We start from the raw sequence: 55859 nt of genomic DNA on the forward strand, positions 1-55859 counted from the left end.
CGGGGCGACGACATCCCGGCCACGTTGGCGCGCATCACCGGCCCCGCCGAGATCATCCGCCTGCGCAGTGACAAGCGGTTTGATCGCTATGTCGACCGCGACGATGCCCGCTTCGACCCAGTGCAGGCTGCACAGAAGCACCTCGACGAACTGCGAGTTTCCGGCCTGCTCGACCGGGCGCTGGACGCACGCATGGCCGAGTTCAGCAGCACGCTGCTGATGCTGGACCGCAACGAGGAAGTGCTTGCGCTGACCGATGGCATGGCCGGTGCGGCGGCCGAAGGTGAGTCGCCCTCGGCGACGGAAGCCGAATGGGTGGCGTGGCTGCTCAACAGCCGGCTTATGGCGCTGCGCCGGTTGGGCCGTAACGATGATGCGCTGTCCACAGCCAGGCTGGCCGCACGCATCGGTGCGCTGGGCCCGGATGGTGCCGAGCACCAGTTCAACGTCGGGTTCTTGCTCAGTTCGCTGGGCCGCATTCAGGACGCTGCTGTCGCGGTGAATGACATGCCGGGCCTGGCCGGTTACGGCAAGGCGGCCCAGGCACTGCTGCAGTTCGTTGCCGCCCGTGAACGTGGCGATGCCAAGACCGAACAGGCCGCGCGCGCAGCCATCCTGGCCCAGGGCGATGACGCGCGCCTGTTCCAGCGCGAGATGCTGCTGGAGGAAGGCAATCTGGACGCGGCCGCTGCGGTGCTGATCGAACAGCTGCGCTCACCGGTTGAGCGCGGCGAGGCACTGGCCTCCCTGCAGGACATGCGCACCTATCCGTCGCTGCCCGGCGACGTGAAGATCGATGCCGCCTGGCGTGTGCTGAAGCAGCGTGCCGACGTGCAGGCCGAGGTGGCACGCGTCGGCCGCATCGAGCGCTACAACCTGGTCAGCACGTCCACCTCGCGCTGAGCCGATTTCCTGTGGAGCCGAGCGTGGGCTCGGCACTACACCTCCCGCCTAGCGGGCTGGCACTTCGGTGCGGATGCCCATCGCTTCGCGGTAGCGCGCGTACAGCGCCATCACCTTGTCCACATAGGCCAGGGTTTCGGCGTAGGGCGGCACGCCCTTGTAGCGGGTGACTGCACCGATGCCCGCGTTGTAGGCAGCCGCCGCCAACGGGCGATCGCCGTTGTAACGGCGCAGCAGCGCGCGCATGTACCGCGCGCCGCCCTCGATCGACTGCTGCGGCGAAAACGGATCGCGCACGCCATATTCCTGTGCGGTCTCCGGCATCAACTGCATCACGCCCTGTGCGCCCTTGCTGGACACCGCCAGCGGATCGAAATTGCTTTCGGCATGGGCGATTGCGCGCAGCCAGGCATCGTCGACGCCCGTGGCCTTGGCCGCGGCCTTGAACTGCCTGGCGTGCTGCGCCAGCTGCGGCTTGCCCACCTTGCCCAGGCCTTCGTGGGCAGGCTCGCCCGGCGGTGTGGCCACGGTGAACTTCAGGAATACCCGCGAGCCGGGCAGGTTGCGGGTGGAGTAGACCAGCACGCCATCCTGCTCGCGCTCGTACAGTACGCCGCTGAACACGCCCATGTTGCCCCACAGGTTCGGGGTCTGGATGGCGTTGTCGTCGATTTCCTTCGGGCTACAGCGCGAACCCGGTTCCGGCGCGGTGGCCAGGCTGACGGTGTTGCCCTGCACACAGCGGTAGACGGTGCGTGCGGCGGCCAGCCCGGGCCACAGGCTGGGCAGCAGCAACAGCACAAGCAGGAGAGGGCGACGGGACATGGCGGCCGGATCATCCGGCCGCGCCCGCGAATGTTGGGTGAATGGGGGTCGGCAGGGCTGCACCCTGCACTTGCGCCGGCGCCCGCAGCGGTAGAGTCGACTGTCAGTCGACTATCGCGCGCAGCGCGGGGTTTTCCGAAAGCCCATGGAAGAGCAGTCGACTAACAGTCGACTCTACCGATTTCCGACGTTCTCGATTTCCGGCGTTGCCGAAACCCCGCATTCCCGGTCATTTCACCGTTCTGAGACGCACCCGGTACCCCACGCCCAGCAGCACGAACCACACCGGGCTGGCGATCAGCGCCTGGCGGGTGTCAGCCTGCAGGCTCAGCAGCACCAGCACCGCGGCGAAGAACACCAGGCAGGCCCAGCACATGGCGACGCCGCCGGGCATCTTGAAGATCGACGCAGCGTGGCGTTCCGGGTAGCGGCGGCGATAGGCCATGTAGGCCACCAGGATCAGCGACCACACGAAGATGAACAGCACCGTCGCCAGCGTCGTCACCAGGGTGAAAGCAGTCACCAGGTTCGGAATCAGGTAGATCAGCAGCGTGCCACCCAGCAGGCACAGGCACGAGAACAGCAGGCCACGGGCAGGCACGGCAGCGCGCGACAACTTCGACAGCCCCCGCGGTGCGTGGCCTTCCTCGGCAAGGCCGTACAGCATGCGACTGGTGGAGAAGATGCCGCTGTTGGCCGAGGACGTGGCCGAAGTCAGCACCACGAAGTTGATCAGGCTGGCGGCGGCAGGAATGCCGGCCAGCACGAACAGCTGCACGAACGGGCTCTTGTCCGGCACCACCTGGCGCCACGGGGTGACGGCCATGATCGCAATCAGCGCCAGCACGTAGAAGATGATGATGCGTACCGGAATCGAGTTGATCGCCTTGGGCAGGTTGCGCTCGGGGTCGGCGGTCTCGGCGGCGGTGGTGCCGACCAGCTCGATGCCGACGAAGGCGAACACCGCAATCTGGAAACCGGCGAAGAAGCCGACCAGGCCCATCGGGAACAGGCCGCCGTCATTCCACAGGTTCGACAGCGACGCGGTGTGGCCACTGGGCGAGGTGAAGCCCCAGGCCACCAGCCCGGCGCCGGTGATGATCAGCGCACAGATCGCCACGATCTTGATCAGCGCAAACCAGAACTCCATCTCGCCGAACAGCTTCACGGTCACCAGGTTCAGTGCCAGCAACAGCAGCACGCAGGCCAGCGCCGGTATCCACGCATCCAGCCCGGGGAACCAGAACTGCGCATAGGCGGCAATGGCGATCACATCGGCGATGGCGGTCACGATCCAGCAGAACCAGTATGTCCATCCACAGAAGAACCCGGCCCATGGGCCGAGCAGATCCGTGGAGAAATCGATGAAGGACTTGTACTGCAGATTCGACAGCAGCAGCTCGCCCATCGCGCGCATCACGAAGAACAGCATCGCGCCGATGATCAGGTAGACGAAGACGATGGAGGGTCCGGCCAGGCTGATGGTCTTGCCCGAGCCCATGAACAGGCCGGTGCCGATGGCACCGCCGATGGCGATCAGTTGCAGGTGGCGGTTGGAAAGGCTGCGGCGCAGGTGCTCGGGGGGCGTTGCGGGCTCGGTCATGGGCGCGGGCAAGAGGGCGGCGAAGCGTTCGACGGTAGTCCTCCAGCGCCCGGAGCGCCAGCATCGGACGGGTCAATCACGTCAAACTTGGCCGCTTTCATCACAATGTGACCGAATACCGGATTGATCCCATTCCGCCCGGCCCTGCGCCATGCTCAGATAGCCGTTCCTGCCCAAGGATCGGCCCGCCCATGTGCCCTGCCCTGCCCACCCCGCTGGAGCCCCGGCCATGAGCCGGCTGCGCGTGATCATCGGTGGCACCGCGCTGGCGATTCTGGCCGCGGCCGTGCCGATCGCGGTGATGGCCTATGCCACCTGGGACCGGGCCGTCAGTGTCGAGCAGCAGCGCCTGCGCGATATCGCCGGTCGTACCCTGCGCCGCGCCGACCAGTCCTACCGGGAAGCACTGGCGGCGCTGCAGTCGGCCGAGGCCGGCGCCCAGGACGCCTGCGGGCCGGACCATATCCGGCGCATGCAGACGCTGGTGATGACCTCGCCGTCGGTTGACCAGATGGGCTACTTCGAGGGTGGCAAGCTGCGCTGCACGTCGTGGGGGCCGTTCCTGTCCGACGTGAACCAGCCGAAGGCCGACCACGTCACCAGTGATGGCGCCGGCATTGCCGTGGATGTGCGCCCCGAGGCAAGCGGACGGCGCCAGGTGCTGTCGATCCTGTATGGCAACTACGACGTCCTGGTCGATCCGCGCCGGTTTGTCGATGTCATCGCCGACCCGAACGTGCGCCTTGCCCTGGCCAGCCCGGATGGCCGCCTCCTGGCCAGGCAGAGCGGCATGGATCCCGCGTTGCTGGAGACCCTGCTGCGTGCGCCCGAGGAAGGCCTGGACCACAACACCCTGTACGCCACCGCCCGCAATGAAGAGTGGCTGGCGATCGCAACCACGCCGCGTACCGCGCTGGCTGCAACCTTCCGCCAGCAGGCGTGGCTGTTCGTGCCGATCGGTGTTCTGCTGGCCGCTGCCGGTGCCGGCCTGGTGGTGTGGCTGTCGCGTCGCCGCCTGTCCCTGCGCGGCGAACTGGCCACGGCGATCCGCCGCCGCGAGCTGTACCTGCACTACCAGCCGATCATCGAGCTGGATACCGGCATCTGCGTCGGCGCCGAGGCCCTGGTGCGCTGGCAGCGCCCGGATGGCACGCAGGTACGGCCGGACCTGTTCATTCCGCTGGCCGAAGAGGCCGGCATGATCGGCGCGATCACCGATCTGGTGATTGAGAACGTCGTGCGCGACATGCGCGATCTGCTGGTCGCCGACCGCAGCGCACACATCGCGATCAACCTGGCCGCCGAAGACATCAGCAGCGGCCGTGCGCTGAAGATGATCTCCAAGCACATGACCGGCAGCGGCATCCTGCCGCAGCAGATCTGGATGGAAGCCACCGAGCGCGGCTTCCTCGATCTGGACCGCGCCCGCACGATGCTGGCGCAGGCACGTCGCGCCGGCCACAGCGTGGCCATCGATGATTTCGGAGTCGGCTTCTCCAGCCTGCAGTACCTGGAGCAGCTGCCGCTGGACGCGCTGAAGATCGACAAGTCGTTCATCGATGCGATCGACACCGAGAGCGCGACGAGCCCGGTGACGCCGCACATCATCGACATGGCCAAGGAGCTGGGCCTGTGGGTGGTGGCCGAGGGCGTGGAGACCGAGGCGCAGTTGGCATATCTGCATGCGCGCAAGGTCGAGTTCGCGCAGGGCTGGCTGTTCTCGCGGCCGCTGCCACGGGACGAGTTCGTGGTGTTCCACCACAAGCGGCAGCAACGCTATGGCGCAGCGCGGGAGCACATGCAGAATCCGCGCAGCGTGCCGATCGAGCGTGAGGGCGTGGAGTAAGGCGGCGAACGGCGGAGCCCCTCGTGGTCGCGCCCGGTGAATCCATCAGTTGGGGCCGGGTGGATGGGTCGCGCAGGAGGCGCTGCGCTCGGTAGATCCACGCCATGCGTGGATGGCGGGGACCACGGTAGTGCCGGCCGCTGGCCGGCACCGCGCCATCACTGACTCGCCGCCTACGCCCAGGCCTTCGGCCGTGCCAGCAACCACGCCACGCTCACCGACAGCAGCAGCAACGGCAGCCATCCCAACTGGTTCGGGCCGCCCGCCTGCAGCAGCACACCCCCTGCAACGCCACCGGCAGCAATGGCCAGGTTCCAGCCGGTCACCAGCATCGACTGCGCCAGATCTGCGGCGGCACCGGCACGCCGCGCCAATGCGGTCTGGAACAACGTAGGTACCGCGCCAAAGGCAACGCCCCACAGGATCGTCGCCAGCAGCAGCGCGATCGCGTCGCCCGGCCACAGCAGCAGCGCGAGCACCGGCACGATGAAGCCGATCACGGCCGCCCACACCAGCGTGCGCAGGTGGCGATCCACACCCCAGCCAGCGATACCGATACCGGCAATGGCCGCCAGCCCGAAGGCCAGCAGCAGGCGGTCCAGCCACGGGCCGGCCCCCGCCTCCACCGCCAGCGGTTCGATGTAGGTGTAGAGCACGTTGTGCGCCAGCACGTACAGCACCATTACCGCCAGCGCGCTGCGCACGCCGGGCATGCGCCACACCGTCGCCAGCGAGGTGCGCCGGCCGGCTGCCGCCGCCGGCAGCGCGGGCAGAGCCCAGCGTGCGTAGGCAAGCAGCACCACGGCCAGCACGCTCATCAGGGCGAATGCCCAGCGCCAGCCGAGCTGCTGCCCCAGCAACGTGCCCGCCGGTACGCCCAGCGACAGCGCCAACGGCGATCCGACCATCGCCACCGCAATTGCCCGGCCCTGCAGCGAGGGCACCACCATGCGCGCCGCATAGCCGGCCACCAGCGACCACAACAGGCCACCACTCACCCCGGCCAGGAAACGTGCGGCCAGGATCAGTGGATAGCTGCTGCTCACTGCGGTCAGCGTATTGACCACCACGAAGCCGGCAATGGCGGCCAGCAACAAGGCGCGTCGCGGCAGGCGCTGGGTCAACGCAGTCATCGGCAATGCGGCCATCACCGAGCCCAGTGCGTACACGCTGACGAGCTGGCCCACCGCCGCATCGCTCACGCCCAGGCCTTCGCCCATCGGCCGCAGGACGCCCGCCGGCAGGGTCTCGGTCAGCAGGGTGATGAAACCGCCGCCGGCCAGCGCCAGCAGCCCCGCCCACGGCAGGCGCGTGGCTTCACCGGCCGGGCCAGCCGCATCGATGGCATGGCCGCTCACCGGGCGGCCTCCAGATCGGCGTAGACCGCATCACGCAGCTCATCGACGAAGGCGCCATCCATGCCTTCGTACAAGGTGTTGGTCAGCGCCACCACGCTGAGCCCGCGCGCAGGATCGACAAACCAGCTGTGCCCGTAGGCGCCGCCCCAACGCCATGTGCCTGCGCTCTGCGGCGTACCGCTGGCGGCCGCATCGCGCAGCACCGCAAAGCCAAGGCCGAAGCCCCAGCCGGCCGGTTCCGGCGGCCCCTGTTCGCCCACCTGCGGGCTGGCCATCTCCGCTGCCAGTGCCGGCGGCAACAGGCCTGAACGCTGCACATCACGCAAGGCCTCCAGCACCGCCATCACTTCATCGGCGCTACCGACCAGGCCTGCCCCGGCCGAAGGGAAACGGCTGGCATCGGTGGCGCGCGCGAGGCTGTACTCGATACCGACAGTACCCTCGAACGGAGCGACCACCTCGCCTTCGCGCAGGCGGTGCGGCTGCGGTGTGTCGCTCACATAGGGCGTGGCCAGCCGTGCCGCGTTGCGCGCAGCGAAGGCGGTGTCACGCAGGCCCAGGGGTGCGGCCAGCAAGCGCTCGAACAGTGCCTGCAGGGATTCACCGGTCGCTGCTTCAGCCACGGCACCGGCAACGTCCACGCCCAGCGAGTACAGCCACTGGCTGCCCGGCGCGAACAGCAGCGGTGCCTGCGCGATGCGGCGTACGTTCTCGGCCAGCGAGAGCGGGTTCGCGTCCAGGCCATCGCTGATCCCGGCGCGCGCATAGGGGCCGTCCACATCGGCTTCGAGGAAGCGGTAGCCCAGCCCGCTGCTGTGGCTGAGCAGCTGGCGCAGGCTGATCGGCGGCGCAGTGCCATCGGCCAACGCCGGGCGGAAATCCGGCAGCCAGCGCTGTACCGATGTGTCCAGGTCGAGCACACCCTCGGCCACCAGGCGCAGGATCACCGTGCTCAGCAGCGGCTTGCTCACCGACGCCAGCCGGAACAGCTGGTCGCGCTGCATCGGCGTGACCGATTCACGATCGGCCAGCCCGGTCGCGCTGGCATGGCGCAGTACGCCGTGCTCGCGCACCAGCACCACCGCGCCGACCAGGCGCTGCGGGTGGACCTGCTGCAGCAGCCGCTGCACCGAAGGCAGTGTCGGCGCAGGTTCGAAGGAAGGAGCGGCATTCATCGCGGTGATCCGTGGGGGAGAGGCCGCCACGTTAGGCAGCGGGCGTCCGCGCAAAAAGCCGGTTGCCGCTCCGGGCATCATGGACCGTGTAGTCCGCAGTCGGCATGATGGCCGGAACCGCAAGGCCGCAACGGTCTCACCGCAAGGCCGCAACGGTCTCCACGCCACCCCGCACCACAGTGTTGCGATGGCGGAGCCGCCCGCTACAGCCGCGCCGGCCTACCCTGCCGCTTTCATTGCCCGCACGCCCATGTCAGTCCTGGACAACCTCGCCAACCTGCAGACCTTCGTGCACGCGGCCGACACCCGCAGCTTCGTCGAGACCGGACGCCTGCAGGGTATTTCCGCCTCGGCAGCGGGCAAGTGCGTGGCACGGCTGGAGCACGCGCTGGGCGTACGGCTGTTCCATCGCAGCACGCGCAGCATCACCCTCACCGCCGAGGGCCAGCTGTTCCTGGCGCGCTGCCGGCGCATCCTGGACGAACGCGATGCCGCGCGCACCGAGCTGGCACAACCGCACGCCTCGCCCCGTGGCACCCTGCGCATCAGCCTGCCCCTGGTTGGCGACCTCACCCTGCCGTTGATGGCCGAGTTCATGGCGGCGTACCCGGATATCCGCCTGGACCTGGACTTCAGTGACCGCCTGGTTGATGTCATCGAGGAGGGCTTCGATGCGGTGCTGCGCGTCGGCGAACCCAGCGACTCGCGCATGAACGCACGGCGCCTGGGTGTGTTCCCGCGCCGCGTCGTTGCCTCGCCGGGCTACCTGCAGCGCTGCGGCGTTCCGCGCACGCCGGCAGGCTTGATGCAGCACACGCTGCTGCACTATCGCTTCCCCACCACCGGCAAGCTGGAACCGTGGCCGATCCACTGGCCCGACGATGAAACGCCGCAGGAGCTTCCGGTGCACATGGTGGCCAACACCATCGAAGCGCGGGTGGCGCTCGCACTGCGCGATATCGGCCTGGCCTTCGTGCCGGTGCACTCGGTGCGCGATGCCCTGGCCGACGGCCGCCTGGTCACGGTGCTGGACGAACACGTGCATTCCTGCGGCACCTTCCATCTGCTGTGGCCGTCGGGCCGACACGTACTGCCGAAGCTGCGGGTGTTCATCGACTTCGTCGGCGACCGCCTGGGTACCGTGCCGTAGATCCACGCCATGCGTGGATGCGTCTCGCGGCGAAAGGAAGCCGAGCATCGGCTCGGCTCTACAGAACCGCCCGACCATCGGTAGCGCCGGGCCATGCCCGGCGGCCGCACACCTGACCATTCAGCCACTGCCGCTATACTGACCGCTCATTCCTCCCAGAGGCTCGCGACCAATGCGCCATTGATGCCGCCGTCTTCCCACCAGACGGCCTGACTCTTCCCGCCCCCTGCGCGCAGGGGAGAACCCGGCATCCATGGAGGTCGCATGACCCCGCATTCCCTCACGCTCGATCGCGTGTCGTATCGATTGGCCGACGGCCGCCTGCTGTTTTCCGATCTGACGTTTTCCTTCGAACCGGTTGCTACCGGCCTGGTCGGTGCCAATGGCGCCGGCAAGAGTGTGCTGGCACGCCTGCTGGCTGGCCGGCTGCTGCCCGACAGCGGCCAGGTACGCGGCAGTGGCCGGGTGTTCCTGTTGCCGACGCCCGGTTATCCACCCGCCGGCACGGTTGGTGAGCTGGCCGGCGTCGGCGCGGAACTGGCCGCGTTGCAACGCATCGAGGCCGGCAGCGTGGATGAGGCCGACTTCGCCTGCATCGGCGACCGCTGGGATCTGCGCGAATGCCTGCAGCAGCAATGGCAGATGCTCGGGCTGCCCGATGACCTCGACCCCGCCCAGCCTGCCGCGCGTCTCAGCGGTGGCCAGGCGATGCAGGTGGCGCTGTCCGGTGCCTGGGCCAGCGGTGCCGATTGGCTGATCCTGGACGAACCCAGCAACCACCTGGATGCACGCCATCGCCAACAGCTGTACGAGCAGTTGCAGCAGTGGCGCGGTGGCCTGCTGGCGGTCAGTCATGATCGCGAGCTGCTTGGGCACATGCAGCAGATCGTCGAGGTCGATGGGCGCGGGCTGCATCGTTACGGCGGACCGTGGCAGCACTACGCCGATGCGCGCGCCGCCGAGCGCGAAGCTGCCGCCGCCCAGCTCGACCATGCGCGCGCCCAGCACCGGCAGCAGCAACGCAGCGCGCGCGAACAGCACGAACGGCAACAACAACGCCAGGCGCGTGGCAATCGCGATGCGAAGCAGGCCAACCAGGCCCCCATCCTTCTCGGCCGGCAGAAGCAGCGCGCCGAGGCCAGCCACGGCCGCGCGCAGCTGGTACAGGCCGAACGCCTGCAGGCCAGCGCAGAGCAGCTGTGCGCAGCGGCATCGGCGGTGCATGTGGCGCCGGAGCTGGCGCTGTTTGCCGTCGCAGGCGAACGTGGCAGCACGCGTCTGCTGCAGGCCGAATCCCTGGTGCTGCCGCATGGCTGCAGTGCGCCGTTGCAGCTGGAGATCCGCCGCGGGCAACGCATCGCCGTGATCGGCGACAACGGTGCTGGAAAATCCACCCTGCTGCGCGTGCTGGCCGGCCAGTTGCCTGCGCGCAGCGGCATCGTGCAACGGCATGCGCCACTGGCCCTGCTCGACCAGCAGCTGCTGGGGCTGTCCGGCGAGCGCAGCATCCTCGACACCGTGCAGGCCGCCAACCCGCGCGCGGCCCCCGGCGAACTGCGCACGCGGCTGGCCCTGCTCGGGCTGGATGCACAGCGCATCCAGCGGGCGGCCCACAGCCTCAGCGATGGCGAACGGGTGAAAGGCGCGCTGGCCAGCGTGCTGTATGCCGATCCCGCACCGCAGCTGTTGCTGCTGGACGAGCCGGGCAATGCGCTGGATCTGAGCGCATTGCAGGCGTTGGAAGAATTGCTTGCGGCGTGGCCGGGCGCACTGGTGATGGTCAGCCACGACCGGTACCTGCTGCAGGCATTGCGACCGACGCAGGTACTGCTAGTCACCTCCGACGCTTGGCAATGGCGCGATGCCTTGTAGATCCACGCCATGCGTGGGTTCGATTCTGTAGAGCCGAGCCCACGCTCGGCTGACGCATCACGCATGGCGTGGAACCACTGCAATTGCAGCCGAGCGTGGGCTCGGCTCTACAAGGCGGGCAAAGACCGGTTGAACCGCCATCCACGCATGGCGTGAATCTACTGGAGCCGTTCGCTCACCGCTTCCACACCGGGAACGCCTGCGGCAACTGCTGCCACAGCAACGGCCCCGCACGCAGTTCCTGATCGTTGAGCAGGCACGCGTCCAGCTCCGCTCGCACCGCGCGCTCATCCATGTGCACGCCGATCACCACCAGCTCCTGGCGGCGATCCCCCCACAACGGATGCCACAGGCGCTGCATCGCCGAATGCGCGGCCGCATCCGGGAAGTCCTCCGGCCCCGGCAACGGTGCGCTCCAGCAATCGGCCTGCTGCCGCGCCCAGCCGAGGTCGCTGTACGGCAGCGGCGTGGGCGGCAGCAATGGCGCGGTGTCCTCCAGCCCAGCGCGCACGCGATCACGCGCGGCGTACCAGAACCCCGCCGCCTGCGTGCGCGTCGCTGCGCCCACGGTGTTCAGTTCGCCCACCCAGTCCATGCGGTTGGCCAGCCAGAACCAGCCCTTGCTGCGGATCACGCCAGGCATGCCCGACTGCAGCGCGCGGGCGAAGCGGGCGGGATGGAACGGTCGCCGCGAGCGGTAGACGAAGCTGCCGATGCCGTACTCTTCGGTCTCCGGCGTATGCTCGCCACGCAGTTCCTTCACCCAGCCCGGCGCACGTTGCGCACGCTCGTAGTCGAAGCGGCCGGTGTCCAGCAGCTCGGCCAGTGGCACGTCACCGAAGCGGGACAGCAGCAGCTTCGCGTCGCGGTTCAGGCCGCGCAGCACGGCCAGCGTGTCCTGCAGCACTTCGTCATCCACCTGGTCGACCTTGCTGACCACGATCACATCGGCGAACTCGACCTGCTCACACAGCAGGTCGACCACGCCGCGATCATCATCCGGCCCGGCCTGCTGGCCACGCTCGGCCAGGCGCAACGTCGAGCCGAAGTCGGCGAGGAACGCGCTGCCATCCACCACCGTCACCATCGTGTCCAGGCGCGCGATGTCGCTCAGGCTGAAGCCCTGCTCGTCACGTACCGCGAACGTGGCCGCCACCGGCATCGGCTCACCGATGCCGGTCGACTCGATCAGCAGGTAGTCGTAGCGGCCGGCGTCGGCCAGGCGCCGCACTTCCTGCAGCAGGTCATCGCGCAGCGTGCAGCAGATGCAGCCATTGCTGAACTCCACCAGCGTCTCTTCGGTGCGGCGCAGTTCGGCGCCGCCCTCGCGTACCAGCTGCGCATCGATGTTGACCTCGCTCATGTCGTTGACGATGACCGCCACACGCAGGCCCGCGCGGTTGCGCAGGATCTGGTTGAGCAGGGTGGTCTTGCCGGCCCCGAGGAAGCCGGACAGCACGGTGACCGGAAGGCGACGGTCGGCGCGGGAAACAGTGTTCATGTCGGAGCGGGGTTGGCTGCGGAACGGAAATGTTACTGTATAACATCTGTCGCGCAAGGAGCCTCCCCCGATGAAGTCGCCGTCTGCCGCCCTGCTCGATGCCGGCGCTGTCGCCCTGTCCAGCCTGTGCCTGCTGCACTGCCTGGCGCTGCCGCTGCTGGCCGCCGCGTTACCGCTGTTCGGCGCGTGGGCCGAGGCGGAATGGGTGCACTTGCTGTTCGTGGCCATCGCCCTGCCGCTGACCGGCTACGCGCTGTGGCGGGCCGAGCGTCGCCGTCGCCTCCCCGTGCTGGCCTGGGCCACCGCCGGCGCCGGGCTCGGCCTGCTGCTGGCCGGCGCGCTTGCGCTGCCCTCGCACGACTGGGAAACACCGATGACGGTCACCGGCAGCCTGCTGCTGGCCGCCACGCACATCTGGAACGCGCGGCACCGCCACGGGGGTAGAGTCGACTGTTAGTCGACTATCGCGCGAAGCGCGGGGTCTTTCGTTGGTTGTACGAAGAGCAGTCGACTGACAGTCGACTCTACCGCCCCTCGGCCTATTTGCCGTAGCGGCGCAGCAGCTCGACCAGCACCTCGGCCTCGGCCGCCCGCTGCTGCGGGTCTTCGGCGCCCACCACGTGTTCCTGCAGGTGCTCGTGCAGCAGCTCCATCAGCAGGCTGTGGGCGGCACCGCGCACGGCGGCAACCTGCACCAGCACGTCCGCGCAGTCGCCGGCTTTACCCTCGGGCTGGTCCAGCGCCTGCTCCAACGCCGCAACCTGGCCCGCGATGCGGCGCACCCGGGTCAGCAGCTGCTTACGATTTTTGTGTACGTGCGCCATGGCGGGATCATATACCCTATGGGGGTATCCACTCCAGCTCCCGCCCCCATGCACTTGGACGCCCTCGCCGCCGCCCGTCGCCACGAACACCGCTTCGACGACGGCAACCCGCTGGCCGAACGCAATACCCGCCGCGCCCTGTGGCTCACCGTCAGCATGATGGTCGTGGAGATCGTCGGCGGCTGGTGGTTCAACTCCATGGCCGTGCTCGCCGACGGCTGGCACATGAGTTCGCATGCGCTGGCGCTCGGGCTCTCGGTGTTTGCGTACCGCTGCGCACGCCGCTACGCGCACGACCCGCGCTTCGCCTTCGGCACCTGGAAGATCGAGATCCTGGCCGGCTATACCAGCGCCATCGCCCTGCTCGGCGTGGCCGCGTTGATGGCCGTGCAGTCGCTGGAGCGGCTGTGGGTACCGGCGCCGATCCACTACAACGAAGCCATCGCCATCGCTGCGGTAGGCCTGGGCGTGAACCTGCTCTGTGCATGGTGGCTGCACGACAGCCCGGGCCACGCGCATCACCACCACGGGCATGACCATGGCCATCATCACGGGCATGACCACGAACACCACGATCACGGCCATGCGCACGGTCACGACCTCAACCTGCGCTCGGCCTATGTGCACGTGCTGGCCGACGCCGCCACCTCGGTGCTGGCCATCATCGCCCTGCTCGGCGGCAAGCTGCTGGGCCTGACCTGGCTGGACCCGGTGATGGGCCTGGTCGGCGCCGTGCTGGTCACGGTGTGGGCGGTGGGCCTGCTGCGCGACAGCGGCCGCATCCTGCTCGACGCGCAGATGGACGCTCCGGTGGTGGCCGAAGTACGCGAAGTGATCGAACAGGGCCCGTGGCCGGCGCGCCTGGCCGACCTGCACGTCTGGCAGGTGGGTCGCGGCAAGTACGCGGTCAGCGCCAGCGTGGTCACCAGCGACGCCACGCTGGATGCCGATACCCTGCGCAACGCGCTGGCGATCCATGAAGAGCTGGTACACGTAACGGTGGAGATCCACCGCAGCACATGATCCACGCGGGTAGTGCCGGCCGCTGGCCGGCAACCTCATGGGCTCCGGAAACAATCCGGTGTTGCCGGCCAGCGGCCGGCACTACCGCTAGAGCTTCAGCATCATCCGCAGCAGGTACATCAGCAGCGGCAGCGCACTCAGCACCGCACCACCGATGCCGATCCACGGCCAACGCTCACCGCGCACGCGCGAAGCCACCGCCAGGCCGCCACCCACCAGCGCCGCGCCCAGCACGCCCACGCCCAATCCCGCAGCCATGCCATTGCCGCCTGCGGCTGCCGCCGCCTGCGCCGCCAATGTGCCGGCCCCCCAACCCACAGCGATCCCCAGCCAACTGGCCATGCCGCACCACGGTGCCTTGCCCTGCGCCATCCGAAAACCCCTTTGTTCTTGCCGAATTTCTGTACGGGCGACGCCCGAGTGCCGCCTACACTAGCCGCACCTGCCCTGTAGGGACATCCCATGCGCATGCTCCGCCTGCTGCTGCCCGGTGCCGTCCTGCTGCTCACCGCCTGCAGTGGCGATGCCGGGCTTCCTTTCAGCGCCGATCCGTTGCAGGGCTGCTTCGCCACCGGCGCGCGCAAACCGGCCGACTTCCGCATCGACAGGGAAGGCGGCCAGTACTTTGTCTCCTTCAGCCGCGGCGACCAGTGGCAACGCGAGCCGAATGCCCTGCACAAGGCCACCCGCAGCGAGATCAGCCGCTACTTCCGCGATGACGCCGAGCAGATCGACAGCGCGTTGATCCGCATGGCGGGCGGCTTCGGCATCTTCCACTTCAACAAGGACGCGACGTTGAACGGCAAGGCCAGCGATAGTGACTACATGGCGTTGATGCTGATCGGTGCTGGGCCGGTGTATGCGGTGAAGTGCGATTGAGCGATGGATCAACATTCAAACTAGTAAGAGAAGTTTGAAATCTGGTCAAGTACGGTGCGGGTCACAATCTGAAAACTGAACATTGTTGAGCCTAGTGTCTCCGCAACCGAAGAACGGAGACTCGCAGATGAGTAATCGCACACTGATCCTGTGTCTGGCAATCGCCACGGCCTCGCCTGCATTCGCAGAAACACCATTGAGTGTCGACAGAACGGAGCTCAGCGCCAAAGGAGAGATCATCATTGTTCGCCGTACAACTTGGCCAGACTTCGATGGAGGGCAGATTCAAGTTGATCAGCATCTGAAGCCTGATGGATTTGGACGACTGATCTATCGATACAGCGACCAGTCGGAGGCGACTAAGCTCTACCACCAAGCTTTCTGCGCTTCCATGGATATGGAACCATCTCAAGGGGAGGGGACGATTGAAGGGCCGGCAGCAGGCTGGGCATGCACTCGTGAAAACACCCCAGGGAATCCAACCTCAAAATGGAGTTCGAAGAGTATTGACTGGGTTACGGCAACTGCGCCGAATGGACGTGTTCCTGTGGGCGTGTCCTATTATTCAACAGGCCAGATGAATGCAGAGAGCTCCGTTGCCGGAGCCCGAACAGCTAAGATTGGTATTGACAACGGCAGATGCTATTTTAGCGATACACGTCATTATTCATCCCCCTTCTATCTCAGCGAGGGAATTGGCGTCGTCTGCACCATAATGGAGTCACGATTCGTGAGCACCTCGCTGGACGTGTGCATACCAAGGCAATGCGCATCCAATCGCGGAACTCAGTTCGCTCAGTAGGCAACTGATCTTAGGCGGCCTTCAGCCTTTCACTGAAGGCCGCGTCGCGGCATCCCGTCATACTGAGATTAGTTGCACATGCCCCATAGACCGTTGTTTTCAACGACCATGGTCATAAATCACTCTTTCAACCCATCATGCGCCCTGCGGTACCATGCCCTCCCCCGAAACGCCCCGGTACCCGCCGTGCCCCATTACTTCGGCCCCCTGCTGACCCGCGACAGCGCTGACACCCTGCGCCGTGCCCATGACAAGGGCGCTGCCGAATGGCAGGGCTCGCTCGACCTCGGCCGCAGCCAGGACAGCGTGGTGCTGGATGCCGACGGCTTCCACTTCCGGGGCCAGCCCTACCCGTGGCCGGGCAAGCTGAAGGACCGCACGCTGTACTACTGGGATGGCGAGGACTTCGCGCCGATCTCGCGCTACAGCGGCTCGCTGATCAAGCTGGTGCCGACCGAATGGGGCGCACCGACCTTCGAGATCGACGGCATCAAGATGCTGCCGACCTCGAAGCTGTCGCCGTTCGAGGATGCACGCCGCAAGGTGGAGCTGGTCGCCCCGGCCGGCAAGGTCATCCTCGATACCTGCGGTGGCCTGGGCTACTTCGCCGCCTGCGCGCTGGAGGCCGGTGTCGGCCAGATCCGTTCATTCGAGAAGAACGCCGATGTGATGTGGCTGCGCACGCTCAACCCGTGGTCGCCGGATCCAGACTCGGCTGCCGCCGGTGGTCGCCTGCAGTTCAGCCACGGTGACGTCTCGCAGCAGATCGAACTGGTGGCCAGCAACAGTGTCGACGCAATCCTGCACGACCCACCGCGCTTCGGCATCGCCGGTGAGCTGTACTCCCAGGTGTTCTATGACCACCTCGCCCGCGTCATCCGCAAGGGCGGCCGCCTGTTCCATTACACCGGCGCGCCGAACAAGCTGACCAGCGGCCGCGACGTGCCGCGTGAAGTGGCCAAGCGCCTGGAAAAGGCGGGTTTCAAGGCCGAACTGGCGCTGGACGGCGTGCTGGCCGTCAAGCGCTGAGCGTCACTCCGAGTCGACCTTGGCCAGCTTCATCACCCACGCCGGCACCTCGGGTTCGCCGGCGTAGAAGTCCTTCGGCTTGTTCTGCGCCATCGCCCAGCGGTGCAGCCAGCTCGGGCCATAGCGGCCGTTGTAGCCCTCGGCACCCCGCGCGTAGGCCGGGTCACGCATCGCCTCGTCCAGTGAAATGAAGCGATAGCCGCGACGCTTCGTGGCCGCGACCAGTTCGGCAAAGGTCGCCGCGTTGAGCTCATTGGCGTGCATCAGCCACACCTGCGGCAGCGCGTACCCAAGTAGCGCCTGCGACTGCTTCTCGTAATAGTCCAGCTTGTTCAGCATGTACGGCACGTAGCCCTTGCGCAGCTGCGCCAGCGTCGCCGCGCGCGCGGGCGAATCCGCCTGCTCGTTCATCACGTTGGCATAGGCGAACGCCCACACCCACTCGCCGTTGTCCACCGTCACCGGCGCCACGCGGTAGCCAAGCTGCTTGAAGAACACGTCCATTTCCGCGCGGTCTTCCGGCGTGCGCCCCGCACGCAGATAGGGGTGACGCATCCACTGCGGCTTCAACCCGCGCTCGGCCAGCAACGGCCGCAGCACCGTCTCGCCACGCAGGAAATCCCGCTGGAACGCAGGCACGCCCTTGGCGTTCAGGTCCATGTGCGAGTAGGTGTGGTTGCCCAGCATGTAGCCGGCGTCCAGCCAGTCGCGCAGCATCTGCACCCGCGCCGGCTGCATCTGCCCGTCGATCTCAAGCTTGTTCTCGTTGACGAAGCCGACCACCGGCACGCCTGCCTCGCGCAGCTGGTCCATCAGCGCTTCATGCCGCGCCTGCAGGTCAGGCGGAACGATCTCATCCACCCGCGCCCAGGGCAGGTCGTCGATGGTCACCGCAATCCGGCGATCTACTTCAGCGGCGTGTACCGCCAACGAACAGAGCAGTAGCGGTACAGCGCGAAGCAACCAACGCATCAGCACTTCCTTGCAGGGGCGAAGTACGGACTTTAGCGTGATTGAGAACGCCTGGTCGGGCATGCAGCTGCTATGGGCTGGGCGACTGCACCTCCCGCTCGCGCACGATCGCCCGCCACAACATGAATCCTGCAGCCATCGCCATCAGCATCACTGCGACCAGCACCAGGGCCAGATCATCGGGATTGCGCAGCAGAGGGGCATGCTCGTGGGTGAGGATCTCGAACACCACCTCCTGCGCCTGTGCCAGCGGCAAACTGCCCTGTTCCCCCAGTTCCATCAGGCAGGTTGTCGGCGCCAGCTTGGCCACACTGGTCCATGCCATGTCGTACAGATGCAATGCCCGCACCGCCAGCACCAGCAACGCGCCATGCAGCATCATCAAGACCCGGTTGGCCCGCCGCAGCCGTCCGGACAACCGCCCCAGCCGATAGACGCTGATCGACATCGCGCCCAGCAGCGCAAGCACCACGCCCGCCATCGGAATCCACTGCAACGGTTGCCACGGTGCAAGCGCAGTGGATCGCGCCAGCAACTGTTCGGCCACCTGTATGCGTGCGGCCGCGTCGGGCCCACCGCATGCGTCATCCACCGGCTCCAGCAGCAGTCCCACACGGTAGTGGAAGAAGCCGGCTGCAAGGCCTACCGCCAGCAACGCCACCACCTGCAGCGCCAGCAGGATCGGGCCGGGACCACAGATGCGACAGAAGCGGGCAGCGGCAGAGACCATCGGTTCATCCATGACAACAAAGGACCATCCTAACCAAGCATCCTGTGCCTGTCGGCTGGCGTATACGACAACCACCGCGTGGTCCCGGTAGGATGTAGACGAGCATGGATGGTCGTCTGTAGAGGTGTTGTGGATGGTCACGCTGTATCTGTGGGTGCGAACCCTGCTCCCGCTGCTGGCGTTCGTGATCGCGTGGATGCTGCTCTCGCGCCTGATCCAGGCCCGCGTGGCGCGCCTTCCGCGCGTTCCCTTGAACCTGCCTGAGCACAGCAGCAGCCCGCGCAGGAAGGACCGGCGCATTTACGCGCGCAAGCTGCGGCGCAGACCGGGGCTGCGCAACGCGACTCGACCGGCTACCGCGCCGCGCAGCTGGATCCTGGCGGCGGTATTCGTTTCGCTGTGCGTATTGATCGCCGCCGTGCTGGCCGTACCAGATGGCGCGCGCTTCCAGGTCATGGTCGAGAGCCTCACCGGCTACCCAGCCACGATTGCTGAAGTACATGTTCCCGCTGCCGGTCAGCCCCTCGTGCTGCAGGCGTGGCAGCCCGCACTGGCGCAGCTGTCACGGCCGGTAACAATGCGCTACCCGATCGGGCGCACCGGCGGCCAGCAGGACGCGCACGCCACGCTTCCGGTACAAGTGAGGCATCAGGGAGATCGGCTGCAGGTAGCTACGGCCATGTCGGTGGATGCCGAGCTGCTGCGTGCGGAGCTTGCACGCCTGGCTGGGGTACCAGTTGAGGCCGTCACCGTCCGCCAGAACAAGATCGCGCCTTGGCTGGAACCCGGCTGGAAGCCGCTGGCCAAGCTGTAGAGCCGAGCCCACGCTCGGCTGCTTTTGCCGTAGCTCCACGCATGCGTGAATGGATGCAGAGCGGAGTCGAGCATTACTCAACTCTACAGATCACGATCCGCGCGGCAGCTTGGCGGCCCACATGTTGTCCACCAGATTGGGGTAACGCCGGCCGTTCTCTTCCGCCCGCTGCCGCGCCGCCTCCTTCTGTGCAGGCGACAGCGGCTGCGAGGTCTGGCCCTTGGGGTTGGGCTTCTTCCACGGTGGCATCTTCGGTTCGCGCATGGCCGCAGCTTACCGCTTCAGGAAGTTCAGCAGGGCAAGATTGAAGTGGTCGGCATGGCTGGTATTGCAGCCGTGCGGCGCGCCTTCAAGGATCACCACTTCGCTGCCCGCAATGGCCCGGTGCGTGCGCTGGCCAGAGCCTTCAAACGGAACGATGGCATCGCTGTCACCGTGCAGGATCAGGGTGGGCACTGTGATCTTCGTCAGATCATCGCGGAAGTCCGTGGTGGCAAACGCTTTCATGCAGCCCAGCGCTGCCGTCTGGTCGGACTGATGACACAGCGCGATCGCCGCCTGGCGCGCTTCCTCGGTGACCACCAGCTTGCCGTTGGCGCTGAAGAAATCGCGGGTGAAGCCGTCGAAGAACGCTTCGCGATCCTTCTCCAGACCACTGCGCATTTCGTCAGCCTTGTCCTGGGCCAGCGGGCCTTCCGGGTTGTCATCACTGCGCAGCAGGTACGGCGGCACGGCGGCAGCAAACACCACGCTGTGCAGGCGCTCCTGCCCGTGGTTGGCCACATAGCGCGCCACCTCACCGCCGCCCATCGAGAAGCCGACCAGGGTGACGTCGCGCAGGTCACGTTCCTCGATCAACCCCGCCAGGTCCGCCGCCAGCGTGTCGTAGTCATAACCTTCGGCCGGCTTGTCGGAGCGGCCGAAGCCACGCCGGTCGTAGCTGATCACCCGGTGTTGGGCGTCGCGCAGAATCGTCACCTGCGTCCTCCAGGCATCGGCGGACAGCGGCCAGCCGTGGATCAGGATGACCGGGCGGCCGTGGCCCCCTGTGTCTTCAACGTGCAGGCGGATGCGGGAAGCAGGCATGGGCGCTCCTGTGGAAAGGGAGGCGTTCAGGCTAGTGGCCGTGCCCTGTGGCGGCCGTGAGGGAATCCCGGCCGCTCATGACATCGCCTGCACAGCCAGGGCCCCGACGCTGGCGCCGGGCCGCCAATGCGGGCGTTCACTCCGTGGAAGGGCCGTTTCGTCGGACACCGGCTGCAGTGGCCCAAACGCCATGCGAGCCTGCGTGAACCCTCCCTGGAGCCTCACCATGCTGCTGCCCACCCTGCCCTTGCTGGCCGCCGGCCTCGTTGCCGCGCCAGCGCCCGCCGACTCCCTGCGCGAGCAGATCCACCAGGCCGACACCCAGCTGTTCGCCGCCGCCTTCGAGGCCTGCAATGCCGACAGGGCCGCCGCGATGACGACCGACGACATGGAGTTCTTCCATGACAAGGACGGCAAGTCGGCCAGCAGCCGCGAGGACTTCCGTCGCAGCGTGGCCACCCTGTGCAGCAGCGCGCGCAAGGGTGGCTGGCAGCTGCGCCGCGAGCTGGTGGAATCTTCGCTGCAGGTCTTCCCGCTGCACGATGAGCGGGCGCTCGAAATCGGCAACCACCGCTTCCATGAACGCGGCAAGGATGGCGTGGAACGCTGGACCGGCCAGGCCCGCTTCATCCAGGTCTGGCGCCGCGTGGACGGGCGCTGGTTGGCCGAACGGGTGATCAGCTACGACCATCGGCCGGCGGACTGACCTTTCCGGCGCCCTTCACCGGCCGGATTTATACTGAAGGGGTTCACCCCGACCCACCGCTACCGTTCGATCGCCATGGCAGAACTCACCCCCAACCACCCCGACTACGGCCTCAACCAGCAGGTCCGCCAAGGCGTGGCCGCTCTGGATGCCCAGCATGGCCGTGCGTTCGACCAGACCAGCGAACGCCTGGCCGCCAGCCTGACCGTGCTGGCCCGCGAGCAGGGCCTGCAGCAGGTCGACCATGTGCTGGTCAGCAACGCCACGGCCCAGCACCCGGCCGGGCACAACGTCTTCGTGGTGCAGGGCGACCCGGCCAATCCGGCGCACCTGCGCGCGATGATGCCGACCGCGGTGGCGGCGCAGACGCCGGTGGAGCAGTCGATGCAGAAGCTGGGGTTGGCCCCGCAGCAGCCGGCCGTGGGGCTAGTGCCCGAACAGCAGGCCCGTGAGCAGGAGCAGCAGCAGAACCCGGCACACCGTCTGGGCTGAGCCGCCTCCAGCGTTACTGGCGGCCCAGCGCGAGTACGGCGGCTCGCCGTGGCGCTTGCTGCGCTAGGCCATGCGCGGACTGGACTGCTCCTGCACCTGGCGCTGCTGCAGCTCATCCTGCGTACGCACCTGTGCAGACTGCGACAGCTGCTCGGCACGCTCGAACGAAGTTTCTGCCGGTGTCTGCGCAGCCACCGCTGTTGGCATGCTGGCGCGCAGCTGTGCCGGGTCGTTGCGCTCGCCCTGCACGATGAAGATGTTCTGCGCCACATCCGCCTGCGCAGTACGATCGCTCAACAGCACGTGGTCGACCCGGGTCAGTCCGTTTGCCTTGGCCAGGGCGTACAGGCTGGCGCTGATGTTCTCGCTGGTGGCATCGAAGCTGCGGCCCCGCTCTGCATCAAGCCGGGCCACGCCCTGGTGGATCTGTGAAAGCAGCGGATCGTTGCTGTGCCGGGCCAGAAGATCACCGCTTCGTTCGCCCATGCCCTCGGCATCACTCAGCATGTGTTGCTTGAGACTGCGCTCCGGCAGGGGATTGGTTTTCCTCTGGTTGAGCTCGCTGTCCGGAAACGGCGGATCAATGCTATCCACACCGTGGATGTTGCGCAGCGGTCGGAATGCGTCCTTGCCCGCCCCCTTGATGTCAAGAGGAATGCGAACATCCGGAAGAAGCTGGCCAGCGGGACCTCCCAACGCGTTCACGTCGATGCTGCTTTTCCGCTGGATGCCTGCGTGGTTCAAGGCTTCCCAGGTGAAGTCCACGCAGTTGTTGCGCACGTCCTTGTATTGAAGATCGAAGCCGTACTTATCCGGGTGCGCACCGAAGGCCTCAAGCTTTCTGTACTGTTGCTCGCTGATCTCGAGCGTGCGGCTGTAATGCGGGTTCCTGTACTCGACCGCATCGGTCTTCATGACCTCGCCCGGCCCGTTCATGCTTCCATGCTCCGTCGGCGCGAAGCCGAAACTCCGCGTGGTCTTGTCCGGCCCATGGAGCACGTAGAACATGTGTCCGGGCCCGGATGTCTGCGGAACCCCGTCCACAACTTTCTGTACACCTCTCTCGTCCACCAACGGCGTACCAGGTGCGGCAATGACGATTTCTACGGTGTAGCGCGGCTTATCCATAAGAAAAATCCTTCAGTTCCTTCCAGCAGTGGGATGACGTCTATTTCCCAGAGAGTGGGTCGGCATGAACCCGCAGCTGCGCCGGGTAATGCTGGAGCGCAGCGGTGGGCTGCACCGTGCGCACATCCAGGCGGTAGCGGGCACCCATTTCTATCGGCAGCGTGACGATGCTCAACCTGTATCGGCTGGCGTCCATCGATACCTGCTGCGCGTAACGCCAGTCTGCCGACTCGTGCCATTCGGGGAGCGGCTCACCCAGATTGCGCGCCCGTGCCTGATAGACATCAGACGTTGCAACGTCCTGCCAGGCACCTGCGACCCAGCGCTGCAGGGACAGCTGAAAGGGAACATGAACATTGTCCATGTCAGGCTCACTGTCAGGCCCGGGTCCATGTCGCTGCACTTCAAGATCCAGAACATAGGGACGACCCGGATAGAAGTTGCGGGCATTCGTCTCGAACTCGAACCGCACCGCTTGGCCGGACCCGGCCACGTCGATCGGCTTGACCAGATCCAGCGGCTCCGGCGCATCCGGTACGCGGCTGCTACAGGCGCCGAGTGCGCCCGCCAGCGTGAAGATCAGGCCGGCGCGCAGCCAGCGGTGGATACCCAGCATGATTCAGATCCTTTGGCTCCCTGCCATAGGCCTCAACCCTAGCGGGTGACCAACGGCGTCGCAACCAGGCGATTGATTACTTTCCAGCGGGTCGGGCGGCATGGATCCGAAAACGGGCCGAGTAGCCCTGCAGTGCCTCTGTCCTCTGCACCGTGCGCACGTCCACGCGGTAGCGGGAGTCAATTTCCACTGGCAGAGCAACCAGGCTCATCGTGTACTGGCCATCACTGCCCATGTGCGGCGACGTATACCGCCATTCGCTGGATGCATGCCATTCCGGAAGCTGCTCACCGGCATTGAGCACCCCGGCTTGAAAGCTGTCGTAGGTGGGAACATCCTTCCAGGCATCAGCACGCCATTGCTGCAGGGTCACCTCGAACGGGATCCTCATTGTGCCCACGTCAGGCTCGTCGGGCTTTCGCGTCCCTTGGTGCTGCAACTCAAGCTCCAGCGCATAGGTGCGACCCGGGTGGAAGTTGCGGGCATTCGTCTCGAACTCGAACCGCACCGCCTGGCCGGACTCGGCCACGTTGATCGGCTTGACCAGATCCAGCAGCTCCAGCGCATCCGGTACGCGGCTGCTACAGGCGCCGAGTGCACCCGCCAGCGTGAAGATCAGGCCGACGCGCAGCCAGCGGCGAATACCCAGCATGATTCAGATCCTTTGGCTCCCTGCCCTAGGGTTCAACCCTAGCGGGTTGGCGCTCGGCACTGCAACCCGGCAAAGAAGAAGGCAGGGCCTGCACCCTGCCTTCTTCATGCGGCACGCTGCCGGGCGAGCCCAGCGTCAGCGCATCACAGCTGGATGCGCGCCACGCTCTCGTCAGCGCCCTTGTCATCCTTCTCGCCGTTCTTGATGCTCACGAACAGCACGTTGTTCTTCGCATCCAGCGCCAGGCTGTTCGGGTGGGTCGGCACGGTGTAGGTGGCCACCTTCTGGTAGCTGTCACTGTTGTAGGCGGTCACCGTACCGGCTTCGCGGTTGGTCACGTACAGGCGCTTGCGCGGTGCATCCAGCAGGATGCCCAGCGGGCCGGCGTCGGTCGGAATGCTGGCCAGTTCCTTGCCGGTGCTGCGGTCGAGCACCAGCACGCGCTGGCCCGGGTGCTTGCTGACCAGGCCGCTGCTCTTGGCCTGGTAACCACGCAGGAATTCCGAGCCCTGGTCGGTCACGAACAGGCGCTTGCCGGCCGGATCCAGCGCGATGTTCATCGGCTGCTCGGCGGCGATCCTGTGCTGCGCCACTACCTTGTTCGAATCGGTGCCCACCACCACCAGGTCGGCCAGCAGGTTGCTGGTGTAGACGCGCTTGTTGGCCGCATCCAGCGCCAGGCCCGGCGCCTTGGCATTGCCCAGGCCGTCGATGGTGTTGATCACCTTCAGCGTGGTGGTATCGATCACGAACAGCACGCTGCTCACGTCCGGCTGGCTGCTGTGGCCGGTCACGTACAGGCGGTTGGCCGCGCTGTCGACCACCAGCTCGCGTAGGTCGTGGGTGTAGGCGGCCTTGCCGTCCTTGCCGGTCTTCTTCTCCATCAACTGGATGGTGCCCACGGCCTTGTTCTGCGCGGTGTCGACCACGGTCACCGACAGGTCCACGGTGTTGCCCACGTACAGGCGGTTGTGGGCGTCGTCCAGCACCACGCCGAACGCCTTGCGCTCCAGCGGAATGCGGGTTTCCACGGCCAGCGTGGCCGGGTTCAGGCGCAGCACCTGGGCCGGGCCGGCGTCATCGCCGAAGCCGCCGGAGGAGGCCACGAACACGGCGTTCTGCTTCGGGCTGTAGGCCAGCTCGTACAGGCCCTTGGCCACGGCCTGGCGCTGCACAGCGGCGGTGGTAGCACTGGCAGCGGGTGCGTTGTCGGCGAACGCGGAGGGCACGCCGAGGCTGAGCGAAACGGCAACGGCCAGGGCGGCCGAGCGGAAGAGAGGATTACGGAACATGCGAGCGTCCTTGAATGGGCACGGGAGGGTGTCCTGGCTCGCTGGGCCGTACTGCGACGGCCCGCCCCGCATCTGTCTGCGCGGGGTGGGCTGGCTGGGGTTGCGGGGGAATGGTAGCAGGTGGGGGGCGTGGCGTGCGCCGGCGCGGGCATGGCCGACGCTCGACCTCGATGCTGCGCCCGCGGCTATGCCATCCGTGGGCCGTGGCTCTGCTGAAGCTGCTGCTCCTCCTGCAGGCGCTGCGCGTCTCGCTGCGGCTCGTTCTGCTGCAACTGCGCGACGCGATCGAACGAGGCCTCCACCGGTGCCTGCGCAGCCAACTCCGCCGGCATGCTGGCGCGCTGGTGTGCCGGGTCACTGCGGTCACCCTGCACGATGAACAGCTTCGGTGCGGTATCGCCGCGCTGCTCGCCCAGCACCACTTCGTCCACGCGCGAGAATTGCTGCTCCTTCGACAGCGCGAGCAGGCTGGCACTGACATTGCCGTTGCGCGCACCGAAAGCGCCGAGGTCGGCCACCTGCTGGTGGATCTGGTTGAGGCGGGCATGATCGTCGTGCGCCGGGTCTGCGGGCGTGCCGCTTGCCGCGAGCACGCTGTTGCCGCGCCACTGCTCGCCGTTCTCGGTGAACATCCACTCGCGGAACGTCTGCTTCGGCATCGGGTTCCACTGCACCTTGTCCAGCTCGCTGCCCTTCACCTGCTGCGGAATGGCATTGACGGCGCGGATGTTGTCCAGGACCCTGGTAGCGCCCTCGTAGTTGGTGATCTCCCCGGCCAGCCCCACCGGGCGCAGCCCTGCGTGGTTCAGGGCACCCCACGCGAAATCGGTGCAGGCGTTGGAGAAGAAGTCGTAGTTCATGTCGAAGCCGTGTTTCTTCGCGTCTGCGGAGAACTCGAGGATGCGGTCGTACTGCTCCTTGCTGATCTCGATCGTGCGCTCGAAGCGGGGCTTGTCGTAGACCCGCAGATCCGTGTCATCGACTTTGCCCAGCGAGGGATTCGCACGGTCGTTCCCCATCGTGAATCCCCTGCTCACGGGTACCGGGTCATTTGATCGCGCCAGCGAAAGAAACATGTGCCCGGCAAATGACGGATCCAACAATCTCTTCTGGCCCGCGTCGCCCACATCGACTCTCGGCGTGCCGGGCGCGGCGAGATGAATCGTGACCGTATAGCGCTCTGCTTCCTTGCTCATGTCTTACTTCCCTAGCGATTGATATCCAACAATAAGTTCGGCTTGGAGCCCTTCCAGCTGCGGACGGTCCTCCATCAGGTCGACTGTCAACCGATACCGGCCCGGCTCCAGCCAACCGACATCCGCGACCTGAAGTACCTGATACAGCATGTCACGCGAGTGCAGACCGGCTTGGATCAGTGCGCCCTCATCCAAGCTTGTATCGGACAGGTATCGCACAACCTCATCTTCTGGAATTCTCTGTGAGTCACGCCCGTCAGGAGTGCTCTGCCATAGCTGTACAGGACCAGGTGCGCCGCCATCAATCCGCTCCAGACGCAATCGCATGGGTGGCCTTCCCAGCCTGATCTTCTCCCACGCGTCCAACAACGAGCGCCCGTCGGTATCCTGCAGCCGCAACCCGATGTTCAGGATCGGAACGGCCGGCTTCTGGGGTGCCGGCAAATCAAACGTGACCTCGGCAATCCGACCGGCCTTCTGCAACTGCACGGCCCGCGTGAACGGCACAACCGTGCGGGCCTCGGCCTGTGCGCGCGTCAGCAGGGACGGCGCAACCTCAGGCGCTGGTGACGCACGGCATGCCGCCAGCGCGCCCAGCACCGCCAGTACCACCAGCCCCCGCCGCAGTGACCGCGTCATTGCTCCTTCAACCGCAGCGAATCGGCCACATCGGTCTTGGCCGCCACCTCGGTGGCGATGCTGGCGCGGCGGTGCCCCGGGTCGTTGCGGTCGCCCTGCACGATGAAGATGCTCTCCGCCGCATGGCTGCTCTTCGTCGGCCGGCTGAGCAGCACGTGGTCCACGCGCGAGAGATTGTTCTGCTTGGCCAGCACCAGCAGGCTGGCGCTGATGCGCTGGCTGGCCGCATCGAACGGGCGACCGTGCGCGGCATCCAGTTCGGCCACTTTCTGGATCAGCTGCGAGAACAGGCGATGGTCCGGATGTGAAGGGTCCAGCAGCGTGCCGGCCACTTCGATCGGCGTCGGTGGCGGTTCATCGGTCGCGCGGTCGCCCTGGCGATGATGCTCGGCCTCGCGCTCGGGCATCGCGTGGTGGGTTTCGGCATTCAGATCGCTGCCCGGGAACGGCGCAGCAATGCACTGGATTTCCGGCAGGTTGAACAGCACCGCGAACTCGCCCAGGTTGCTGCCGCCGTCCAGCGGCGCCGGCAGCGGATGCAGGCCCGCGTAATGCAGCGCCGCCCATACGAAATCGCTGCAGCGGTTGATGGTGGCCGGGCGATCCACGTCGAATTCGAACTCGGCCGGTTCCTCGGCGAAATCACGCAGGCAGCCGTAATGCTCCTCAGTGATTTCCAGGGTGCGGCTGTAGTACGGGTCCAGATGTTCGTCGGCATCATCGTGGCGCACCTGCGCGTACTGCACGCCGGTGCGGGCTTCGCCCGGCGCGTGGCGCGGTGGCGCGAAGCCGTAGCTGTGGGCCTCGTCGCCCGCGGCCACCTGCAGGTACATATGGCCGCGCGGCGAGATGCCCCCACTCTTCAGCGGGGTGCCAGGGGCGGCCAGATAAAGGGTTACCGTGTAGCGTGTTGCCTGCTCCATGCCTGTTCAGCCTTGATGGGTACTGCGGTCCTGGCTGGATGATGGCATAGGTGGGATCGGGGGTAGGTGGAGGACAAAGTTGGGGCCACGACTGGCTTGCTGAATGTGTGAACCAGCCAGCAATCCAAGAAGCTGACTGCTTCGCTACTTGGGCCTGCGCAGGTAGGCAATCAGCAGTTCGGGGTGATACGGATCAAGCTGCGTCAGAGGCGAATGCAGTTGCACTTCAACCCGGTATCGGCCCGGCGAGGGATTGCGTGCCCATGCGAAGGCCAACTGTGCGTAGGTATCACCGGGTCGTTCCAGCCCAGCATTCTGCAGCGCCAGTACGTCAGCATCGTCCAGCCACGCGCTGGTTACTCGACCATCGGCGGGGATGGGAATCGTCCGGGCAGGTTCCCCGATGATGGATTCCAGCCGGTGCAACGGCACGTCCGTCCATCCACCCAATTCGAGGCGCTCCATGGAGACGTTGGCCTGGAGCCCGGATGCCTGAACATCGATCAGTGCCTCCAGTGCCGGGACGTCGTCCGTACGATTGACCCGAATGCCGATCATGAGCGTTGGAGAGGAATTCCTGCTGGGAACATCCACATCGAATTCCACTGCCAATGGTTCATCCATTGACGAGGTGGGCATGGCGCGCACAAGCGGCACCAGATCCGGACGATGGGCCTCTGCTATCGAGCCTGCGTCGCGAGCCGCCTCGGGTCGGCACCCCGTAGCCAGAAGAACGAGCAGTCCAGCGAGCATGCAGATCCGGCGCTTTCCTTGTGGCTTCATCTTCGGTCCTTTTCGCAGGTCGCCCAGTGCAGCTCACACGTTGATCATCCCCCGCTGGCCGCACGAATCTGGATGTCGTGCTGCACCCGCTGGTCTTCCAGCTGCTGGTCCATCTGATTCGCAAGCGCACGCTGATGCGCTTCACGGCTGACAGAGTCGAACTGTTGCAGTGACTCTTCAACTGATGTCTGCGCCGCCAGCTCCGTCGGCATCGCAGCGCGCTGATGGGCCGGATTGCTGGGCTCACCCTGCACCACGAACAGCGTGTGCCCAGCCGGATGTTCACTCGTAGCGTTGCTCACCAACACATGGTCCACCCGCTCCAGGTCGTTGTCCTTGGCCAGCACCAGAAGGCTGGCGGTCATGCGTTCGCTGACTTCATCGAAGCTGCGGCCGTGCTTGGCGTCCAGCGCTTCCACGCCCTCGCGGATCTGCTGATACAGCGCGTGATCGGGGTGGCCGGGCTGCGTGGGGTCCTGCAGCGTCCGGTTCGGGCCCGATGCCTCATCCTGTGCGGGCGCGGTCGGTTCAGGGCTTGGCGCTATCGTGGGCGCGGCAGGAACAGTGACAGCCGCAGTGACGGGCTGGTGGTCACCCAACGGAGCCGGTTCGGGCTCTGGCACGTGTTGTGCCGTTTCCTGCTCCAAAGGCCATGGATCGCGCGAAGGCTCAGCAGGCAGCGGCTCCTTGAACGGCACCGGTTCCACCTCCTGCACTGCCATGTCCTGCTTTGGAGTGGGCGCAACCGTAGGCATCGGGGCCATCTTCTCCGGTTCCGCTGCCTGCTCTGTGCGCTGCGCGGGCACCGTCTGCGTTGCCGCTGCCAGAGGCGCGGCAGAGTGTGGCGTCGCACGCTCGGATTCGACCGGGTGCGCCTGCATCGGCCCAGCGGGCTCCGGCGCCTGTGAGGCGGTACGGTTCTCGGTGGGCGCCTCGCTGTTTGGATGGGGCTGAGGTTGCGGCTCCGCCTCACGCCGCGGCGGATCGCGCTGCTCGGCGTACCGCTGTGGCTCGGGCTTATCCCGCGGCGCGGGCGTAGGCGGTGACGTGACCGCTACCGCTGGCGGCGCTGCCGCAACCGTCGCAGGCGCGATGGGTTGCGCAGTCGCCGGCTCTTCAGGCAGCACTTCCACGTTCCCATCCTGCTCGGATGGCTTGTCGCCATGTGCCAGCTGTGCGGCTGCTCGTGCAACCTGTCCTGCATCTACCTGCGCAGCACCGAGCCGATTTGCCTCCTGCAGTGCCTGCCGGTACACCTCCTGCTCACCCGCCGACAGCGCTGCAATGCGTAGCTCGGGCGAGTCGGGCAACGGTGCCTGCTCATTGGCACGCGCCCGCACCTCATTCCATGCGGCCTGCAGCTCCTGCGTGCTGGTAGTCGCGACGGCACGCGCCACGCCATCCTGGCCTACCTGGTAATGGGTGATGGGCCGGGACGCGCCCGCGTTGCCTTCGGCTACAGGCCCCAGTTCCTGCAGCGTGGGACCCGAAATGCCGTGCTGCTCGCGCGTGCGTGCCGTGGCCAGGGCAATGGCCTGCTCCCACGCCGGGGTCAGCGCGATGCCCGCAGCGTAGTAGCTGTGGCGCAGCTCGTTCTGGTTCACTTCCGCCGCAGATGGCAACGGTCGCGCGTCCAATGCGGCAATGGTCTGGTTGAACTGATCGAGCGACGGCTGCTGGATGGTGCGGGTCAGCTCCAACTCCAGCGCCATGTTGCCCTGCGCGATCTGGCCAGCGTGGTGCCATTGTCCTGCGTCATCGCGCTGGTAAAGCTGGTTGTCCGAGCCCTGGATGGCGTCGGGCCTGGCACGCGCCTGCTCCACCGCTTCCGGCACCAGCGGCACGAAGTCGCTGGCGCGGGTAGCGACGTAAGTCTCCAGGTAGCTGGCGGCAATCGCGGCCTTGCCGTTGGCGATGTTGTTCTCGATGCGTTGCACCGCCTCACGATTCAACTCGTTGGCGCGTTCGGGGCTGGCGGTCTGCGTCTCATACACCCCCCGATCGTTGGCGCCGGTCAGGCCGATCTTGACCTGCCGCGTCCACTGTTCGGTCTGCGCATCGCGGTGCCAGTTGGGGTTGTCCAGACGGCTCTCGCCATCCTTCGCCGGGATGCTGAAAGGATCCTGCGGCGGCGGCGCCTTGCCCAGCGCCAGCTCTACCGCTTTTACGTGGGCGTATGCGCCCAGCTCGCGGGCCTTCTCGTAACTGGCACCCACACTGCGCTCAGCCGGATTGCCCAGGCCGTCGCCCGCGCTGTCCATGACCGCCTGACGCTGCCAGTTGCGGCCATCGAACTGCCATGTGACATCGGCCTTGTCGGTCTGCCGGTAGATGGCGCGGTTGTCGAGCAGATCGGCGCCCCTGTCGAACGCCTTGCTCATCAGCAGCGCATCGCCCGCGACGATGGCCGCAGGGACGAAGCTGGAGGTGCCGATCACCGACGCCGTGGCCATGCCACCGATCCAGCCACCGCCGTTGCGCGCCAGGGCGTGGGTGAGCTCGGACTGAGCGGCGGTGCCGTTGCCTTCTTCCAGCAGCTGTGAGGTGCGGCGGGCGGTGATGACGGCATCGGCGCCGGAGGCAAGCAGGCCACCGGAGCGGATCAGTTGGCTGGTGGAGGCTTCGCCGAGGAGGAGGTCCATAGTGATGCCGCCTTGCTGCAAGCGAGGCGCACGAATGCGATAGGCAGCCTCCTCACCTAGCACTCGCTCCACTTTCAGGATGCCCGGCTCCGACATGACAATCCGACCAGATTGTTGCGCATCGGAGATTGCCGCCGACAAGCTGTTCCTCTGAAGCTCAAGATCACTTCCTTTAGTCAGCTTGGTGCCGAACTGATCATGGACATCCAGCAAGGCCACAATGCGCGATTCAGTTCTGGTCACTAGAAGATGCATTCGCTCGTCTGGACGCATGCCAGTCAAAGCGCCGTACTGCGAAGAGTGGACCTGCGCGTAGCGATCGACATTTCCGAAGAATGCCTGTGTCCGCGGCCTGATGGCATCTGAATCCATGCCAAGAGGAGCGTTCGTGTAAAGATCACCGTTGACTAGACCAATCGTCATCGTGTCGCGAAGGCCGTTGACCTGAGCTGCCACGCGCTGCATCGCAGCCACGTCACCGCGAAGCGCAGCTTGGCCGTCTGGTGATGCCTCGATCATCTCCAGAGAAAAGGTGATTCCGTTTTGATAGTCCTTGATCGGCCCCCCGCCATGAGGGGAAACACCCATGGCAGCAGCGAGCTTCTTGTCTGCCGGCATGTAGAGCAGGTTCTCGAACACGTCCTTCTCAACAAGCTCAGCTTCCACCAACGCCTGCAGAAAATCGTTGTTATTGAAGGTTTGTTGCTCAAGCACATGGTGCTTCTGGAGAATCGGACTGCTACGCGGCATAGAGCGACCTCTTCCTTGAGTTCAATCAGCGGACTCAGATATCAGCTGCGTCCGTAAACGATAGTCCTCGCGACTCGCCCCTACCACCGATGCCGGCGGCCAGAACCGCATCGCGCAAAGCGCTGTCACAGAAAACCAGGTTGCCTGAGTAAGGCGTTCTGAATATGTGCGCCTGGCTGATGACATCCTTTCGGAACGCCAAGGAACTCCCACCCCTGAGGTCGTAAAACTTGCCTCCGGGATAGCCCTCGTCGCGAACAATGCGGAGCTTTGACGCAGCTTCATCGACCGCATCGATCACTCGGGTCACATCGCAGAGGAAGTAGCGCGGCCCTTCAGATCCATTGGCGAGGCGGTATTCGCTCTCCGCAAACTCGAATCCGTTGGGATCGACAGAGACGAACGCGTTGCGCAAGCGCTCCGAGACGAGCCAGTAACCGCTCATTCCTCCTTCAAGATCTTCAGGAAGGCCCCCCTTCTTGGGCGAGTGAACCAACAGTGGTTTCTCTGCCAAAGGTGGAAATCCCCCCCCTTCAGGACGCAGGATCAACCGTGGAGGTGTGCGAAGTTTCTTCACATTCTCGAACACTACCCCGTGCCCCTTTCCCCCTCGCGTGGTATCCGGCATCAAGAGGAAGAATTCTCCACGTCTGGGCTGAGTTGACTCCATTTGCTCCATGATATTCATCCCTTACAAAATCCTAATTGCTAGCCTAGAGCCAACCTGAAGGAGAGGAAAGTGACCTCCTTTCATTTACGTGAAAGCTGGCGCCACGCCTGCCGCACGTTGCCCCTGCGTGACATAGCTGTCGTACGTTCCCAACGCACCGAAGCTCCAAGAGCTGGCACTCTCCAGCTTCAGCTCCGCTAGGCCAACACCAGATCCCCATTGATCAGCGCCACCTTCACCGTTTCCTGCAGCATCCTCACGGCCTCCACTGCCCGAACGATAGAACCTAGGTCGCCTTCAAGCGCCCCCTGCCCGTCCGGCGAGGCCTCGATGGTAGCCAACTGCTGCAACATGCCCTGTGAGTAGGCATCAATCGGCTCCTGCACATAGCGCGCGCATCCCAGCTCATCTGCGAACGCCTGCTCAATGGGCAGGTACAGCCAATTGTGTGCAGAGTTGATGTCGAACTCGCCCGCCGCCTGCAGATGGCGAAGCAGGTTGCTTCCCGCAACGATCGTGGGACCGATGATCAACTGAGAATCGAACAGCGCGTCATTGTCTTCGATGGCAGCCATGGGTCTCCTTTCCTATGGGTGTTGCGATGGGTAACTACGGTCCTCTTTTACTCTGGCATGCATTGGTACGCAATCGGACCACAATCAAATTTTGCGGACCGCCGACGGCGCGTCCCGCCGTGTGAGACCCATCGCAGCCACACTCCTCTTCTCACTGGAGGATGCCCATGATCAGAATCGACCCCACATGGCTGGAAGCCTTCGACAAGGAGCTGCTCCACCTGTTCGCCATCGACCACCGCGACGCCGGCATGGATGAGTACCTGCTGGGCTGCTACGCAGACCTCCCTCCACGCGAGGCTGCACTGGCGTTCGGCAGCGACTACGACCTGGAACGCGACGATGCGCTGTGGCCACGGCCGGGTGTGCCTGTGTGAACCGTGCAGCCGTCCGGCACGCCGGCATTCAAGGCAAGCGATGCCAGGGGATGGCCGCTATGCTGGCAGCGCACCGGAATGGAAGCCACGTATGCCCCGCCTGAACACCGCCCTGGCACTGAACCTCGTTCTGATGCTGCTGGGCACTACACCTGCCATGGCCATGGCGGCAGACCCGCAGGTTTCCACTGAAGTGTTCGTAGAGCGTGGTGACAACCCCACCTTCGAGCTGCAGCAGGCGCCTGCCGTTGTTTATTCAACGACCCCTGCCACGCCGCCCGATACCTTGCTGCAGGGTCCCATGCAGGTGCTGCTAGTCGCTCAGCTGGATGAGCTGGGCCACGTTTCCAACGTGATGGTGGTGCGGTCCAGTGGACTGCGGGAGATCGATCGTGCGGCCTTTACCGCAGTGGACCAGTGGCGCTTTGATCCGGTCGTGGTTGAGGGCGTCGCACGGCATGCGCGGGTTCGGGTGCGTCTGAGCTTCGTGCCTCCGGCCGAGGCGCCGCCCGGCTGAACCGCCGGCCCAATCTGTCGCGATTGACCCTACTCCATGGCCCTGACTGCGGGCATTCCTGCACTTGGGGCCAATAACGCCAAGCCCTTCAAGACCGTTGCGGCGCAATCGCTTGCCGGCTTAACACCGTGTGCGACAATGCCGAAAGCGTCAGGACTGGCAATCGCCGGTTCTGCAGTTTCTTGGCATTTGGTAGCTGTACGGGTATCTCTTCGCGTGCCACCGGAAAAGGGTGGCGCGGGACTCGAAAACCCGTCTATGTACCAGATGTATGCGCTTGCCGGCCGGCGCCACCTTTTGTGTGGCGCCGGCTGGCAATCCGTTCGCGTTCCATGGCGGACGGTGCGTGGGGATCTTCGGATCCGCCGGTCTGGTACATACCGGTTTTCGAGCCCGCACCGTCCGCCACCTTTAATTGGTGGCGCTGCTATCTGTCCTGTACGGAGCATTGCCATGAACACATCGGACTTCCGTTCCCTGCACGCGCAGTACAATCCGGATACAGCCGAGACCGAGCGCGAACCCTCCCCCGATCCAAACTCCTTCGTCGCCACGCTGCACCGCATCGGAACCGGTGCGGCTGCGGACGGCCAGCCGTGGCCGGAGCGGCATCAACTGCCTGGGCGGTGCCTTCAGTTGGCAGATGCGGATTGCGCGCTAGCCGGGTTGCGTGTGGTGGCGGAGCTGATGCTGGCTGCGGAGCGGACTCGGCAGAACGGCGCGCCCGAGGAGTACCTTGGGGATCGGATGATGGAAGGGTTGAAGATGGCGTGCGTGGCGTTGACTGCGCAGGTTGCTGAGCGGTTGCAGGTTAGGGAGTAGGGCCGGAGGCTTGAACCTCAAGTACTAAGCTGCCGGCTGTCGTCGCAGCCCTATTCTCCGCTCACCTCTGATCTGCAGGACTTCCAATGAAGTCACTGGGGTACGCAATACTGTGTTTGGCAGTGCTGATTGGTTCAGCGCTCGCCCACTTGCACCTGCCAAAAGGTGATCTGGAGCTGAAAAACTACCCCAAGGTCTCGGCTGCAGAGTTTGCTGTCATGCGGGAGGAAGCCCTAAGCGTAGCGGCTGAAGATGCGGCCCTCGGTACCGGGCGATTTGAAGCAAGGTACTTCGAGCTCGCTTGCCGAGGTCAGCCCGCTCTGCTGGTGGACAATTCCTCATCACAGTTGCTCATCCTAAGCTTCATAGGCCGAGCCAGTGAGGCGCATTGCGTTCAACCTCTGCTCCAGCGCTGGAGCAGCCGACTACTTCCGGCCGACTAGAGCTTTGCAACTGAACTCCACATACGAGACGTACCGACGGGCCTGAACAGCCTGCGGTTTGGACCAACAGCGCTACGCTCTTCCGTTCCAAGCCATTAGCAGCTCATTGTGTCGTTTACGGCATACTTTCCCCTGGGCGCCACGTGCAGTCGCGGACAGGGGAAAGCTGTGAGTAGGTGGACTGAAGAAGAATTGGCTGCTGCCGTTGAGGCGTATCGCCAAATGGAGGCTCGTCTTGCCAATGGATCAGCCCTTGAGAAGGCAAGGGTCTACCGGGAACTGGCGGCCCGCCACGGACGCACGTCCAAGGCCTGGGAATACCGAATGCAGAACATCTCCCATGTTCTAGATCAGGCAGGCAAAGCTTGGCTACCCGGGCTGCTTCCAGCATCGAACGTGGGCGCAAAGGTTGAGCCGAAACTTGCCAAGCTCCTCGGGCTTTCCGGTGAGACGCTCACGTCGGTCTCTGGTCCTACAAGAGGACTGTTGGAACAGGAGGCCAAAGCGGCGGAAGCATCTGGCAGTTTCTCCCCAACAGACGAGGTGGACGAGAGGCAGCGTGTGCTAGCAGCTATCGTTCGGCGCCGCGGGCAGCCTGCCTTCCGTAAAGCACTGCTGGACGCATACGGTGGCCGCTGTGCTATGACGGGATGCAATGTGGTCGATGCTCTTGAGGCAGCCCACATCCGCCCCTATTCCGGCCAGTCGAGTAACGTGGTCAGCAACGGCCTGCTGTTGCGCGCAGACGTTCATACCCTTTTTGACCTCTACCTTATCGCCGTGGACCCGAGGTCCTTGCGGGTGTCTCTGGCGCCTGCATTGCATCAGTCAAGCTATAGCGACCTCGTCGGTAAGGAACTGGCGTCCCCAATATCAGCGACGCTTTCGGCCAGCCCTGATTCGCTAGCCTGGCACCGGTCGCAGTGTGCCTGGGCACATAGCTGCTCCAGCTAGTTGCCTCAGCCTCTGAGACAACAGAGTAGGATCATTTGCTTCCTGGATGGTGCGCGTATGCGAGCAGGCACCGATACACCGCCGAATAAGATAGTGGAGTTCAATGATTGACGCATTCGGGCAGCGCACCCCAGGAAAAGGGCGGCATAATTGCATGAGGCCCCGGCGGGATGTAGTTCATCCTGGGCGCGAGTGGGCGCAGCACTTCGGTACTTAGGGTTGCCGAGGTTGCCGCATATCTCGGCGTTTCACCGCCAATCCGGGAGAGAGGTCCATTGCCCAAGGGGCGAGCGCCCCCGAGACAGCCTGAGCGTGAACTTAGCGGCGCCGTCACGAAGAACGGCGCCGCAGCAGAGATTACAGTCAATGGTCCAGGAACTCATCCAGCTGGGAAGCGCCTTCTGGATTTTGCAAGCTTGAATCCTTCTGGAACGGGCTTGAACTTATCCTGTGCGCCCGGCCATCTCTTGGACCGACTCTGGAACTTCCTCAGAGTGGAAATCTCCAAAGTGGCAGCAACGAGAAAATCGTTATCCCCGCCACGCACTCTCGCCAGATCTCGATCGAAGGATTTTTTTGCAGGAACCCGGATTCGGCTATCACCGTATTTCCTATTGTTTACCAACACGGTGTACGCATGAATATCTAACGCGGCTGATTCCACAAGCGATGAGAATGTGTCCAAATCCGGATTCCAGCAGAGAACAAAGAGTGCATCCACTGCACCTTGAAATGAGATGCGCGCCCTGCTGTTCTGTAGCTCAGAGCAAACCATAATACCAAAATTTACTCCATTGTGGATATATACAGTTCGAGCTTTGGAAGCCGGGAATCTTGATCGGTTGAAATTTTTCCACCTTTTCCCATGGATAGCCTGCAGCTCTTTGTCCTCATTAACCGCTGGCTCCAGTTTTGGCTGCCAAATTCTTGAAAATGAGGGAAAACCCATTCGATCGTCAGATAGAACCAAACAGGCCTCACTGTATACAACTTTTTTCGATACGTGGCGATACTCCGTTCCCGCAATGAGACTAATACCTGCATCTCCTAGCCTAGACGAGACACTTTCCACCCACTCAATGGGCAAGCAAAGCTCCGGGAATATTAGGTAGTCAGGACGATCCTTAAGACTTATCGCTTTATTAACGATCTCTGAAATTGCCTTATATCTAGATCGCGACAAACTTCCACTTCCGCATGCCATTGCGGCCCAATCGTTGTCTGCTGTCTCAACGCTAGGAAGTGCAACCACAACTTTGTCTTTACGTGAGGTACCAATCCGGGTGAAACGCTTCCACCGCTTTGACCCGGCATCATCCGCATCAACATCGTCAGCAAGAAGGGTCGGGCGGACCCATACTCCTCTTAACGCACGTGTATAGCGGGCCCATATTTGAGAAGGCGTCCGACCAGCCGCTCTCGCCAAATTAGGATCCACACATTCTGGCGCCAGCTCAGTAATCTCTGCCGGAGTCAATGGACGCGTTGGAAATACATACGGAAGAATGCTTTCCTGCTCGTCAGGGCCATCAAATTTTCGCTTCTTGCCGCTTTGCTCTACCGAAGAAAGAAATTCTTTTAGCGCTTCAACATCAAAGACGCTTGAATCGTTCAATTCATCGAGGAGTTGGGACTCTTGATCTTCTGGTATTGACTCGATCATCTTCGAGGAGAACTTTCCAAACATTATCTTTTTGAATGGCACCTTCGCAAGATCACTCCGTGCGACGGATTTGGCCACATCTCTGAATCCATAGCCGATATCCAAGCCGTCCTCCAGGTCCGAAACTCCCTCCTGCGAATGCTCAAGAGCGAAAATTTCCAGAAGCGATCGCTCACTAAATTTACGATCTGAAATTAGAACTTTGGGGCTAATGAATCTCATCAGAGCATCTGAGAAATGCATTGTAAGCGCCCTCCTCGCAGCCCCCCAAAGCACCGCAGATGAGATTGTGGAAACTCCATTAATGACGACAGCAGCCCCCTCCGGCACTGCCGCAGCGAGCTCTGTAAATGAATCATAGGATCTTAGGGCGATCCTCTTTGCGTCAGCCCACTCACTCATTGAGACAGCGAAACCCAGAAGCCTGGGAACATAGTCAATGTGAGAAAATATGGTGTCGGGCCGAAGAATATGGCTGTCTGCAAACTCATAGAACTGTTTCCGCTGCTCAGACCACTGAACGGGAGGCAGATCACTTGCCAGCGTTTCTACATGCCGAAGCTGAAGCGCCCAACTTAGCCTTCTTATTGTTAGGCCGTCTGCGCGCCGCAGCGTATCCGCACTATCACCGACCACGCCTGCTGCCGAGAGAACTCGAGCAGCCGTTGATCTTTCGAGATCGTCAGGGGATGGCATGAGCCGGTGCTCGCTTGAAAGAGCATTAATTTCACCTTCAATGCTATCAAGTAGATCCAGCCCTGCATTCCCCTGAAGCACAAACAACTTTTGTTTATTTGCCTGAAGTACTATTTCCGACTCACCAACCACATCCACGCCAAGATCGATCTTCCAAGAATCGTCAGCGACGGGCGCCTTGAGAACGCCATCACCAAGGCACCTGGAAAGATACTGCATGAACTGCGGACCACTATTAACCACACCATTGTCCCTAACAACAAGGAACATGTCGTCAACGTAGCGCCCGTAGTGGATTGGGGCCAGCTTTTCTTTGATTAGTCGATCCCACTTCGCGATGATTACGTTAGAGATCACGCGACTTGCAGTCAGACCAATTACCAACCCGCCGCGAAGATTCTCTGAATCAACCGAAAGGATTTTACAGAATGACTTAGCTCCATCGGACCATGCCTTAAGAAAGACAGAGAACTGTTCATTGAATTCCTTTTCATGGGCATCAAGATTGATTCCCAGCTCATCCAGAAGCCCTGGAAGAGAGATAGCACCCGGATCAACAGTGTGATAATAACTTTTTAAATCAAGCGACACCGCGATGACGTGCTTATCTGTTTCAAGCTCACGCCGAATAGCATTCAGGCCGTCGGAACGCCATTTCTGATAAGCCTGAAAGTAGGGCGGGAATGATCCGATCGATCTCGAATGAAAGTTTCCAGCACCATCTCCGTCCGGCCTCACTCGCCTGAGACGCGCGCCATAACAGGCCTTCGAAAGCTTTGCATCCAGCTTGTGGCCAATAAAATTTATCCAGAGGGCCGAAAGAATGTGCGCCTCTACTGGAAAGTCTCCAATGACCCGGAAATCCGGAATAACGTCAAAGGAATTTTTTATATTTTCAAAATTCCTTTTCGAGTTAGAGAAGTGCACATGGCCACAATTTTCAACATCGTGCTTTCGTTCGATCTTGAGTTTTTTTGGAATTAGCCGATATTCACCCAGGAGACCTTCAATCTTCGAAAATTCGCCTCCGGCCCTCAGCTGATCTAGAAACAACTTGAGATTACCAACGAGGTCAGCCTCATAACTGGCGAACTTCGCGGCTGATGGGAATGTCTTCTCAAAGAAACAGTCTGCTTTAGCCTTCCTATATGCAACAAGGAGATCGTGCAGAGTAACGCCAGCCCATCCTTCAAATTTCTTCATCGCTCGCATCCATGTGTGGCCCGCAGAAGGCGGAGCCGCCCCTGGCGTTAAGATCGCATGAATATATACATAAAAAAAGAGAGCGGCAGATGGCCGCTCTCTTTCTATCGATCCCAGGGCTGTGATCGCTAATCAAACCCCAACAGGATTAGCCTTCTCCGGATCAATCTTGTACTGCTTGATCGCCCGGGCCACATCCTTCGCGGTCATCTTCCCTTCCTTCGCCAGCGCCGCAATCGCGGCATGGGCGATGTAGTAGCGATCCACCTCAAAGAACCGGCGCAGGTTCGCACGCGTATCCGAACGGCCGAAGCCATCGGTACCCAGCACCGTATAAGACATCGGCACGAACGCACGGATCTGGTCCGCATACGCACGCACGTAGTCGGTGGCGGCAATCGCCGGGCCCTGGCGGCCTTCCAGCAGCTCGGTCACGTAGGCCTTGCGCTGCTCACCTTCCGGATGCAGGCGGTTGGCACGTTCCACGTCGAAACCATCGCGACGCAGTTCGTTGAAGCTCGGGCAGCTCCAGATGTCGGCGGTCACGCCGAAGTCCTTGTCCAGCAGCTCGGCGGCGGCAATGGCTTCGCGCAGGATGGTGCCCGAGCCCAGCAGCTGCACGCGCAGCTCGCCCTTCTTCGGCTTGCCGGCGTCGGTCAGCAGGTACATGCCCTTGACGATGCCTTCGGCCGCGCCTTCCGGCATTTCCGGGTGGGTGTAGTTCTCGTTCATCAGGGTGACGTAGTAATACTCGTCCACCTGGTCTTCCATCATGCGCTTGGTGCCGTGCTGCAGGATCACCGTCACTTCGAAGCCAAAGGTCGGGTCGTAGCTGCGCACGTTCGGGATGCCACCGGCCACCAGATGGCTGAAGCCATCTTCGTGCTGCAGGCCTTCACCGTTCAGCGTGGTGCGGCCGGCGGTGCCACCCAGCAGGAAGCCGCGGGTACGCATGTCCGCTGCCTGCCAGGCAATGTCGCCCACGCGCTGGAAGCCGAACATGCTGTAGTAGATGTAGAACGGCAGCATCGGCACGTTGCTGACCGAGTAGCTGGTACCGGCGGCCATCCACGAGCTGATCGCACCCGGCTCGCTGATGCCCTGCTGCAGCACCTGGCCGCTCTGGTCTTCGCGGTAGAACATCAGCTGGTCGGCATCGACCGGCTTGTACTTCTGGCCGAACGGCGCGTAGATGCCGATCTGGCGGAACAGGCCTTCCATGCCGAAGGTACGGGCTTCGTCGGCCACGATCGGCACGATGTGCGGGCCCAGTTCCTTGTCACGCAGGGTGATGTTCAGGCTCTGCACGAAGGCCATGGTGGTGGAGTAGCTGCGCTCGCCGCTGCTCTTCAGCAGACGCTCGTAGGCTTCCAGCTTCGGCGCCACGAAGGTCTTGTCGGCCTTGCGGCGGCGCTGCGGCAGGTAACCGCCCAGCGCGGCACGGCGTTCCTGCAGGTACTGCACTTCCGGCGAATCCGGGCCCGGGTGGTAGAACGGCACCTGGCCATCAGCCAGCTGCGCGTCGGTCACCGGAATGTTGAAGCGGTCGCGGAAGTGGCGCACCGCTTCGTCGTCCAGCTTCTTGGTCTGGTGGGTCGGGTTCAGCGCTTCACCGGCGCTGCCCATGCCGTAACCCTTCACGGTCTTGGCCAGGATGACGGTCGGCATGCCCTTGGTGTTCACGGCCTGGTGGTAGGCGGCGTACACCTTGTGCGGGTCGTGGCCACCACGGTTCAGGCGCCAGATGTCGTCGTCGCTCAGGCCGGCGACCATCGCGGCGGTTTCCGGGTACTTGCCGAAGAAATGCTCGCGGGTATACGCGCCGCCGAAGGCCTTGCAGTTCTGGTATTCGCCGTCGACGGTTTCCATCATCAGCTTCTTCAGGACGCCGTTGGTGTCCTTGGCCAGCAGGGCATCCCAGTAACCGCCCCACAGCAGCTTGATCACGTTCCAGCCGCCGCCACGGAACACGCCTTCCAGTTCCTGGATGATCTTGCCGTTGCCGCGCACCGGGCCGTCCAGGCGCTGCAGGTTGCAGTTCACCACGAAGATCAGGTTGTCGAGGCCTTCACGGCCGGCCAGGGCGATGGCACCCAGGGTTTCCGGCTCGTCGCTCTCGCCGTCGCCGATGAAGCACCACACCTTGCGGTCGGACTTCTCGATCAGGCCACGGTTTTCCAGGTAGCGCATGAACTGCGCCTGGTAGATGGCGGCCAGCGGGCCCAGGCCCATCGACACGGTCGGGGTCTGCCAGTAGTCCGGCATCAGCCACGGGTGCGGGTACGAGGACAGGCCACCGCCGTCCACTTCCATGCGGAACTTGTCCAGCTGCTCTTCGCTGATGCGGCCTTCCAGGAAGGAACGCGCGTAGATGCCCGGGGCGCTGTGGCCCTGGATGAACAGCAGGTCGCCCGGGTGGTTTTCGCTCGGGGCGCGCCAGAAGTGGTTGAAGCCCACGTCGTACAGCGTGGCGCCGGAGGCGAACGAGGCGATGTGGCCGCCCAGGTCACCCGGCTTGCGGTTGGCGCGCACCACGGTGGCCATCGCGTTCCAGCGGATGATCGAACGGATGCGCCATTCCAGCTCGGCGTTGCCCGGGCTCTTGGCCTCGAACTGCGGTTCGATGGTATTGACGTATTCGGTGGTGGGAGAGAACGGCAGGTAGGCGCCCGAACGACGGGTCAGTTCCACCATGCCTTCCAGCAGCTGATGCGCGCGCTCGGAGCCCTCGACATCAATAACGGCCTTCAACGACTCGATCCACTCCTGGGTTTCCACAGGATTCGGGTCGTTGTTCAGCACCTCGTTCAACCAGTTCATTAGCGCTCCCATAACCGCACGCACGCGCGCGACTGTTGTATAGATTTCTAGACCGCAAAGTGTAGCGCACCAAGGGCTTTCGTCACTTGGCTACGCAGGCGTATGGATGCATGCGGCCAGTGTCCGCAAGGCATGTCCCGCCCTGTCCAGCAGCAGGACAGGCCCCTGTTTCCGGCCGCTACGGCCTCTTGCGCCCGGTGCCCCGCTGTCGCATCAGGCCCGCTGCGTCCATGTGCAGGACGCAGTGTTACTGCTGCCGATGACGCTTCTGGGGCAGGTTGGGTGTCGGGGTCGGCCGCTTCCGGCGCCGGGCACTGAACCAGCGGCAACATGCCGCACCCGGCACTGGAAGTGCGCCGCTGGCGGCCGCAGGGTAGAGACCGAGTGCTGGCCGCAAGGCCCCGCTCCCTTCCACAGGTGCTGCCGGGGCGCCCTGCAAAGGGCGCCCCGTTTCTGCGCGCGCCGCCCGCCGTGGCCCAAAACAGACCCGCTTGTGGCCGGATCGAGTGTTGTCGCTTTCGACATATCGATATATCGTTTGCACACTCGTTTACCGATATATCGAAATGAGCCGTTCCCCTTCTCCCCGAGCCCGTTCCACCGATCCGGATGTGCCCCGCCGCAACGGCCAGCCACGCGTGCTGAGCCGCGGTGACCTGCGCCTGCTGGTGCTGGCCCTGATCGGCGAGCAGCCGCGCCATGGCTACGAGCTGATGCAGCTGATCAGCAACCAGTTCATGCAGGCCTATACGCCCAGCGCCGGCACCATGTACCCGCTGCTGGCCAGCTTCGAGCAGGCCGGCTGGGTCGAGGCCGAGGAAGTGGACGGCAAGCGGATCTTCCGCATCACCGCTGCTGGCGAGTTCGAGCTGAAGGTGCAGCGCACCCAGGTACGCCTGGCGCAGCGGCGTGCCTTCGACCGTGCCCGCGAGATCACCAAGGCTTCGCTGCCGCCGCCGCTGGCCTGCGCCCTGCGCGAATTCAAGCGGGCGCTGGTGCATCACCACGGCCGCTGGGCCGAGGGCGAGGCGGACCAAGTGGCGGCGCTGCTGACGCGGGCCTCGGCCCTGCTCAACGGTACGGCCGGTAGCGAGGCATCACCGATTTCAACGACCCAGCCAGACTGAATCCAGCCAGGTCTCCCCCATGCCGCGCGCCCCCGCGCGACACCTTTACAGGTAACCCCCATGACCGAACACAACAACACGCGCCTGCGCCTGGATGTGCGCTTCCGTGAACTGACCGTGCTGCGCACCGAAGAGGTCACCCCGCACATGCGCCGCATCGTGCTGGGTGGCGACGACCTGGCCGGCTTCGATTCGCCCGGCGCCGACGACCACATCAAGCTGTTCTTCCCCAACGCTGCGGGCGAGATGGTGCTGCCGGTGCTGACCGCCGAAGGCCGCAGCTACCCGGACGGCAAGGTGCCTTCGCCGTCGCGCGACTACACCCCGCGCTGGTGGGACCATGAAGCCGGCGAGCTGGCCATCGACTTCGTGCTGCACGACCAGGGCGTGGCCGGGCCGTGGGCCGAGCGCGCACAGCCCGGCGACACGCTGGTGATCGGTGGTCCGCGCGGCTCGTTCGTGGTGGCCGACACCTACGACGCCTACGTGCTGATCGGCGATGAAACCGCGCTGCCGGCCATCGCCCGCTGGCTGGACGTGCTGCCGGACGGTGCCGAGGTGCAGGCCTTCATTGAAGTGCGCGACGAAGCCGAACGCCAGGACCTGCCGCAGTACGAGAACGTGCGCATCCACTGGCTGGAGCGCAACGGCTTCCCGGCGGCCAGCAGCACCCTGCTGGAAGACATGCTGACCGACTTCGAGGCCCCGGAAGGTGATGTCTTCTACTGGATCGCCACCGAATCGCGCCGCGCCCGCATGATGCGCAAGTTCATCGAAGGCCACCTGGGCGTGCCGCGCGACTGGATTCGTTCCACCGGCTACTGGAAGGCCCACCCGGACGAAACCGACGGCGATTGACCGGGCGGCCGGTGGGTGCGGACCCTGCTTGGTGGGTGCGGACCGTTGGTCCGCACGCCCTTGACCATGTAGAGCCGAGCCCATGCTCGGCTGCTTTTCGCTCCACCCTCGCGTTACGCGCGATGAGCCGAGCATGGGCTCGGCTCTACAGGGGTCATCGGCGGCCATGCACATTCCCTGGTGGGTGCGGACCGTTGGTCCGCACGCCTTTGACTGTGTAGAGCCGAGCCCATGCTCGGCTGCTCTTCGTTCCGCGATCGGCGACCCTCGCGCTGCGCGCGATGAGCCGAGCGTGGGCTCGGCTCTACAGGTATTCCGCCGCCCGGTTCAACGCATCAGCCGGCAAGCAATGCGACAATCGCGCTCCTTTCCTGCAGCAACGAGGCCCACATGGCCAAACTGACCCTGGCCAGCGTGGATGCGCTGCGTACCCGCTTCGCTGATGACGCTGCCTGCGACGCGGCCTTGGCCGGCTTCGCCGACACCACTGCATTGCGCACGCCGCTGCGTGAGCTGGTGGAGGCACAGCACCGCTACCTGCAGGCCGAATTCGAAGTGGCGCAGGTGGCCGATGTGCTGCGCCGCGACCAGAAATACGCGCCGGTGGGCCGGCCTTCGGTGCATATCGTGCAGCTACGCAAGCAGCAGGCTGCGACCAAGCAGGCGGCGTTGATCGCCCGCCAGGTGGTGGCGCAGGCCGCGCAGACGTTCGTGCGGGTGAGCGGGCTGGCGGTGAAGGCCAAGCAGAGCCCGAGCGAAGCGTGCGTGGCATGGTTGGGCGCGTTGCGCTGAGCGCGCCGCGCACGATGTGATGGAACCGGCCAGCGCGTGATGGAACCGGCCAGCGCGTGATGGAACCGGCCAGCGGTAGAGTCGACTGTTAGTCGACTCGCGCGCGCAGCGCGGGGTTTTGGCATCCTGCGAAGAGCAGTCGACTAACAGTCGACTCTACCAAAGCGGCTTTCCGCGCAGTGCAGGTTTTCCGTGCAGTGCGGAGTTTCCGGGCGCCATCGACGCGGATCGCATTCGCAAAAAGAAGGCCCGCTTTTCAGCGGGCCTTCTGCCTTCTCACGACGAGTGAGTGGGGTGCATCAGGCCGCCGGCTTTTCGCCGGTGGCTTCGGTGGTGATGCGGATCTTCACTTCATCGCTGACGTTCGGGGCGTAGGCGCCGACGCCGAAATCGCTGCGCTTCAGGGTGGTGGTGGCATCGAAGCCGGCGGCCGGAACCTTGGCCATCGGGTGCTCGCCGCCGCCGTTGACGGTGACGTCCAGGGTGACCGGCTTGGTGATGCCCTTGATGGTCAGGTCGCCGGTGACGGTCAGCTTGTTGGTGCCGGCCGCTTCCACCTTGGTGCTCTTGAAGGTGGCATCGGCGAACTTGGCGGCGTCGAAGAAGTCGGCGCTCTTCAGGTGCTCGTCGAACTTGGCGGTGAAGCTGTTCAGGCCGCTCAGCGGCAGCTTCACTTCCACGGTGGACTTGGTCACGTCTTCGGCGTTGTACACCAGGGTGCCTTCAACGTTGCCGAAGTGCGCGCTGGGGTTGGAGAAGCCGAAGTGGCTCCACTGCGCCAGCACGTCGGTGTGGCTCGGGTCCAGCTTGTAGGTGCCCGAGGCGATCTTGATCGCTTCGGCGGCCGGCGCGGCAGCAGCGGCATCGGCGGCCGGGGTGGCAGCCTGCTCGGTGGTGGCCGGGGCGGCGGCATCGGCAGCCGGGGCAGCGGTGTCGGCCGGCTTGGAGCAGGCGGCGATGGCCAGGGTCAGGGCCAGCGGCAGCAGCAGTTTACGGGTGGCGCTCATCTGAGGAACTCTCCGGATCGTAGGGTGGGTACACGGTGCAGCAATGGCCCGCCGCGGAACAGCGGGCCCGAAACCGATACAGCGACTTACGCGATGCGCGCCGCTTCGTCGAACGACAGGCGCGGCAGGCGCGGGAACAGGCCCGCCGGATCACCGTAACCCAGGTTGACCAGGAAATTCGACTTGATGGAGGTGCCGGCGAAGAAGGCTTCGTCGACCTTGGCCGGGTCGAAGCCGGACATCGGGCCGGCATCCAGGCCCAGCGCGCGCGCAGCCAGGATGAAGTAGGCGCCCTGCAGGCTGCCGTTGCGGATGGCGGCTTCGTGGCGGCCTTCCTGCGGGCCATCGAACCAGGCCTTGGCATCGGTGTGAGGGAACAAGTACGGCAGCTTCTCGTGGAAGTCCAGGTCGAAACCGATGATGACGGTGACCGGCGCGGCCATGGTCTTGGCCAGGTTGCCTTCGGACAGCGCCGGGGCCAGTTTGTCCTTGGCCTCCTTCGAGGTGACGAAGACGAAGCGCGCCGGCGTGGTGTTGGCCGCGGTGGGGCCCCACTTCACCAGGTCGTACAGTTCCTTCAGCAGGCTCTCGGGGACCGGCTTGTCGAGGAAGGCGTTCTGGGTGCGGGCCGTACGGAACAGCTGATCAAGGGCGGCGGCGTCGAGCGCGTGGGACATCGGTGGATCTCCAGGGCGGCGAAAGGAAGTCAGTGCCCGCGGGCGGCGCGGGGCGAAACGACGAGCCGCAGTGTAGAGTGTCGCGACTGTTGCAACACCCAGCAGGGCTGAAACGAATTAATGCCAATGGTGAAACGATCGAGCGCGCCATGGACGGTCACCGACGGCCGTGCGGGCAATGTCCGCCAGGCGGTCGCGCTGGCCTCGGCACTGCGCCAGGGCACCCACCGACCGCTGCTCCTGCAACCGCGCGCACCCTGGCGCTGGCTGTCGCCGCGGCGCCTGCCCGGCGATGTGAATGGCTATGGCGAGGCCTTCGCGACACTGGCTGCCGAGGCCCCGGCGCTGGCGATCGGCTGTGGCCGCCAGGCCGCCGGTGCCCTGCGCGTGCTGCGCGCACGCGGCAGCCAGGTGGTGCAGATCCTCGACCCGCGCATCAGCGCCCGCCATTGGGACGTGGTGGTGGTGCCCGAACACGATGCCCTGCGTGGCAGCAACGTGCTCACCCTGCTCGGCAGCCTCAACCCGGTGGACGACGACTGGCTGGCCTGGGGCCGCGCCGCGTTCGCCGGCTTCAGCACCCTGCCCGGCCCGCGCACCGCACTGCTGGTCGGTGGGCCGACGCCGCTGGCACCGTGGGACGAGACCGCGATGGTCGGCGTATTCCAGGCGCTGGCCGAGCAGATCCGCAATGAAGGCGGCAGCCTGCTGGCAACCACCTCGCGACGCACGCCGCCGGCCCTGGCCGAGATCCTGCGCGCGAAGTTCGCCAACCTGCCGCACGTGATCTGGGGCGATGGTGGCGACGGTACCAATCCCTATGGTGGCCTGCTCGGCTGGGCCAACCGCGTGGTGGTCTCGCCCGATTCGGTGAACCTGCTCTCTGAAGCCTGCGCCACGCGCATGCCGGTGATGGTGGCGCTGGCCGAGACCGCGCAGGGCCGGCTGGCCCGCTTCCAGCAGCAGCTGCGCGAGCGCGGGCGGTTGCAGGCGCACTGGCTGGATTGGCAGTACGACCGCATCGAACCACTGCGCGAGACTGCGCGGGTGGCCGCGGAAGTGAAAGCGCGGCTTGGCTTTTCGCAAGAGCCCGGGAAACCAGCGAAGGAGTTGTAGAGTCGACTGTTAGTCGACTGCTGTTGGCGATACCGCTGAAAACCCCGCGCTGCGCGCGATAGTCGACTCTACCGCGCAGCGGCCCAAGCCCCGCGACGTGGCATGGCCCGCCGTTACCCGATCGCCCAGCATTTTCTGAACATTTCGATCCGACTGTGCGGTTAGAGTCCAGCTTCCCCCATCACGCTGAACGTCTTCATGCGCACCCTGCTCCTGCTGCCGCTGGCCCTGCTCGCTGCCTGCTCCACCGCGCCCACCGAGCTGGACCCGATCTCCTATCAGTGCCAGCAGCAGCTGGACGCGTACCGCGAGCAGCCGGCGCTGCGCGATCCGAAGACGGGCGAGCGCCCGCCGCTGCCGATCGCCCCGATCAGCGATGCCTGCGACAGGGAACTCCAGCGCAAGGGCGTGGATCGCCCGCTGCGCTGAGCAGCGTATGATCGGCGCGCGGGCCTGCCCGCCGCTGAAGGTACCGACATGGATCGTTTTGCCCGCCTGCCCCGTGCCACGCTGCTGATCGCCAGCCTACTGGCGACCGCACCGGCCTGGGCCGACAGCACCGCCTGCCGCGAGCGCTACCCGAGCGTGGCGTCGCAGGCGGCGATGCTGGACGTGGCCTGGACCACCGCCGAACGCCTGGACGCGCTGCCCGATGTGGACGTGGTGGTGGCCGCGCGCGGTGGCCAGGACCTGAGCCGCTACGGCCTGCGCCACAGCCACCTGGCCTTCCTGCTGCGCGAGGACGACGGCCGCTGGCGCGCGATGCACCTGCTCAACCGCTGCAAGACCGACAGCTCGCAGCTGTACCACGAGGGCCTCGGCAACTTCGTCGGCGAGAGCGGCGGCCATACCGACCTGCGCATCGGCGTGCCGTCGGCCCCCTTGCGTGCAGCGCTGCGCGCGATGCTGGTGCCGCCCTCGATCCAGCCCAAGGCGCTGCACGAAACCAGTTACAACGTGGTCGCCTACCCGTTCGCCACCGACTACCAGAACTCCAACCAGTGGGTGCTGGAGGTGCTGGCGGCGGCGATGGCGCAGGCCGAAGGCGCGCCGGCCATCGTCAAGCGCGAACAGGCACAGCAGTGGCTGCGCCAGCAGAAGTACCAGCCCAGCGTGCTGCATATCGGCCTCGGCAAGCGCGTGGGTGCGCGCCTGTTCGTAGCCAACGCCACCACCACCGACCATCCAGCCGGCGAACGCATCTCCGGCAACTATTCGGTGGTGACGGTGGAATCGGTGTTCGACTTCCTGCACCAGCGCAGCCAGCTGCAGCAGGAACTGGTGATCCCCCATGTGCCGGTGGCCGGTGCCACTGCCGCCACGCCCTGAATCCCGCAAGGAGAACGACATGCGTCCGCTGCTTACCTCTGTGTTGTCGATGGTGATCGTCACCGGCCTGGCCTGGTCCACGGCCGCCCACGCCGAACGCCGCATCGTGATCATCCACGACCCGGGTCCGCAGGGACCAAGCCTGGAAATGTCCACGCAGATGGTGGCCTCGGCCCGCGCTGCAGCGGCCAAGGAAGCGCAGGATGCCGCCGACGCCGGCCAGCCGCTGGCCCGCCCGCAGCAGATCAAGCTGCCGCAGATGGAGGTGAGTGCCATCTCCACTACCGTGGATGGCCGCCGCGAAGTGCTGCTGCGTGATGCCAACGATCCGCAGAACACCGCATCGATGCAGTATCCGCGCGGCGTCGGCGACCCGGCCGTGCAGTTCACCGTGGGCCAGACCGTGAATTTCGAGCCAACCGGCAACGACCAGGGCTGGCAGCTGAAGGACAACCAGGGCCGCCCGCTGGAGTACCTGCCCGAGGCCACCGGCCCGCGCGATATCTTCGATACCCGGCGCTGAGCCGCCGTCTCCCCCCCCTGACCAGGAGGTCTCCATGTTCCGTTGCCTGCGCGTTCCCGCTTCTGCATTGCTGCTCTCCGCGCTGCTGGTGCCCACCGTCCATGCCGGCGCCGCGCCGCAGTTGAACAGCAGCGAGGCCAGCGTGCTGATCACCTCGCTGATCGTGGTCTCGGTGCCGCTCGCTGCATCGGCGGGCCTGTCCGAACTGTCCAAGGCGCCGTTCAAGGCCAGCGAACGCAACGGCCGGGCCACGCGCACCAAGGCAGTGCCGCTGCCGCCGATGGAGGTGAAGAAGGTGGAGACCACGCCGGAGGGCGAGCGCCAGGTACAGCTGCAGGTGCCCGACAAGGCCGATCAGACCGCCACCCTGCGCTGGCCGGCGCGCGTACATGAAGACCAGACGGCGGCCTTCGTGGTCGGCCAGCGGGTGCATTTCGAGCCCACCGAGGCCGGTGCCGGCTGGACCGTGAAGAGCGCGCAGGGCCAGGCCCTGGCTTACGTCCCCACCGCCTACGCCGCCGGTGACGTGATGAGTGAAGCGCTGTAAAGCTGAACGACCGTTTTTGGTTTTGCCACGGCCGGGGCGGATAATGGGTGATCCCCTTTCTCCCTCTGGCTCGCCATGTCCGTGCGTCCTGCCCCTCTGTTTGCCCCGCTGACCCCGCGCGCCCTGGTGCTGGCGGTACTGGCGATGGGCGCGGTGGTGCTGCTGTCCAACGTGCTGGTGCAGTACCCGATCAACGATTGGCTGACCTGGGGTGCCTTCAGTTATCCGGTCGCGTTCCTGGTCAGCAACCTGATCAACCGCCGCTTCGGCCCGGGCCCGGCGCGCCGCGTGGCGTGGATCGGCTTCGCGGTGGCGGTGTTGTTGTCGATCTGGGTGGCCACCCCGCGCATCGCCATTGCCTCCTGCTCGGCGTTCATCGTGGCCCAGCTGCTGGACATCACCGTGTTCGACCGCCTGCGCCGTGGCAGCTGGTGGCGCGCACCGATGGTGGCCACCACCTGCAGCGCGACGGTGGACACCACCATTTTCTGGTCGATCGCGTTTGCCGGCTCCGCGCTGCCGTGGGTGAGCTGGGCCGCCGGCGACCTGGCAGTGAAGCTGGCGATCGGCGTGTGCCTGCTGGCCCCGTTCCGCGCGCTGCTGTGGAAGATGGCGCCGCTGCGCGCCACCAGCTGAACGCACATGCTCTGGTAGGTGCCAACCTTGGATGGCACATGAGCACGGTAGGTGCCAACCTTGGATGGCACATGAGCACGGTAGGTGCCGACCGTTGGTCGGCACGCTGCATCAGAGTTCATCACCGCTGACAGATTGTGCCGACCAACGGTCGGCACCTACCAACAGCGGATCATCCCCGGGCAATTGTTCTAATGGGTGCACCCATCACCCGAACGGCAACGCCGCCGCTCTGCACGCCGCCGTAATCGCCGCACACGCGTCTTCAATCGCAGGCGTGGTCGGCGCCAACCGCGGGCGCCGATCCAGCGTGCAGGCCAGGCCCACGTCCAGCAGCGTGGCATGCGCTCCATGCAGTGCCTGCGCGGTGGCATCCGGCAGGAAACCGGCAACCGCCAGCGCATCGATCAACGACGGCGTATCGCGAGGCTGCAGCAGCGCCGCATGCTGCGCACTGCGCGCCAGCACGCCGGTCTGCAGCAGGAACTCCAGGTCCACCACGCCGCCAGCACCCTGCTTCAGGTCCAGTCGTGCGGCATCGCTGCGGTCCAGCTCGGTGCGCATACGGCCGCGCATCTTCAGCACGTCGGCATACAGCACACCCATGTCGCGCTCACGCCCCAGCGTCTGTGCACGCACCTGCTCGAAGTCGGCCAGCAGGCTGGCATCACCGGCCACGCCGCGTGCGCGCACCAGGGCCTGGTGTTCCCAGGTCCATGCGCGTTCGCGCTGGTATTCGGTGTAGCTGGCCAGCGAAGACACCAGCGAACCCTTGCCACCGTCCGGGCGCAGGCGCACATCGATGTCGTACAGGCGCCCGGCAGCCGTGACTGCACCGAGCAGCGCCATCACCTTCTGCGCCAGCCGCGCATACCAGCGGCCCGGCTCCAGCGGGCGCGCGCCATCACTGGCATCCACGCCGGCCGGGTTGTCGTGCAGGAACACCAGGTCCAGATCGGAACCGAAGCCCAGTTCAAGCCCACCCAGGCTGCCGTAGCCGATGATCGCGAAACGTCCGCCGGGAATCCCGCCGTGTGCGGCGTGCATGTCCGCTTCGGCCATCGCCAGTACGGTGATCACCACCGCCTGCGCCAGTTCAGCCAGTTGCCGGGTGCTGTCCACCGCGCCCTGGCGGCCATCCAGCGTGGCCATCGCCATGCGGAAGCTGAGCGCCAGCCGCGTCTCGTTGAGCCAGCGCAGCGCGGATTCGGGATCCTCCACCGCCAGCACCTGCTGGCACTCGGCCAGCATGCCGGTGGCATCCGGCATCGGCCCGGACACGCGTACGTCCAGCAGTTCGTCCAACAGCAGCGGATACGCCGCCAGGCGCTCGGCCAGCAGCGCACTGCGCGCCAGCACATCCACCAGCCGCGCCAGCGCACTGGGCTGCTCGTCCAGCAGCGCGAGATAGCTGGTCCGGCGCAGCACCGCCTGCAGCAGGCCAAGCACACGCTTGAGCGCGGCGTCGGGTTGTGGCGAGCGCGTGGCCGCATGCAGCAGTGCCGGCAGCACGCGATCCAGCCGCGCACGCGCCGCATCGGACAAGGACTTCACGCCGGTGCCCTGGGCGAAATCGCGCAGCGACTGGTCAGCGCCGTTGGCATCGAGGAACCCGGCTTCGGCCAGCAGTGGTGCGTTGCTGCCTTCGGGCAGGCTGCGCCAGTAGTTGGCCAGCGCGTCGGGCGCGGCCTGGCCCTTGCGCGGCGCCAGCAGCGCGGCAAATTCAGTACTGACCCGCTGCTGCTGTTCGGCCAACGCCGCGCGCAGCACGTTCCAGTCCGCATGGCCGAGGCCGACGGCGATGCGTTCGCGGTCCAGCGCGTCGCTGGGCAGTACGTGGGTCTGCGCGTCGCGCAGCATCTGCAGGCGGTTCTCCAGCCGGCGCAGGAACAGGTAAGCCTCGCGCAGTGCGGCGCCATCCTCGGGCGCGATCTGTCCGGCAGCGACCAGTGCATCCAGCGCCACCAGCAGGCGACGCTCGCGCAGTGCCGGTTCACGGCCACCGCGGATCAGCTGCAGTGCCTGGCACAGGAATTCGATTTCGCGGATGCCACCGGCGCCACGCTTGATGTCCTCGTGCAACTCGCGGCGCGCGACCTCGGCGGTGATCGCGGCCTTCATTTCGCGCAGGCCATCGAGCGCGGTGAAATCGAGGTAGCGGCGGTACACGAACGGGCGCAGGGTCTGCAGCCACGCTTCACCGGCGGCGATGTCGCCGGCCACCGCGCGCGCCTTCAGCCACGCGTAGCGTTCCCAGTCGCGGCCCTCGCGCTGGAAATACTGGTCCATCGCCGCGAAGGACAGCGCGACGCGGCCGGCGCTGCCGAACGGACGCAGGCGCAGGTCGACACGGTGGCTGAAGCCATCGACGGTGGTTTCGTCCAGCAGCTTGGCCAGGCGCTGGCCGAGGCGGGCGAAATACTCTTCGGCGGCCAGCGCGCGCGGGCCATCGGATTCGCCGCCGTGCGGATAGGCGTAGACCAGATCGATATCGGAACTGAAGTTGAGCTCGCCGCCGCCCAGCTTGCCGAGGCCGAACACGACCAGCTGCTGCGGCGTGCCTTGGTCATCGGCGATGACGCCATGGCGCTGGGCGAATTCCTGCTGCAGGGCCTCCAGCGCCAGCCGCAGGCAGTCTTCGGCCAGGGTGGTGGCGCCGGCCAAGGTCTGCGCCACGTCGTCCAGCCCGGCAAGGTCGCGCCAGATCAACCGTGTGGACATCGCCGCACGCCAGCGCCGCAGCTGTGCCGGCCAGTCGCTGGGCTGCAGCGGGTCGAGCACCGGCGCCGGGATCGGCGGGCAGCCGGGCGCGGCCAGCTGCGCCAGCAGCGCAGGTTGACGCACCAGGGTGTCCAGCGCGAAGTCGCTGGCCACCGCCAGCCGGGTCAGCAACGCCAGCAGGTCGGCCGGGATGGGCTCGGGCAGGACCTGGGCCAGGCGCGCCAGGGCGCGGTCGACAAGAGGCTGCAGGGAGACGGGCAGATCAGCGGGGGCGAGGGTCATGGGCTGATTGTATCGACCCGGTCGGCACGCAACGGACCCGGTAGTGCCGGCCGCTGGCCGGCAGATCCCATGATCCTGCCGAAGGTTGCTGCAGTTGCCGGCCAGCGGCCGGCACTACCGATAATGGAGGCCGCGTATTCATACTGGGCGACAGGCAATAAAAAAGCCCGCTTGCAGCGAACTGCCAGCGGGCTCTGCTCCCTCCCCCACGTCGGGATGCAGGGCCATCGTGCGGGCTGCGAAAGCACTTTGCACGCTGCACTGCAAAACAAAACCGACGGGTTTGGGTGAGCCCCTGGGGAAAAGCCATTCCACGAAGGTAGAACCCCCCGTACGGATGAGGATGGCCGATAATCGGAATTCCCCCCAGCAACACGTGTCGTCATGTCTGTTGATCGCATCGCCAACGCGCGTCTCCGTGACCGCGTGGTCTCCGCAGAGGCCGCAGCCGCGCTGATCCAGCCCGGTGAAACCGTGGCCATGAGCGGCTTTACCGGCTCCGGGTATCCCAAGGCCGTTCCCGTCGAACTGGCCCGCCGCATCGAAGCGGTGCATGCCCAGGGCAACCCTTTCCAGATCAAGCTGATGACCGGCGCCTCCACCGCGCCGGAACTCGATGGCGCGCTGGCCAAGGCCGATGGCATCGCCATGCGCATGCCGTTCCAGAGCGACCCGGATGCGCGCAACCGCATCAACGAGGGCAAGCTGGACTACATCGACATCCACCTCAGCCACGTTGCCCAGCACGTGTGGTTCGGCTTCTACGGCGAGATCGATACCGCCGTGATCGAAGTCTCGGCCATCCGCGAGGACGGTTCGCTGGTGCCCTCCACCTCGGTCGGCAACAACAAGACCTGGCTGGACCTGGCCAAGAAGGTGATCGTCGAGGTCAACGAATGGCAGCCGGCCGGCGTCGACGGCATGCACGACATCTACTACGGCACCGCGCTGCCGCCGCACCGCAAGCCGATTCCGCTGGTGAACGCCAACGACCGCATCGGCGACACCGCGCTGCGCTGCGACCCGGACAAGATCGTGGCGGTGGTGCGTACCAACGGCCCCGACCGCAACAGCCCGTTCAGCCCGATCGATGCGACCAGCGAACAGATCGCTTCGCACCTGATCGAATTCCTCAAGCACGAGGTGAAGAAGGGCCGCCTGCCGCCGAACCTGCTGCCGCTGCAGTCGGGCGTGGGCAACATTCCCAACGCGGTGCTGGCCGGCCTGGCCAAGAGCGGTTTCCGCGACCTGGCCGCGTTCACCGAAGTGATCCAGGACGGCATGCTCGACCTG

The 55859-nt window shown here is 65.0% G+C and carries 54 protein-coding genes (2 of these 54 running past the window's edge); 27 read left to right on the top strand and 27 right to left on the bottom strand.

The features are described from left to right. Positions 1 to 903, top strand: partial view of a tetratricopeptide repeat protein gene (locus ACTXG9_RS15325; protein ID WP_111102285.1) — the 3' portion only. 618 nt of this gene lie to the left of the window's left edge; 903 of the gene's 1521 nt are visible here — the last part of the coding sequence; its start codon lies off the left edge, out of view; its stop codon occupies positions 901 to 903. A 48-nt stretch (positions 904 to 951) separates the two neighbouring features. Here the strand turns inward: ACTXG9_RS15325 and ACTXG9_RS15330 are convergent, their stop codons facing one another. Together ACTXG9_RS15330 and cycA are read right to left on the bottom strand one after the other, a co-directional pair. Further along, positions 952 to 1728: a lytic transglycosylase domain-containing protein gene (locus ACTXG9_RS15330; RefSeq protein WP_019660891.1), complete on the bottom strand. Its 777-nt coding sequence runs from the start codon at positions 1726 to 1728 to the stop codon at positions 952 to 954. Between the two features lie 229 nt (positions 1729 to 1957). After that, positions 1958 to 3331, bottom strand: coding sequence for a D-serine/D-alanine/glycine transporter (cycA, locus tag ACTXG9_RS15335; RefSeq protein WP_021204435.1), 1374 nt, complete (start codon positions 3329 to 3331; stop codon positions 1958 to 1960). Positions 3332 to 3560: 229 nt separating this feature from the next. On the opposite strand from cycA, the gene ACTXG9_RS15340 reads away from it, so the two are divergent. Next, the gene (locus ACTXG9_RS15340; RefSeq protein WP_111098365.1) at positions 3561 to 5177 is read left to right on the top strand and encodes an EAL domain-containing protein; all 1617 of its coding nucleotides are present in this window, start codon (positions 3561 to 3563) and stop codon (positions 5175 to 5177) included. Positions 5178 to 5350: 173 nt separating this feature from the next. On the opposite strand, the gene ACTXG9_RS15345 is transcribed toward ACTXG9_RS15340, so the two are convergent. Beyond that, a complete protein-coding gene (locus ACTXG9_RS15345) occupies positions 5351 to 6535 on the bottom strand; it encodes an MFS transporter (RefSeq protein ID WP_457654792.1) in 1185 nt (394 codons plus the stop codon). Continuing rightward, positions 6532 to 7710, bottom strand: a complete 1179-nt coding sequence (locus ACTXG9_RS15350) for a serine hydrolase domain-containing protein (protein WP_457654793.1) — start codon at positions 7708 to 7710, stop codon at positions 6532 to 6534. The genes ACTXG9_RS15345 and ACTXG9_RS15350 overlap by 4 nt, the downstream gene beginning before the upstream one ends. A 250-nt stretch (positions 7711 to 7960) precedes the next feature. On the opposite strand from ACTXG9_RS15350, the gene ACTXG9_RS15355 reads away from it, so the two are divergent. Both ACTXG9_RS15355 and ACTXG9_RS15360 read left to right on the top strand, forming a co-directional pair. Continuing rightward, positions 7961 to 8860 (top strand): LysR family transcriptional regulator, encoded by a 900-nt coding sequence (locus ACTXG9_RS15355; protein ID WP_058980865.1) that lies wholly within the window; start codon positions 7961 to 7963, stop codon positions 8858 to 8860. 264 nt (positions 8861 to 9124) lie between these two features. After that, positions 9125 to 10732 (top strand): ATP-binding cassette domain-containing protein, encoded by a 1608-nt coding sequence (locus ACTXG9_RS15360; RefSeq protein WP_457654794.1) that lies wholly within the window; start codon positions 9125 to 9127, stop codon positions 10730 to 10732. A 175-nt stretch (positions 10733 to 10907) separates the two neighbouring features. Here ACTXG9_RS15360 and ACTXG9_RS15365 read toward each other — a convergent pair whose 3' ends face one another. Further along, a complete protein-coding gene (locus tag ACTXG9_RS15365; protein ID WP_111098370.1) occupies positions 10908 to 12233 on the bottom strand; it encodes a GTP-binding protein in 1326 nt (441 codons plus the stop codon). 70 nt (positions 12234 to 12303) lie between these two features. On the opposite strand from ACTXG9_RS15365, the gene ACTXG9_RS15370 reads away from it, so the two are divergent. Beyond that, complete coding sequence (locus tag ACTXG9_RS15370) at positions 12304 to 12690, top strand: MerC domain-containing protein (RefSeq protein WP_164144195.1); 387 nt, start codon at positions 12304 to 12306, stop codon at positions 12688 to 12690. An 82-nt stretch (positions 12691 to 12772) separates the two neighbouring features. On the opposite strand, the gene ACTXG9_RS15375 is transcribed toward ACTXG9_RS15370, so the two are convergent. Further along, positions 12773 to 13057, bottom strand: a complete 285-nt coding sequence (locus ACTXG9_RS15375; RefSeq protein WP_111098371.1) for a metal/formaldehyde-sensitive transcriptional repressor — start codon at positions 13055 to 13057, stop codon at positions 12773 to 12775. Positions 13058 to 13105: 48 nt separating this feature from the next. On the opposite strand from ACTXG9_RS15375, the gene dmeF reads away from it, so the two are divergent. Beyond that, positions 13106 to 14080: a CDF family Co(II)/Ni(II) efflux transporter DmeF gene (dmeF, locus tag ACTXG9_RS15380; RefSeq protein WP_171953350.1), complete on the top strand. Its 975-nt coding sequence runs from the start codon at positions 13106 to 13108 to the stop codon at positions 14078 to 14080. Positions 14081 to 14167: 87 nt separating this feature from the next. Here dmeF and ACTXG9_RS15385 read toward each other — a convergent pair whose 3' ends face one another. Beyond that, entirely contained in the window at positions 14168 to 14452 is a 285-nt protein-coding gene (locus ACTXG9_RS15385; RefSeq protein WP_021204445.1) for a hypothetical protein, read from the bottom strand. A gap of 90 nt (positions 14453 to 14542) precedes the next feature. Between ACTXG9_RS15385 and ACTXG9_RS15390 the strand changes: the two genes are divergently transcribed. The 3 genes from ACTXG9_RS15390 (at position 14543) to ACTXG9_RS15400 (ending at position 16790) form a co-directional block, all read left to right on the top strand. Continuing rightward, positions 14543 to 14959: a hypothetical protein gene (locus tag ACTXG9_RS15390; RefSeq protein ID WP_021204446.1), complete on the top strand. Its 417-nt coding sequence runs from the start codon at positions 14543 to 14545 to the stop codon at positions 14957 to 14959. A gap of 127 nt (positions 14960 to 15086) precedes the next feature. Next, positions 15087 to 15761, top strand: a complete 675-nt coding sequence (locus tag ACTXG9_RS15395) for a hypothetical protein (protein ID WP_134731146.1) — start codon at positions 15087 to 15089, stop codon at positions 15759 to 15761. 186 nt (positions 15762 to 15947) lie between these two features. After that, the gene (locus ACTXG9_RS15400) at positions 15948 to 16790 is read left to right on the top strand and encodes a class I SAM-dependent methyltransferase (RefSeq protein ID WP_111098374.1); all 843 of its coding nucleotides are present in this window, start codon (positions 15948 to 15950) and stop codon (positions 16788 to 16790) included. A gap of 3 nt (positions 16791 to 16793) precedes the next feature. Here the strand turns inward: ACTXG9_RS15400 and ACTXG9_RS15405 are convergent, their stop codons facing one another. Further along, positions 16794 to 17762 carry a polysaccharide deacetylase family protein gene (locus ACTXG9_RS15405; protein WP_134731148.1) on the bottom strand — a complete coding sequence of 323 codons (969 nt, stop codon included), beginning with the start codon at positions 17760 to 17762 and terminating at the stop codon, positions 16794 to 16796. Between the two features lie 70 nt (positions 17763 to 17832). Further along, the gene (locus ACTXG9_RS15410) at positions 17833 to 18492 is read right to left on the bottom strand and encodes a hypothetical protein (RefSeq protein ID WP_181451832.1); all 660 of its coding nucleotides are present in this window, start codon (positions 18490 to 18492) and stop codon (positions 17833 to 17835) included. Between the two features lie 133 nt (positions 18493 to 18625). Here ACTXG9_RS15410 and ACTXG9_RS15415 point away from each other — a divergent pair, with 133 nt between their 5' ends. Further along, the gene (locus tag ACTXG9_RS15415; RefSeq protein WP_207049644.1) at positions 18626 to 19306 is read left to right on the top strand and encodes a hypothetical protein; all 681 of its coding nucleotides are present in this window, start codon (positions 18626 to 18628) and stop codon (positions 19304 to 19306) included. Between the two features lie 90 nt (positions 19307 to 19396). Here the strand turns inward: ACTXG9_RS15415 and ACTXG9_RS15420 are convergent, their stop codons facing one another. Next, on the bottom strand, positions 19397 to 19570 hold the full coding sequence (locus ACTXG9_RS15420; protein WP_021204450.1) for a hypothetical protein: 174 nt from the start codon (positions 19568 to 19570) through the stop codon (positions 19397 to 19399). A 9-nt stretch (positions 19571 to 19579) separates the two neighbouring features. Further along, positions 19580 to 20392, bottom strand: coding sequence for an alpha/beta fold hydrolase (locus tag ACTXG9_RS15425; RefSeq protein WP_457654795.1), 813 nt, complete (start codon positions 20390 to 20392; stop codon positions 19580 to 19582). A gap of 226 nt (positions 20393 to 20618) precedes the next feature. On the opposite strand from ACTXG9_RS15425, the gene ACTXG9_RS15430 reads away from it, so the two are divergent. Beyond that, on the top strand, positions 20619 to 21098 hold the full coding sequence (locus ACTXG9_RS15430; RefSeq protein ID WP_134731156.1) for a nuclear transport factor 2 family protein: 480 nt from the start codon (positions 20619 to 20621) through the stop codon (positions 21096 to 21098). Positions 21099 to 21173: 75 nt separating this feature from the next. Beyond that, entirely contained in the window at positions 21174 to 21590 is a 417-nt protein-coding gene (locus tag ACTXG9_RS15435) for an XVIPCD domain-containing protein (protein ID WP_021204453.1), read from the top strand. Positions 21591 to 21653: 63 nt separating this feature from the next. Here ACTXG9_RS15435 and ACTXG9_RS15440 read toward each other — a convergent pair whose 3' ends face one another. The 11 genes from ACTXG9_RS15440 to ACTXG9_RS15490 all read right to left on the bottom strand — a co-directional run bounded on the left by ACTXG9_RS15440 (position 21654) and on the right by ACTXG9_RS15490 (position 33456). Then, positions 21654 to 22718: an XVIPCD domain-containing protein gene (locus ACTXG9_RS15440; RefSeq protein WP_457654796.1), complete on the bottom strand. Its 1065-nt coding sequence runs from the start codon at positions 22716 to 22718 to the stop codon at positions 21654 to 21656. A 40-nt stretch (positions 22719 to 22758) separates the two neighbouring features. Further along, positions 22759 to 23334, bottom strand: coding sequence for a hypothetical protein (locus tag ACTXG9_RS15445; protein WP_019660872.1), 576 nt, complete (start codon positions 23332 to 23334; stop codon positions 22759 to 22761). A gap of 76 nt (positions 23335 to 23410) precedes the next feature. After that, complete coding sequence (locus ACTXG9_RS15450; protein WP_457654797.1) at positions 23411 to 23986, bottom strand: hypothetical protein; 576 nt, start codon at positions 23984 to 23986, stop codon at positions 23411 to 23413. A 143-nt stretch (positions 23987 to 24129) separates the two neighbouring features. Then, complete coding sequence (locus tag ACTXG9_RS15455) at positions 24130 to 25278, bottom strand: YncE family protein (protein ID WP_180877760.1); 1149 nt, start codon at positions 25276 to 25278, stop codon at positions 24130 to 24132. Between the two features lie 185 nt (positions 25279 to 25463). Then, positions 25464 to 26297 carry an XVIPCD domain-containing protein gene (locus tag ACTXG9_RS15460; RefSeq protein ID WP_457654798.1) on the bottom strand — a complete coding sequence of 278 codons (834 nt, stop codon included), beginning with the start codon at positions 26295 to 26297 and terminating at the stop codon, positions 25464 to 25466. Positions 26298 to 26477: 180 nt separating this feature from the next. Further along, positions 26478 to 27113 carry a hypothetical protein gene (locus tag ACTXG9_RS15465; protein ID WP_457654799.1) on the bottom strand — a complete coding sequence of 212 codons (636 nt, stop codon included), beginning with the start codon at positions 27111 to 27113 and terminating at the stop codon, positions 26478 to 26480. Then, a complete protein-coding gene (locus ACTXG9_RS15470) occupies positions 27110 to 28036 on the bottom strand; it encodes an XVIPCD domain-containing protein (protein WP_457654800.1) in 927 nt (308 codons plus the stop codon). Before ACTXG9_RS15470 ends, ACTXG9_RS15465 begins: the two co-directional genes overlap by 4 nt. Positions 28037 to 28180: 144 nt before the next feature. Then, positions 28181 to 28819: a hypothetical protein gene (locus ACTXG9_RS15475; RefSeq protein ID WP_457654801.1), complete on the bottom strand. Its 639-nt coding sequence runs from the start codon at positions 28817 to 28819 to the stop codon at positions 28181 to 28183. 44 nt (positions 28820 to 28863) lie between these two features. Next, complete coding sequence (locus ACTXG9_RS15480; RefSeq protein ID WP_457654802.1) at positions 28864 to 32175, bottom strand: XVIPCD domain-containing protein; 3312 nt, start codon at positions 32173 to 32175, stop codon at positions 28864 to 28866. Between the two features lie 70 nt (positions 32176 to 32245). Then, complete coding sequence (locus ACTXG9_RS15485; protein ID WP_080398799.1) at positions 32246 to 32890, bottom strand: DUF1629 domain-containing protein; 645 nt, start codon at positions 32888 to 32890, stop codon at positions 32246 to 32248. Positions 32891 to 33078: 188 nt separating this feature from the next. Next, a complete protein-coding gene (locus tag ACTXG9_RS15490; RefSeq protein ID WP_188249992.1) occupies positions 33079 to 33456 on the bottom strand; it encodes a hypothetical protein in 378 nt (125 codons plus the stop codon). A gap of 167 nt (positions 33457 to 33623) precedes the next feature. On the opposite strand from ACTXG9_RS15490, the gene ACTXG9_RS15495 reads away from it, so the two are divergent. From ACTXG9_RS15495 to ACTXG9_RS15515, 5 genes are all read left to right on the top strand, one after another. Beyond that, positions 33624 to 33833 (top strand): hypothetical protein, encoded by a 210-nt coding sequence (locus ACTXG9_RS15495; RefSeq protein WP_188249991.1) that lies wholly within the window; start codon positions 33624 to 33626, stop codon positions 33831 to 33833. Positions 33834 to 33924: 91 nt separating this feature from the next. Next, the gene (locus tag ACTXG9_RS15500) at positions 33925 to 34350 is read left to right on the top strand and encodes a TonB family protein (protein ID WP_188249990.1); all 426 of its coding nucleotides are present in this window, start codon (positions 33925 to 33927) and stop codon (positions 34348 to 34350) included. Between the two features lie 453 nt (positions 34351 to 34803). Continuing rightward, positions 34804 to 35172, top strand: coding sequence for a hypothetical protein (locus tag ACTXG9_RS15505; protein WP_188249989.1), 369 nt, complete (start codon positions 34804 to 34806; stop codon positions 35170 to 35172). A gap of 1085 nt (positions 35173 to 36257) precedes the next feature. Next, a complete protein-coding gene (locus tag ACTXG9_RS15510; RefSeq protein WP_242015225.1) occupies positions 36258 to 36569 on the top strand; it encodes an HNH endonuclease in 312 nt (103 codons plus the stop codon). A 103-nt stretch (positions 36570 to 36672) separates the two neighbouring features. Next, positions 36673 to 36786: an Eco29kI family restriction endonuclease gene (locus ACTXG9_RS15515; RefSeq protein ID WP_188249988.1), complete on the top strand. Its 114-nt coding sequence runs from the start codon at positions 36673 to 36675 to the stop codon at positions 36784 to 36786. A 162-nt stretch (positions 36787 to 36948) separates the two neighbouring features. On the opposite strand, the gene ACTXG9_RS15520 is transcribed toward ACTXG9_RS15515, so the two are convergent. Both ACTXG9_RS15520 and aceE read right to left on the bottom strand, forming a co-directional pair. Continuing rightward, positions 36949 to 40131 (bottom strand): RNA-directed DNA polymerase, encoded by a 3183-nt coding sequence (locus tag ACTXG9_RS15520; protein WP_198422719.1) that lies wholly within the window; start codon positions 40129 to 40131, stop codon positions 36949 to 36951. A gap of 132 nt (positions 40132 to 40263) precedes the next feature. After that, the gene (aceE, locus tag ACTXG9_RS15525) at positions 40264 to 42951 is read right to left on the bottom strand and encodes a pyruvate dehydrogenase (acetyl-transferring), homodimeric type (protein ID WP_012478970.1); all 2688 of its coding nucleotides are present in this window, start codon (positions 42949 to 42951) and stop codon (positions 40264 to 40266) included. A 566-nt stretch (positions 42952 to 43517) separates the two neighbouring features. Here aceE and ACTXG9_RS15530 point away from each other — a divergent pair. The 3 genes from ACTXG9_RS15530 to ACTXG9_RS15540 all read left to right on the top strand — a co-directional run bounded on the left by ACTXG9_RS15530 (position 43518) and on the right by ACTXG9_RS15540 (position 45728). Next, on the top strand, positions 43518 to 44078 hold the full coding sequence (locus ACTXG9_RS15530) for a PadR family transcriptional regulator (RefSeq protein ID WP_457654803.1): 561 nt from the start codon (positions 43518 to 43520) through the stop codon (positions 44076 to 44078). 60 nt (positions 44079 to 44138) lie between these two features. Further along, positions 44139 to 44936, top strand: a complete 798-nt coding sequence (locus ACTXG9_RS15535) for a siderophore-interacting protein (RefSeq protein WP_457654804.1) — start codon at positions 44139 to 44141, stop codon at positions 44934 to 44936. A gap of 390 nt (positions 44937 to 45326) precedes the next feature. Continuing rightward, a complete protein-coding gene (locus ACTXG9_RS15540) occupies positions 45327 to 45728 on the top strand; it encodes a hypothetical protein (protein ID WP_021202964.1) in 402 nt (133 codons plus the stop codon). 299 nt (positions 45729 to 46027) lie between these two features. Here ACTXG9_RS15540 and ACTXG9_RS15545 read toward each other — a convergent pair whose 3' ends face one another. Beyond that, positions 46028 to 46735, bottom strand: coding sequence for a YceI family protein (locus ACTXG9_RS15545; RefSeq protein ID WP_005415047.1), 708 nt, complete (start codon positions 46733 to 46735; stop codon positions 46028 to 46030). Between the two features lie 86 nt (positions 46736 to 46821). Next, positions 46822 to 47412, bottom strand: a complete 591-nt coding sequence (locus tag ACTXG9_RS15550; protein WP_111098402.1) for a malonic semialdehyde reductase — start codon at positions 47410 to 47412, stop codon at positions 46822 to 46824. A 126-nt stretch (positions 47413 to 47538) separates the two neighbouring features. On the opposite strand from ACTXG9_RS15550, the gene ACTXG9_RS15555 reads away from it, so the two are divergent. The 6 genes from ACTXG9_RS15555 (at position 47539) to ACTXG9_RS15580 (ending at position 51563) form a co-directional block, all read left to right on the top strand. Continuing rightward, positions 47539 to 48528, top strand: coding sequence for a mitochondrial fission ELM1 family protein (locus tag ACTXG9_RS15555; protein ID WP_456115824.1), 990 nt, complete (start codon positions 47539 to 47541; stop codon positions 48526 to 48528). 198 nt (positions 48529 to 48726) lie between these two features. After that, complete coding sequence (locus tag ACTXG9_RS15560) at positions 48727 to 48957, top strand: hypothetical protein (protein WP_005415044.1); 231 nt, start codon at positions 48727 to 48729, stop codon at positions 48955 to 48957. A 48-nt stretch (positions 48958 to 49005) separates the two neighbouring features. After that, positions 49006 to 49857 carry a DUF2145 domain-containing protein gene (locus tag ACTXG9_RS15565; protein WP_456115825.1) on the top strand — a complete coding sequence of 284 codons (852 nt, stop codon included), beginning with the start codon at positions 49006 to 49008 and terminating at the stop codon, positions 49855 to 49857. A gap of 19 nt (positions 49858 to 49876) precedes the next feature. Further along, positions 49877 to 50380 carry a hypothetical protein gene (locus ACTXG9_RS15570; RefSeq protein WP_031269949.1) on the top strand — a complete coding sequence of 168 codons (504 nt, stop codon included), beginning with the start codon at positions 49877 to 49879 and terminating at the stop codon, positions 50378 to 50380. A gap of 34 nt (positions 50381 to 50414) precedes the next feature. After that, positions 50415 to 50927, top strand: a complete 513-nt coding sequence (locus ACTXG9_RS15575; RefSeq protein ID WP_019662190.1) for a hypothetical protein — start codon at positions 50415 to 50417, stop codon at positions 50925 to 50927. Between the two features lie 75 nt (positions 50928 to 51002). After that, the gene (locus ACTXG9_RS15580; RefSeq protein ID WP_019662191.1) at positions 51003 to 51563 is read left to right on the top strand and encodes a queuosine precursor transporter; all 561 of its coding nucleotides are present in this window, start codon (positions 51003 to 51005) and stop codon (positions 51561 to 51563) included. Between the two features lie 207 nt (positions 51564 to 51770). On the opposite strand, the gene glnE is transcribed toward ACTXG9_RS15580, so the two are convergent. Then, positions 51771 to 54566, bottom strand: coding sequence for a bifunctional [glutamate--ammonia ligase]-adenylyl-L-tyrosine phosphorylase/[glutamate--ammonia-ligase] adenylyltransferase (glnE, locus tag ACTXG9_RS15585; RefSeq protein WP_456115826.1), 2796 nt, complete (start codon positions 54564 to 54566; stop codon positions 51771 to 51773). A 384-nt stretch (positions 54567 to 54950) separates the two neighbouring features. Here glnE and ACTXG9_RS15590 point away from each other — a divergent pair, with 384 nt between their 5' ends. Next, positions 54951 to 55859, top strand: the 5' portion of a protein-coding gene (locus tag ACTXG9_RS15590; protein WP_005407828.1) for an acetyl-CoA hydrolase/transferase family protein. The gene runs 606 nt beyond the window's last position; 909 of the gene's 1515 nt are visible here — the first part of the coding sequence; its start codon is at positions 54951 to 54953; its stop codon lies off the right edge, out of view.

The sequence above is a fragment of the Stenotrophomonas maltophilia group sp. LNF247 genome (assembly GCF_054083135.1).

Bases quoted from the DNA above. Each gene is read 5' to 3' on its own strand.
- ACTXG9_RS15575 (WP_019662190.1), top strand. From the start codon at position 50,415: ATGTTCCGTTGCCTGCGCGTTCCCGCTTCTGCATTGCTGCTCTCCGCG.
- ACTXG9_RS15560 (WP_005415044.1), top strand. From the start codon at position 48,727: ATGCGCACCCTGCTCCTGCTGCCGCTGGCCCTGCTCGCTGCCTGCTCC.
- ACTXG9_RS15460 (WP_457654798.1), bottom strand. From the start codon at position 26,297: ATGGGGAACGACCGTGCGAATCCCTCGCTGGGCAAAGTCGATGACACG.
- ACTXG9_RS15540 (WP_021202964.1), top strand. From the start codon at position 45,327: ATGGCCAAACTGACCCTGGCCAGCGTGGATGCGCTGCGTACCCGCTTC.
- ACTXG9_RS15465 (WP_457654799.1), bottom strand. From the start codon at position 27,113: ATGACGCGGTCACTGCGGCGGGGGCTGGTGGTACTGGCGGTGCTGGGC.
- ACTXG9_RS15410 (WP_181451832.1), bottom strand. From the start codon at position 18,492: ATGGTCTCTGCCGCTGCCCGCTTCTGTCGCATCTGTGGTCCCGGCCCG.
- cycA (WP_021204435.1), bottom strand. From the start codon at position 3,331: ATGACCGAGCCCGCAACGCCCCCCGAGCACCTGCGCCGCAGCCTTTCC.
- ACTXG9_RS15505 (WP_188249989.1), top strand. From the start codon at position 34,804: ATGAACACATCGGACTTCCGTTCCCTGCACGCGCAGTACAATCCGGAT.
- ACTXG9_RS15515 (WP_188249988.1), top strand. From the start codon at position 36,673: ATGATTGACGCATTCGGGCAGCGCACCCCAGGAAAAGGGCGGCATAAT.
- ACTXG9_RS15445 (WP_019660872.1), bottom strand. From the start codon at position 23,334: ATGCTGGGTATCCACCGCTGGCTGCGCGCCGGCCTGATCTTCACGCTG.
- ACTXG9_RS15450 (WP_457654797.1), bottom strand. From the start codon at position 23,986: ATGCTGGGTATTCGCCGCTGGCTGCGCGTCGGCCTGATCTTCACGCTG.
- ACTXG9_RS15415 (WP_207049644.1), top strand. From the start codon at position 18,626: ATGGTCACGCTGTATCTGTGGGTGCGAACCCTGCTCCCGCTGCTGGCG.
- ACTXG9_RS15490 (WP_188249992.1), bottom strand. From the start codon at position 33,456: ATGGCTGCCATCGAAGACAATGACGCGCTGTTCGATTCTCAGTTGATC.
- ACTXG9_RS15340 (WP_111098365.1), top strand. From the start codon at position 3,561: ATGAGCCGGCTGCGCGTGATCATCGGTGGCACCGCGCTGGCGATTCTG.
- ACTXG9_RS15405 (WP_134731148.1), bottom strand. From the start codon at position 17,762: ATGCGTTGGTTGCTTCGCGCTGTACCGCTACTGCTCTGTTCGTTGGCG.
- ACTXG9_RS15580 (WP_019662191.1), top strand. From the start codon at position 51,003: ATGTCCGTGCGTCCTGCCCCTCTGTTTGCCCCGCTGACCCCGCGCGCC.
- ACTXG9_RS15435 (WP_021204453.1), top strand. From the start codon at position 21,174: ATGGCAGAACTCACCCCCAACCACCCCGACTACGGCCTCAACCAGCAG.
- ACTXG9_RS15385 (WP_021204445.1), bottom strand. From the start codon at position 14,452: ATGGCGCAGGGCAAGGCACCGTGGTGCGGCATGGCCAGTTGGCTGGGG.
- ACTXG9_RS15390 (WP_021204446.1), top strand. From the start codon at position 14,543: ATGCGCATGCTCCGCCTGCTGCTGCCCGGTGCCGTCCTGCTGCTCACC.
- aceE (WP_012478970.1), bottom strand. From the start codon at position 42,951: ATGAACTGGTTGAACGAGGTGCTGAACAACGACCCGAATCCTGTGGAA.
- ACTXG9_RS15425 (WP_457654795.1), bottom strand. From the start codon at position 20,392: ATGCCTGCTTCCCGCATCCGCCTGCACGTTGAAGACACAGGGGGCCAC.
- ACTXG9_RS15555 (WP_456115824.1), top strand. From the start codon at position 47,539: ATGGTGAAACGATCGAGCGCGCCATGGACGGTCACCGACGGCCGTGCG.
- ACTXG9_RS15430 (WP_134731156.1), top strand. From the start codon at position 20,619: ATGCTGCTGCCCACCCTGCCCTTGCTGGCCGCCGGCCTCGTTGCCGCG.
- ACTXG9_RS15365 (WP_111098370.1), bottom strand. From the start codon at position 12,233: ATGAACACTGTTTCCCGCGCCGACCGTCGCCTTCCGGTCACCGTGCTG.
- ACTXG9_RS15565 (WP_456115825.1), top strand. From the start codon at position 49,006: ATGGATCGTTTTGCCCGCCTGCCCCGTGCCACGCTGCTGATCGCCAGC.
- ACTXG9_RS15530 (WP_457654803.1), top strand. From the start codon at position 43,518: ATGAGCCGTTCCCCTTCTCCCCGAGCCCGTTCCACCGATCCGGATGTG.
- ACTXG9_RS15395 (WP_134731146.1), top strand. From the start codon at position 15,087: ATGAGTAATCGCACACTGATCCTGTGTCTGGCAATCGCCACGGCCTCG.
- ACTXG9_RS15545 (WP_005415047.1), bottom strand. From the start codon at position 46,735: ATGAGCGCCACCCGTAAACTGCTGCTGCCGCTGGCCCTGACCCTGGCC.
- ACTXG9_RS15495 (WP_188249991.1), top strand. From the start codon at position 33,624: ATGATCAGAATCGACCCCACATGGCTGGAAGCCTTCGACAAGGAGCTG.
- dmeF (WP_171953350.1), top strand. From the start codon at position 13,106: ATGCACTTGGACGCCCTCGCCGCCGCCCGTCGCCACGAACACCGCTTC.
- ACTXG9_RS15475 (WP_457654801.1), bottom strand. From the start codon at position 28,819: ATGAAGCCACAAGGAAAGCGCCGGATCTGCATGCTCGCTGGACTGCTC.
- ACTXG9_RS15510 (WP_242015225.1), top strand. From the start codon at position 36,258: ATGACGGGATGCAATGTGGTCGATGCTCTTGAGGCAGCCCACATCCGC.
- ACTXG9_RS15500 (WP_188249990.1), top strand. From the start codon at position 33,925: ATGCCCCGCCTGAACACCGCCCTGGCACTGAACCTCGTTCTGATGCTG.
- ACTXG9_RS15360 (WP_457654794.1), top strand. From the start codon at position 9,125: ATGACCCCGCATTCCCTCACGCTCGATCGCGTGTCGTATCGATTGGCC.
- glnE (WP_456115826.1), bottom strand. From the start codon at position 54,566: ATGACCCTCGCCCCCGCTGATCTGCCCGTCTCCCTGCAGCCTCTTGTC.
- ACTXG9_RS15550 (WP_111098402.1), bottom strand. From the start codon at position 47,412: ATGTCCCACGCGCTCGACGCCGCCGCCCTTGATCAGCTGTTCCGTACG.
- ACTXG9_RS15485 (WP_080398799.1), bottom strand. From the start codon at position 32,890: ATGGAGCAAATGGAGTCAACTCAGCCCAGACGTGGAGAATTCTTCCTC.
- ACTXG9_RS15440 (WP_457654796.1), bottom strand. From the start codon at position 22,718: ATGGATAAGCCGCGCTACACCGTAGAAATCGTCATTGCCGCACCTGGT.
- ACTXG9_RS15350 (WP_457654793.1), bottom strand. From the start codon at position 7,710: ATGAATGCCGCTCCTTCCTTCGAACCTGCGCCGACACTGCCTTCGGTG.
- ACTXG9_RS15330 (WP_019660891.1), bottom strand. From the start codon at position 1,728: ATGTCCCGTCGCCCTCTCCTGCTTGTGCTGTTGCTGCTGCCCAGCCTG.
- ACTXG9_RS15455 (WP_180877760.1), bottom strand. From the start codon at position 25,278: ATGTTCCGTAATCCTCTCTTCCGCTCGGCCGCCCTGGCCGTTGCCGTT.
- ACTXG9_RS15355 (WP_058980865.1), top strand. From the start codon at position 7,961: ATGTCAGTCCTGGACAACCTCGCCAACCTGCAGACCTTCGTGCACGCG.
- ACTXG9_RS15470 (WP_457654800.1), bottom strand. From the start codon at position 28,036: ATGGAGCAGGCAACACGCTACACGGTAACCCTTTATCTGGCCGCCCCT.
- ACTXG9_RS15420 (WP_021204450.1), bottom strand. From the start codon at position 19,570: ATGCGCGAACCGAAGATGCCACCGTGGAAGAAGCCCAACCCCAAGGGC.
- ACTXG9_RS15535 (WP_457654804.1), top strand. From the start codon at position 44,139: ATGACCGAACACAACAACACGCGCCTGCGCCTGGATGTGCGCTTCCGT.
- ACTXG9_RS15570 (WP_031269949.1), top strand. From the start codon at position 49,877: ATGCGTCCGCTGCTTACCTCTGTGTTGTCGATGGTGATCGTCACCGGC.
- ACTXG9_RS15370 (WP_164144195.1), top strand. From the start codon at position 12,304: ATGAAGTCGCCGTCTGCCGCCCTGCTCGATGCCGGCGCTGTCGCCCTG.
- ACTXG9_RS15520 (WP_198422719.1), bottom strand. From the start codon at position 40,131: ATGAAGAAATTTGAAGGATGGGCTGGCGTTACTCTGCACGATCTCCTT.
- ACTXG9_RS15375 (WP_111098371.1), bottom strand. From the start codon at position 13,057: ATGGCGCACGTACACAAAAATCGTAAGCAGCTGCTGACCCGGGTGCGC.